The organism is Enterococcus camelliae, from assembly GCF_042685105.1.
In the GTDB taxonomy this organism is placed as follows: Bacteria; Bacillota; Bacilli; order Lactobacillales; family Enterococcaceae; genus Enterococcus_G; species Enterococcus_G camelliae.
In genome coordinates this window covers 62213-105167 of the sequence record NZ_JBHUMO010000033.1, presented here as the reverse complement: position 1 = coordinate 105167, position 42955 = coordinate 62213, and the positions used below count along the sequence as shown (strand labels likewise).

Annotated in this window: 49 protein-coding genes and 4 pseudogenes; 10 read left to right on the top strand and 43 right to left on the bottom strand. The window is 37.6% G+C overall.

What is annotated here, in order from left to right:
• Positions 1–170 precede the first annotated feature (170 nt).
• Together ACFSR0_RS11910 and ACFSR0_RS11905 are read right to left on the bottom strand one after the other, a co-directional pair.
• Positions 171–908, bottom strand: coding sequence for a hypothetical protein (locus tag ACFSR0_RS11910; RefSeq protein WP_449260598.1), 738 nt, complete (start codon positions 906–908; stop codon positions 171–173).
• Positions 901–1419, bottom strand: coding sequence for a DUF4158 domain-containing protein (locus tag ACFSR0_RS11905; protein ID WP_449260599.1), 519 nt, complete (start codon positions 1417–1419; stop codon positions 901–903). Before ACFSR0_RS11905 ends, ACFSR0_RS11910 begins: the two co-directional genes overlap by 8 nt.
• A gap of 153 nt (positions 1420–1572) precedes the next feature.
• Between ACFSR0_RS11905 and ACFSR0_RS05005 the strand changes: the two genes are divergently transcribed.
• The 3 genes from ACFSR0_RS05005 to rpsT all read left to right on the top strand — a co-directional run bounded on the left by ACFSR0_RS05005 (position 1573) and on the right by rpsT (position 3890).
• Positions 1573–2148, top strand: coding sequence for a recombinase family protein (locus ACFSR0_RS05005; RefSeq protein WP_379980512.1), 576 nt, complete (start codon positions 1573–1575; stop codon positions 2146–2148).
• A gap of 115 nt (positions 2149–2263) precedes the next feature.
• Positions 2264–3109 (top strand): AraC family transcriptional regulator, encoded by an 846-nt coding sequence (locus ACFSR0_RS05000; RefSeq protein ID WP_379980510.1) that lies wholly within the window; start codon positions 2264–2266, stop codon positions 3107–3109.
• A gap of 526 nt (positions 3110–3635) precedes the next feature.
• Entirely contained in the window at positions 3636–3890 is a 255-nt protein-coding gene (gene rpsT, locus ACFSR0_RS04995) for a 30S ribosomal protein S20 (RefSeq protein WP_379980508.1), read from the top strand.
• 26 nt (positions 3891–3916) lie between these two features.
• On the opposite strand, the gene holA is transcribed toward rpsT, so the two are convergent.
• The 11 genes from holA to ACFSR0_RS04940 all read right to left on the bottom strand — a co-directional run bounded on the left by holA (position 3917) and on the right by ACFSR0_RS04940 (position 15290).
• Positions 3917–4951 carry a DNA polymerase III subunit delta gene (gene holA / locus ACFSR0_RS04990; protein WP_379980506.1) on the bottom strand — a complete coding sequence of 345 codons (1035 nt, stop codon included), beginning with the start codon at positions 4949–4951 and terminating at the stop codon, positions 3917–3919.
• Positions 4952–5000: 49 nt separating this feature from the next.
• A complete protein-coding gene (locus ACFSR0_RS04985; RefSeq protein ID WP_379980504.1) occupies positions 5001–7082 on the bottom strand; it encodes a DNA internalization-related competence protein ComEC/Rec2 in 2082 nt (693 codons plus the stop codon).
• A gap of 139 nt (positions 7083–7221) precedes the next feature.
• Complete coding sequence (locus ACFSR0_RS04980) at positions 7222–7722, bottom strand: ComE operon protein 2 (RefSeq protein ID WP_379980502.1); 501 nt, start codon at positions 7720–7722, stop codon at positions 7222–7224.
• 21 nt (positions 7723–7743) lie between these two features.
• Positions 7744–8352: a helix-hairpin-helix domain-containing protein gene (locus ACFSR0_RS04975; protein ID WP_379980500.1), complete on the bottom strand. Its 609-nt coding sequence runs from the start codon at positions 8350–8352 to the stop codon at positions 7744–7746.
• Positions 8353–8426: 74 nt separating this feature from the next.
• A complete protein-coding gene (locus ACFSR0_RS04970; RefSeq protein WP_379980498.1) occupies positions 8427–9038 on the bottom strand; it encodes an HAD-IA family hydrolase in 612 nt (203 codons plus the stop codon).
• Positions 9039–9050: 12 nt separating this feature from the next.
• A complete protein-coding gene (locus ACFSR0_RS04965) occupies positions 9051–10400 on the bottom strand; it encodes a PFL family protein (protein ID WP_379980496.1) in 1350 nt (449 codons plus the stop codon).
• 15 nt (positions 10401–10415) lie between these two features.
• Positions 10416–10682 (bottom strand): ACT domain-containing protein, encoded by a 267-nt coding sequence (locus ACFSR0_RS04960; protein ID WP_379980494.1) that lies wholly within the window; start codon positions 10680–10682, stop codon positions 10416–10418.
• 220 nt (positions 10683–10902) lie between these two features.
• Entirely contained in the window at positions 10903–11502 is a 600-nt protein-coding gene (apf, locus tag ACFSR0_RS04955; protein ID WP_379980492.1) for an aggregation-promoting factor, read from the bottom strand.
• Between the two features lie 477 nt (positions 11503–11979).
• Positions 11980–13137 carry a pyridoxal phosphate-dependent aminotransferase gene (locus ACFSR0_RS04950; RefSeq protein ID WP_379980490.1) on the bottom strand — a complete coding sequence of 386 codons (1158 nt, stop codon included), beginning with the start codon at positions 13135–13137 and terminating at the stop codon, positions 11980–11982.
• A gap of 25 nt (positions 13138–13162) precedes the next feature.
• Positions 13163–13885, bottom strand: a complete 723-nt coding sequence (locus ACFSR0_RS04945; protein WP_379980488.1) for an amino acid ABC transporter ATP-binding protein — start codon at positions 13883–13885, stop codon at positions 13163–13165.
• Positions 13878–15290, bottom strand: a complete 1413-nt coding sequence (locus ACFSR0_RS04940; RefSeq protein ID WP_379980522.1) for an ABC transporter substrate-binding protein/permease — start codon at positions 15288–15290, stop codon at positions 13878–13880. Before ACFSR0_RS04940 ends, ACFSR0_RS04945 begins: the two co-directional genes overlap by 8 nt.
• A gap of 325 nt (positions 15291–15615) precedes the next feature.
• Between ACFSR0_RS04940 and ACFSR0_RS04935 the strand changes: the two genes are divergently transcribed.
• Entirely contained in the window at positions 15616–16710 is a 1095-nt protein-coding gene (locus ACFSR0_RS04935; protein ID WP_379980486.1) for an iron-containing alcohol dehydrogenase family protein, read from the top strand.
• A gap of 104 nt (positions 16711–16814) precedes the next feature.
• Here ACFSR0_RS04935 and ACFSR0_RS04930 read toward each other — a convergent pair whose 3' ends face one another.
• From ACFSR0_RS04930 to ACFSR0_RS04895, 8 genes are all read right to left on the bottom strand, one after another.
• On the bottom strand, positions 16815–17279 hold the full coding sequence (locus ACFSR0_RS04930) for a YbaK/EbsC family protein (RefSeq protein ID WP_379980484.1): 465 nt from the start codon (positions 17277–17279) through the stop codon (positions 16815–16817).
• Positions 17269–17799, bottom strand: coding sequence for a macro domain-containing protein (locus tag ACFSR0_RS04925; RefSeq protein ID WP_379980520.1), 531 nt, complete (start codon positions 17797–17799; stop codon positions 17269–17271). The genes ACFSR0_RS04930 and ACFSR0_RS04925 overlap by 11 nt, the downstream gene beginning before the upstream one ends.
• Positions 17800–18155: 356 nt before the next feature.
• The gene (locus ACFSR0_RS04920) at positions 18156–18824 is read right to left on the bottom strand and encodes a DNA alkylation repair protein (protein ID WP_379980482.1); all 669 of its coding nucleotides are present in this window, start codon (positions 18822–18824) and stop codon (positions 18156–18158) included.
• Between the two features lie 56 nt (positions 18825–18880).
• Positions 18881–19009 (bottom strand): hypothetical protein, encoded by a 129-nt coding sequence (locus ACFSR0_RS04915; protein ID WP_379980480.1) that lies wholly within the window; start codon positions 19007–19009, stop codon positions 18881–18883.
• Between the two features lie 117 nt (positions 19010–19126).
• Positions 19127–19645, bottom strand: coding sequence for a ClbS/DfsB family four-helix bundle protein (locus ACFSR0_RS04910; RefSeq protein ID WP_379980478.1), 519 nt, complete (start codon positions 19643–19645; stop codon positions 19127–19129).
• Between the two features lie 130 nt (positions 19646–19775).
• Positions 19776–21086: an iron uptake transporter deferrochelatase/peroxidase subunit gene (efeB, locus tag ACFSR0_RS04905; protein ID WP_379980476.1), complete on the bottom strand. Its 1311-nt coding sequence runs from the start codon at positions 21084–21086 to the stop codon at positions 19776–19778.
• A 26-nt stretch (positions 21087–21112) separates the two neighbouring features.
• Complete coding sequence (gene efeO, locus ACFSR0_RS04900) at positions 21113–22270, bottom strand: iron uptake system protein EfeO (protein WP_379980474.1); 1158 nt, start codon at positions 22268–22270, stop codon at positions 21113–21115.
• Entirely contained in the window at positions 22267–23745 is a 1479-nt protein-coding gene (locus ACFSR0_RS04895) for an FTR1 family protein (RefSeq protein WP_379980472.1), read from the bottom strand. The genes efeO and ACFSR0_RS04895 overlap by 4 nt, the downstream gene beginning before the upstream one ends.
• A 283-nt stretch (positions 23746–24028) precedes the next feature.
• Here ACFSR0_RS04895 and ACFSR0_RS04890 point away from each other — a divergent pair.
• Together ACFSR0_RS04890 and tatC are read left to right on the top strand one after the other, a co-directional pair.
• Positions 24029–24202: pseudogene (locus tag ACFSR0_RS04890) on the top strand (twin-arginine translocase TatA/TatE family subunit); the annotation flags it as partial.
• A gap of 136 nt (positions 24203–24338) precedes the next feature.
• Positions 24339–25049 carry a twin-arginine translocase subunit TatC gene (tatC, locus tag ACFSR0_RS04885; RefSeq protein WP_379980470.1) on the top strand — a complete coding sequence of 237 codons (711 nt, stop codon included), beginning with the start codon at positions 24339–24341 and terminating at the stop codon, positions 25047–25049.
• A 46-nt stretch (positions 25050–25095) separates the two neighbouring features.
• Here the strand turns inward: tatC and ACFSR0_RS04880 are convergent, their stop codons facing one another.
• From ACFSR0_RS04880 to ACFSR0_RS04855, 6 genes are all read right to left on the bottom strand, one after another.
• Positions 25096–26235, bottom strand: coding sequence for an AbrB family transcriptional regulator (locus ACFSR0_RS04880; protein WP_379980468.1), 1140 nt, complete (start codon positions 26233–26235; stop codon positions 25096–25098).
• Positions 26236–26467: 232 nt separating this feature from the next.
• The gene (locus tag ACFSR0_RS04875; protein ID WP_379980466.1) at positions 26468–28408 is read right to left on the bottom strand and encodes an oxidoreductase; all 1941 of its coding nucleotides are present in this window, start codon (positions 28406–28408) and stop codon (positions 26468–26470) included.
• A gap of 79 nt (positions 28409–28487) precedes the next feature.
• Entirely contained in the window at positions 28488–29822 is a 1335-nt protein-coding gene (locus ACFSR0_RS04870; protein WP_379980464.1) for a PucR family transcriptional regulator, read from the bottom strand.
• 144 nt (positions 29823–29966) lie between these two features.
• A complete protein-coding gene (locus tag ACFSR0_RS04865; protein ID WP_379980462.1) occupies positions 29967–30914 on the bottom strand; it encodes an NADP-dependent oxidoreductase in 948 nt (315 codons plus the stop codon).
• Between the two features lie 24 nt (positions 30915–30938).
• Entirely contained in the window at positions 30939–31361 is a 423-nt protein-coding gene (locus tag ACFSR0_RS04860; RefSeq protein ID WP_379980518.1) for an organic hydroperoxide resistance protein, read from the bottom strand.
• Between the two features lie 45 nt (positions 31362–31406).
• Positions 31407–31595, bottom strand: a complete 189-nt coding sequence (locus ACFSR0_RS04855) for a hypothetical protein (RefSeq protein WP_379980524.1) — start codon at positions 31593–31595, stop codon at positions 31407–31409.
• A 95-nt stretch (positions 31596–31690) separates the two neighbouring features.
• On the opposite strand from ACFSR0_RS04855, the gene ACFSR0_RS04850 reads away from it, so the two are divergent.
• The 3 genes and pseudogenes from ACFSR0_RS04850 to ACFSR0_RS04840 all read left to right on the top strand — a co-directional run.
• Positions 31691–31903, top strand: coding sequence for a hypothetical protein (locus ACFSR0_RS04850; protein WP_379980460.1), 213 nt, complete (start codon positions 31691–31693; stop codon positions 31901–31903).
• A 33-nt stretch (positions 31904–31936) separates the two neighbouring features.
• Positions 31937–32206, top strand: a pseudogene (locus tag ACFSR0_RS04845) (N-6 DNA methylase); the annotation flags it as partial.
• A pseudogene (locus ACFSR0_RS04840) lies at positions 32200–32412 on the top strand (transposase); the annotation flags it as partial. The pseudogenes ACFSR0_RS04845 and ACFSR0_RS04840, both read left to right, overlap by 7 nt.
• 558 nt (positions 32413–32970) lie before the next feature.
• Here the strand turns inward: ACFSR0_RS04840 and ACFSR0_RS04835 are convergent.
• From ACFSR0_RS04835 to ACFSR0_RS04760, 16 genes are all read right to left on the bottom strand, one after another.
• A complete protein-coding gene (locus ACFSR0_RS04835; protein WP_379980458.1) occupies positions 32971–33465 on the bottom strand; it encodes an AAA family ATPase in 495 nt (164 codons plus the stop codon).
• A gap of 44 nt (positions 33466–33509) precedes the next feature.
• Positions 33510–33809: a GrpB family protein gene (locus ACFSR0_RS04830; protein ID WP_379980456.1), complete on the bottom strand. Its 300-nt coding sequence runs from the start codon at positions 33807–33809 to the stop codon at positions 33510–33512.
• Positions 33810–33840: 31 nt separating this feature from the next.
• A complete protein-coding gene (locus ACFSR0_RS04825) occupies positions 33841–34005 on the bottom strand; it encodes a hypothetical protein (RefSeq protein ID WP_379980454.1) in 165 nt (54 codons plus the stop codon).
• Positions 34006–34012: 7 nt separating this feature from the next.
• A complete protein-coding gene (locus ACFSR0_RS04820) occupies positions 34013–34252 on the bottom strand; it encodes a hypothetical protein (RefSeq protein ID WP_379980452.1) in 240 nt (79 codons plus the stop codon).
• A gap of 128 nt (positions 34253–34380) precedes the next feature.
• Positions 34381–34614 carry a heavy-metal-associated domain-containing protein gene (locus ACFSR0_RS04815; RefSeq protein WP_012658662.1) on the bottom strand — a complete coding sequence of 78 codons (234 nt, stop codon included), beginning with the start codon at positions 34612–34614 and terminating at the stop codon, positions 34381–34383.
• Between the two features lie 95 nt (positions 34615–34709).
• A complete protein-coding gene (locus ACFSR0_RS04810) occupies positions 34710–36557 on the bottom strand; it encodes a heavy metal translocating P-type ATPase (protein WP_379980449.1) in 1848 nt (615 codons plus the stop codon).
• 51 nt (positions 36558–36608) lie between these two features.
• On the bottom strand, positions 36609–36911 hold the full coding sequence (locus ACFSR0_RS04805; RefSeq protein WP_379980447.1) for an iron-sulfur cluster repair di-iron protein, ric: 303 nt from the start codon (positions 36909–36911) through the stop codon (positions 36609–36611).
• A 164-nt stretch (positions 36912–37075) separates the two neighbouring features.
• Positions 37076–37825, bottom strand: coding sequence for a Crp/Fnr family transcriptional regulator (locus ACFSR0_RS04800; protein WP_379980445.1), 750 nt, complete (start codon positions 37823–37825; stop codon positions 37076–37078).
• A gap of 221 nt (positions 37826–38046) precedes the next feature.
• On the bottom strand, positions 38047–38259 hold the full coding sequence (locus ACFSR0_RS04795; protein ID WP_016174968.1) for an AAA family ATPase: 213 nt from the start codon (positions 38257–38259) through the stop codon (positions 38047–38049).
• Positions 38249–39037 carry a type II toxin-antitoxin system toxin PezT gene (gene pezT / locus ACFSR0_RS04790; RefSeq protein WP_379980442.1) on the bottom strand — a complete coding sequence of 263 codons (789 nt, stop codon included), beginning with the start codon at positions 39035–39037 and terminating at the stop codon, positions 38249–38251. The genes ACFSR0_RS04795 and pezT overlap by 11 nt, the downstream gene beginning before the upstream one ends.
• Complete coding sequence (gene pezA, locus ACFSR0_RS04785) at positions 39037–39513, bottom strand: type II toxin-antitoxin system antitoxin PezA (protein ID WP_379980440.1); 477 nt, start codon at positions 39511–39513, stop codon at positions 39037–39039. Before pezA ends, pezT begins: the two co-directional genes overlap by 1 nt.
• Before the next feature lie 69 nt (positions 39514–39582).
• Positions 39583–39867: a hypothetical protein gene (locus ACFSR0_RS04780; RefSeq protein ID WP_379980516.1), complete on the bottom strand. Its 285-nt coding sequence runs from the start codon at positions 39865–39867 to the stop codon at positions 39583–39585.
• A gap of 39 nt (positions 39868–39906) precedes the next feature.
• A complete protein-coding gene (locus ACFSR0_RS04775) occupies positions 39907–40041 on the bottom strand; it encodes a hypothetical protein (protein ID WP_379980438.1) in 135 nt (44 codons plus the stop codon).
• Positions 40042–40077: 36 nt separating this feature from the next.
• Positions 40078–41244: a PDDEXK-like family protein gene (locus ACFSR0_RS04770; protein ID WP_379980436.1), complete on the bottom strand. Its 1167-nt coding sequence runs from the start codon at positions 41242–41244 to the stop codon at positions 40078–40080.
• Between the two features lie 247 nt (positions 41245–41491).
• Complete coding sequence (locus ACFSR0_RS04765; RefSeq protein WP_379980434.1) at positions 41492–42310, bottom strand: hypothetical protein; 819 nt, start codon at positions 42308–42310, stop codon at positions 41492–41494.
• Positions 42311–42485: 175 nt separating this feature from the next.
• On the bottom strand, positions 42486–42620 hold the full coding sequence (locus ACFSR0_RS04760) for a DUF6508 domain-containing protein (protein WP_379980432.1): 135 nt from the start codon (positions 42618–42620) through the stop codon (positions 42486–42488).
• 133 nt (positions 42621–42753) lie between these two features.
• On the opposite strand from ACFSR0_RS04760, the pseudogene ACFSR0_RS04755 reads away from it, so the two are divergent.
• Positions 42754–42955, top strand: a pseudogene (locus ACFSR0_RS04755) (ISL3 family transposase); the annotation flags it as partial.

Sequence of the window (42955 nt, the reverse complement as noted above, 5' to 3'; positions counted from 1 at the left end):
CTGCCAGACAAGGGTTAAACCGTTGGTAACACTGGATTATTGAGTAATTCGCTGTCTATAAAGGTTTTTTGATTTTTTTATGCATTTGATATTGCAATTAAGCATAAAATCCACCGGTGAGTTTTCAGGTACTTTTCGCTTCCCAGATTCGTTCATTCCTCGGATAATCTCTACAGCTTGTAAAAGTGGCTCATTTGCCTTGTAGATTGAAATTCCAATACTCTTAATAACGTTGGTATATATTTTCTAAGTGAATAGAATCGTTTTTGTAATAAGTCTAAATAATCATAATCAGCAGGACGTGCAAGCTCTTGAGCTTCTTCCACCGAAGAAACAAAAGAATTCCATTCAATAATCGATTCTAGAACTTCAAAAACGTCTAACTTTTCCTGTTTTGCTTTGATAAAAGCCTGTCCGATGTTCGTAGAGTGTATAACCTTCTCATTTAGCTTTTTACCGTTTTGTTTCTGGATTTCTTCCTGTGCCTTATGACCTTTTGATAATAGACTGAGTATTTGTCTGTCATGAATTTCAAATGCTTTATCCGTTAACTCCTGAGTAAGATATAATAAATAGATGGTTAATATTGAATATCGTTTGCTTTCTTGAAAGTCACGGAATGCATAAGGTTCATATCTTGAACCTGAGCGAGATAGCTGTAACAAGCGATTGCGATGTAAATGACTAATTTGTACCGTTTCTAATTCCATTCCTCGTATGTATTCGAGTCGTTCTATTACTTTTAGAAATGTTTCGGGTGAAGGGTGGCCAGGTGGTTCCTTTAACCAACCCAATATTGTTTTATTGGATTCTGATGGATGCTGCGATGTAATGCTCTCTTCAAGTTTTTCCTTTTGCTCATTTGTAAGAGATTGATTCACCATATTAAATAGCTTCTTTTCAGCCATTACTCTTGCCTCCCACACTTTCAAGTGTAGTGAAAGCAGGCAGTATGATTTTGTTTTTTCTTAGAAAGTCGTTACATTCATGTAGAAGATGAACGGCATCACCATTTTCCAAAGCTAATTGATGAAGATACTTAAATGTCATTCGGTATTCTTTTAGGGTAAAAGTTACAAAATCGTATTCACTTCGAATTTCTTTTAAATGATCCCAAAGTGTATTTTCTCTTTGAGGATAAAGACTAAGTGAAGATGGACTGGCACCGATTTGTTTTGTTATATAATGTATGACCGAATCAGGAATGCTTTTGATATGAGTGTACGGCCAACCGGGGTACCGAAGAACAGCTAATTGAACGGTGAACCCTAACCGGTTTTCTTCTTTTCTTCGTTTATTTATAATTTCTAAATCTTGCTTGGAAAAGGTGTAGTAGATTCCTAGCACCCACTCATCTTCAGGAATTTGCATTAAAGCTAATCTTTGATCTGGCGTAAGTAATTCTCTTCCCCTTGCAATTTTAATATTGTATCATCCTATCTCTGCAATTATTCAGTTTATTAGTACAATTATATACCAATAGAGTGTACTCTATTGATACGAGTGTAGTAGACTGATAAAATCATAGTTAAGAGTGTCTCATAAGACTTGTCTCAAAAACGAGGTGATATTTTGCGAAAAATCGGTTATATACGTATCAGTTTGACTAGCCAAAATCCTTCAAGACAATTTCAGCAATTAAACGAAATCGGTATGGATACTATTTTTGAAGAAAAAGTTTCTGGGGCAACAAAGGATCGCGAGCAACTTCAAAAAATGTTAGAGGATTTACAGGAAGGCGACATTATTTATGTTACAGACTTAACTCGGATCACTCGGAGTACGCAGAACTTATTTGAATTGATTGATTTAATACGCAGGAAAAAGGCAAGCTTAAAATCACTCAAGGATACATGGCTAGATTTATCAGAGGATAATCCATACAGCCAATTCTTAATTACAGTAATGGCTGGTGTGAACCAATTAGAACGAGATCTTATCCGTATGCGTCAACGAGAAGGGATTGAGCTGGCTAGGAAAGAAGGGAAGTTTAAGGGTCGTTTAAAGAAATATCATAAAAATCACGCAGGAATGAATTATGCAGTAAAACTATATAAAGAAGGCGGTATGACTGTAAATCAAATTTGCGAAATTACTAATGTGTCTAGGGCTTCATTATATAGAAGGCTATCGGAAGGAAACAAATAGTTTGTCCTGATTCTATCAAAAGGTTTATTTTTTTGATACCAACATTTTTAGGCATGAAATGTCGACAACTATTATCTAGTTTGTTTTAAAGTAAATATTGAAAGGAAGTAAATTTATGGATTGGCTAGAAAGAATGAACAATGCGTTAAACTACATTGAAAATAGCTTGAATGAAGAAATAGACTACAAAGAGATTGCAAAAGCAGCTAATTGTTCAGAGTTTCATTTTTCAAGAATGTTCTCTTCAATCTCAGGTATATCGCTATCAGAATATATTAGACGTAGACGGTTAACACTCGCAGCATTTGAAATTCAAAAAAGTGATATCCGGATCATTGATGTGGCAATTAAATATGGTTATGCTTCTTCTGATACTTTCTCACGTGCTTTTCAAAAAATGCATGGAGTAACCCCTTCCAATGCTCGTAATAGAGGGGTACAGTTAAAAGCCTTTCCCAGAATTTCCTTTCAAATTTCTATTAAAGGAGATACCGAAATGGAGTACAGAATTGAAAACCTTGATTTTGAATTAAGAATTGTTGGAAAAAGTAAGCCAGTAAAAACAAGCAGAGCATTTAAAACAATCCCTACGCTTTGGAACACTGCGAAAAAAGATGGATTTATACAAGAACTAGTAGATATGTCATGGGAAAATCCAAAATGCACGCTTGAAAGCCTTCTGGGGGTTTGCGGAAAAGAAGCCGCCATAACAGATGAACAATTTTCCTATTTTATGGGCGTAAGATACGATGGGGAATCCCCAGAAAATATGGAGACGCTTATTATTCCCGCAAGTACATGGGCAGTTTTTCCGAACATAGTGGATTCATGGAAACGTTTATATTCCGAGTGGGTCCCTACCTCCGAGTATGAACTTGCAAATTTACCGTGTATAGAATGTTATTACGGTCCGAAGCATAAACCAAGACACGAACTCTGGGTCCCTGTTATCCCGAAGTAAATTACATATTCAGTAATAGAATGCTGTTTATGGAGTAACGAAAAAAAGCCGAATTTCTCAATTTAGGTGATGGGAAATCAGGCTTTTTATATTGGAAATTCCTTATCGTTGTAAATCCGCATTTTCCTGACGCTACCCCAAAAACCGCTTAAGGTGGTTCGTTGGTTCCGTAGGATAAAAGAATAGATTGACTGAGTCAAGAGCCGCTTCGCTTCTTCTTTTGACCCAACCAACCTATTCTTTTGAATCAGAACCACCAACAATCCACCAAAAAAATGGTAAGAGGCATCTTACTGCCAGACAAGGGTTAAACCGTTGGTAACACTGGATTATTGAGCAATTCGCTGTCTATAAAGTTTTTTTGATTTTTTTATGCATTTGATATTGCAATTAAACCAATTAAACAAAATCTGTTAAGTAAAAATTCTTTACAACTTTTAATTGCAATCATTGAAAGGATTCGTTATAATAATTAGTGTTGATTTATACGAAATTCGTATAAGACTTTATTCTGGAGGTGAAGAAAATGCCAAACATTGAATCTGCAATCAAACGTGTTCGTACAAGCGAAGCTGCTAATGCGAAAAATTCATCTCAAATGAGCGCTATGCGTACAGCTATCAAAAAATTTGAAGAAGCTGTTGTTGCTGGAGCTGATAACGTAGATGCGTTATACAAAGAAGCTGAAAAAACGATTGACATGGCTGAAACAAAAGGATTAATCCATAAAAACAAAGCTGCCCGTGACAAATCTCGTCTAAGCAAAAAAATCGCTAAATAAAAAGAAGTTCATATGAACTTCTTTTTTTATTTGCCAAGCAATTGATTCGCAGTTTGCAAAATAAACAACTCGAATAGGTACTCTTTCTGAATTTTTCCAGTTTTCATTTTAAAATCATTTTCTACTAGCTGATCAAACAAAGCTTCTAGTTCCCCCCTCGAGTAGTTTCGCGCTTCTTGAATCGCCAATTTGACTCGATAAGGATGGGCTTTTAGTTGTTCCGCAATTGCCCCCTGTTGCATTCCTTGCTCTACTAAAATAGCAACTTGTAAATATAGCCGAATTTGTCCAATTAAAATAGCATTGATTTTAATTGTCTCCTCCCCTTGTAATAACAAGTCGCGATACCCTTCCAATGCTCCTTCTGCATTGCCTTTCAAAATCATCTCCGTTAACTCAAAAACATTATTTTCAAGAGTTTTTGGAACAAGTTGCTGAACCGCCTCGACAGATATTCGCTTTGACTTGTTTGCAAAAACAACTAACTTGACTAATTCATGCATTGATTTGCTTAAATCCATCTCCGTCGTTCTCAGAAATAGCTCTAATGCCTGAGGATCCATTTCGATAGCCATTTCTTTTAGATAGTCTCGAACCATCCGTTTTACCTCAGGTTCAGCTAAGGGTTTTGCATTAAGGATGACCGCTTGCTTTTTTAACAGTTTGGTTAGCTTTTTTCGCTCATCAAATTTGTCATAAGGAGCGATAAAAACCAAAATTGTCGATTGCAAAGGAGATTTCAAGTAAGCAGTCAATCGTTCAAAATCATGTTCAGGTGCATTTACTTTCTTTTCACTTGTCAAAAAGTAAGGATGCACTGCAAACAAAAGACGCTGATCGCCAAAAAAAGGCAATGTTTCTGCCTCATCAATCAGTTGATCAATCGTTTCTTGCTCTAAATCAAATTGCGAAAAGTTTAAATCATTTTCGGTAACCCCTAATCGATTGTAAAAAGCCTGCTTGATTTGATTCTGAAGATAGGTTTCGCTACCTTGAATGCAATAAACAGGTTGCAAGGTTTCATCTGAAGTGATTTTTCTAATTTCTTGTTGAATGGACATTTCTCAACCTACTTTCCCCTACTATCCTAACATGCATACTTATGAAAAGCTATTTTTTCAAATAGATTATCCGCTCCGATTGCCACCCTTTGCGATACTGAATCATCCCCTGCAAATCGGTTCGTAAGACCTTCACGCCATAATTTTCCAATGTATCCAATGTTTCTTGGTGGGGGTGTTTATAACGATTCTTCCTACCACAGGAAATAATACCTTCTTTTGGTTTGAGTGCTTCGATAAATCGAGGACTCGTAGATGTTTTACTACCATGATGGCCAACCTTTAATACATCTACAGGAAAATGACCATACATTTCGAGTAATTTTTCTTCCCCCGATTGTTCCAGATCACCAGTAAATAAAAAATACTTACTTGCAAATAAAGTATACAAAACCAATGAATCATTATTCTCACCTTTGCCGCTTTTAGGAGACAAAACCACCATTTTTTTCTTGTTCCCAATTGCAGTTCCAGGGGTTACTTCTCGAAAAGGTACTTGTCGCCCAAATGTTCGATATAATTTTTGTACATTTTGATTATTCAGGCTTCCTTTCCCCAGATAGATGGTAGCTATTTTGATTGTTTGAATGAGTGCGCCTGCATCCCCTAGATGATCGGTATCCCCATGCGTTAGGAATAACCCATTAATTCGATGAATTCCTTCCCCTTTAAGATATGGAACCAAAGAATACATGATGTTTGCTTCTGTTTTTCGTTGTTGCCAAGGTTCTTTTTTAAAAGAAACTTTTCCACCGGTATCAATGACATAAACCTCGTGATTCCACTTTGTCTGCAAAACAATGCAATCTCCTTGACCAATGTCAATAAATGTAACTTTTTCAGATGGTGACACCATTCTTGGGATAAGCGGAAGCAATAGGCAACTAACGACGAAGATCAGATAGTTTTTTTTCCCTAAACACCAAATCGCAAGTATTGTGCAACAGAGCACAAGCAACAATGGTGGTTGTCCACTTGGCAGAACCATTTTGGGAAAGTTGGTTAAGAGAAAGCGACTAATTTTCATAATCATGATTAAGAGATACTCTAATATCGAAGCAATATGAGAAAAAGGACAAAAAAGAAAGAGAAATGTTGCAAGTGGCAACATCACTAAGTCAAAAATAGGCATGAAAATGAACGTGAATCCCCCACTTAATAAAGGCCACTCAAAAAAAAGATACATCAGTAATGGCGCACTAAGAAGCGGAATCATTTGGGCATAGAGAAATTTCTGCCAATTTTTTTCTGGTTGTTGCTGCATGAAAAGTAAGAAAAATGAAAAAGCAAAGGAAAGTTGGCTAGAAAGTTGGAGTAAAGTTCGTGGCTCAATCACTATACATACCGCCAACACCAGCGCGTACCGATCCATACTACTCAGATGAATTGAGCTCTCTTTGCCTATCCAATAGAGCAAGTACATAAAAATAGCGCGTAAAATGCTACTCGAGATGCCAAAAAAACAAGTCAGAATAAATGCGCAAAGGAAAAATGGAACAATTTGGTATTGAAAGCTGGCCCCAATCCTACGAAAAAACCAATCAACCCAACCTAAGAAAAAATAGACATGCATTCCTGAAATACTAAACAAATGCAACAGGCCATTCTGTGTAAACGGTGAAAGTTCGTCATAAAATGCTACTTGACGAAACCCAAATAGTAACCCGTTAATCAAATAACCGATTTTCGGGTCAATTCTTTGTTCAACTCGAGCGACGGCCCAACTCCGTAAACCGTGAGCAAACGCGCGGAAATCGAACGGCAAAGGGCGTGTCTGCTCAATTTCATCTATTTGAAATTGTCCAAGATAACGATTAGCAAATAGATAGGCTTGATAGTCAAATGCATATTGGTTCGTTTTCTTCGAAATGGAAACAAATTCTCCCCTGACTCTCAGTTGGCGATGCCAATTCATTCGAGGAGACCAACTATCTTTTTCAGTCAAACTAGCAAGCTGATAGGTACATTTGATTGATTGGTCGTCATACCAACCATCAAATTTTACTAAATCACCATTTACCACAATGGTATCTGCTGCAACGTTGATCATCATAGTTTGTGCTTGCTCTACCTGAACGGGTGTTGGGTCGAGTACCAATTCGCGAACAACAAAAACCGTACTAAAAAACAAAAATAATCCGATAAGAAAAAATTGTTTCCGATAGCAAAAATTAACTAAATAAAAAATAGAGAGGATGACTAGCAAGATGAGTTTGCTTCGCCATCCATAGAAAAGACATACACTGGCAATAACAGGCAGCAAATATTGATTACGACTCTTTAGAAGGACGCGTTTTATTCTCGAGCGCTCCAAAAGATAATTTTTCAAAATAGCGCGGATCTAAAAAGACTTGGTGGACTTCCGCTCCCACATGCTGAATAAGTTCTAACGCATATTGGTTATTGTGATAATTATGCAAATAATGAATTTTCTTTACCCCAGCTTGAAGAAGCGATTTGGTGCACTGCAGGCAAGGAAAATGTGTGACATAAATCTCGGATTCGTTGGTCGAAATACCGAGTTTTGCACATTGGAGTAAGGCATTCATCTCCGCGTGAATGGTTCGTATACAATGGCCATCTACTATGTAACATCCTTCATCAATACAGTGGGTATCTCCACTAACTGAGCCATTGTACCCTCCAGCAATAATCCGTTTTTCTTTCACTAGCGTTGCCCCAACCTCTAATCTCGTACAAGTACTTCTAAGTGACAATAATACCGCTTGAGCCATAAAATACTGATCCCAAGGAATTCGTTCATTTGTCATGCTATTCTCCAATCGTTTTTCTTATATTGTAATCGAGTCACGCAATTTTTCAACCGTCTTTTCCCCAAAACCGTCCACCTCGGTCAATTGATCGACTGATTGAAATGTGCCATTTTTTGTTCGATAATCAATAATTGCCTGTGCTTTCTTTTCGCCAATGCCATTTAGAGTCTGCAACTCCGCTAAAGATGCGGTATTAATGTTTACCTTGTTCGCTTCCGTCGTGGTAGGTGCTGATTGGATTGCTTGCTCGGGCATCTCCCCTTTATGAGGAATATAAATTAGTTGCTGATCAGTCAGCACAACGGCCAAGTTGACTTGGCGATCTTCAGCGTCTGCTGTTAAACCGCCCGCAACTTGTACCAATTCTTGCAACCGCGCAGTTGATGATAGCTCATATACCCCCGGTTTTTGGATTGCGCCTTTAATATCCACAAAAATTGTTTGTTGTTGACTTGAATTTGAAGTTGCAATTGCCGTAGACTCTGCGGTGCCTGGTAAGTTTTGCCACCCATCTTCCTCGTCTTTATCGAAGAAAAACAGCCACGCAAATAAAAAAAGAATTCCAGCAAAACCAACGATGCCTCCAATTAACAGAATTTTTCTTAATTTTCCATTTATTTTTTCCATCCCATCACCACCTACAATTAACTACGCAAAAAAAGAGAAGAACTGTTTTTTTAACAGTTCTTCTCTTCAAAAGCTTAGCCAATTTGGCGAATGTCCAGCAAGTGACTTACGCGAAATGTAGCGGGTACATTTTGCAAAATTTGATCTTCATCAAAAAAAATTGTCTGAATACCCGCTGTTTTGCCAGCTAAAATATCCATGTTGCGATCACCTATCATAACCGTTTCATTTGGATTCATTTGATACTTTTCAAGGAGATACTGAATCGCATCTGGTGCTGGCTTCCTAGGAAAAGGGCTTTCTGATCCAATAATCTCTTCAAAATTATTCAGCAAGCGGTCTTCTTTTAGTAGCTGTCTCGTACTTGTCGTGTCACGATGCGTTAAAATATAATTGGTGCCTCCATTTTGGATAACCCACTCCACAATTTCTTTGGCTCCGTCATAAGGTCTCGGAACGCGCATATCACTTGATTCGATGCTCTTATAGACGCGAGTCAATTGATCAAATGGTAATTGAAAATCATGGGCCAACTCTTTTGAAGAATACGCCTTTAGCGTCTGATAGACGGATCGATCATTCGCCTCTACACCAAATTGCGCTAATGCTTTGATAAAACTATCTAAAATCACCGGATATGTGTCATAGAGCGTTCCATCGAAATCCCATATATAGTGGTTAAACATTCTTCCATACTCCTAGTTCTTAAATGAATGAATCGGTGCGGGAATACGTCCGCCACGTTGAATAAAATCCGTTGATTTTGCAGGATTGGTCTTCATAACCGGTGCTGTACCAAGCAAACCGCCAAATTCAACCATATCACCCACCTGTGCATTTTTTGCAGGAATAATACGAACTGCGGTTGTTTTATGATTGATGACACCAATTGCGGCTTCATCCGCAATCATCCCCGCAATTGACTCAGCCGGTGTATCCCCAGGTATTGCAATCATATCGAGTCCGACTGAACAAATGGCTGTCATCGCTTCTAGTTTTTCAAGATTAAGTAAGCCATTTTCAACGGCTTTGATCATTCCAGCATCTTCTGAGACGGGAATAAATGCGCCTGACAAGCCGCCAACGTGATTGCATGCCATCACGCCACCTTTTTTCACCGCATCATTTAATAAAGCCAAAGCGGCCGTTGTTCCGTGTGTTCCAACCGATTCCAATCCCATTTCTTCCAGAATTAATGCCACACTGTCACCAACTGCGGGTGTCGGTGCTAAGGATAAATCCACAATTCCAAATGGAACCCCTAAACGTTCAGAAGCAACACGGCCTACTAACTGACCCATTCTTGTAATTTTGAATGCCGTTTTTTTCACAGTTTCAGCAACAACATCAAAAGATTCTCCTTTGACTTTTTCTAACGCACGCTTCACTACTCCTGGTCCACTTACTCCAACATTGATGACACAATCCGCTTCACCCACACCATGAAACGCCCCGGCCATAAATGGATTGTCCTCAACAGCATTCGCAAAGACAACTAATTTGGCACAGCCCATCTCCGAAGCACCGGCAGTTCTCTTAATGGTTTCCCCCATTAATTTGACTGCATCCATATTAATGCCTGAACGAGTCGAACCGATGTTGACTGATGCACAAACAAAATCCGTTTCAGCTAATGCTTGAGGAATTGATTCAATCAGTGGCAAATCACCCGCTTGGTAGCCCTTTTCTACTAGAGCACTATAGCCACCAATAAAATTCACCCCAACCGTTTTCGCTGCTCGGTCAAGCGTTTTGGCAAACTCCACACACCCTTCAGCATCCACTTTGCTTGCGGCGGCAATTAATGCAATTGGCGTCACTGAAATACGTTTATTAATGATTGGAATGCCGTATTCCATCTCGATTGCTTCTCCAACTTTGACTAAGTCTTTCGCTTTGGTAGTAATTTTTTGATAAATCTTTTGACAGGCTATATTTACATCTGCATCAATGCAATCTAGCAATGAAATACCCATGGTAATCGTTCGAATATCTAGATTTTCTTCTTCTACCATACGAATTGTTTCTAAGATTTGATTTGTCTCCATTTCGTTTCCCCTCGCCTACAATTTATGCATTGCATCAAAAATTTCTTCATTTTGAATACTGATTTTCACGCCTAGTTGCTCACCCAACGTTTTCAATCGATTCCGGATTAACTCGTAATCTGCTTGTGGTTGTAACTCAAGCATCATCATCATTGTAAAATTATCTTGTAAAATGGTTTGTGTAACATCTACAATATTGATATTCAATGCCGCCAATTCTTGACTCACTCCTGCAATAATACCAACCTTATCTTTCCCAATAACCGTTAACACTGCTCTCATTTTCGGACAGCCTCCTTTTATTTTTGTTTATTATAGCACAACCTTATTTTTATTCAGTTCTTTTTTTAAAATAAATTCATAAAACCGTCTGATAATCAGTTATTTTTCATTTAATGTTCGTGTGTGCTTCGAATCTTCCCTTCGAAGAACAAGCTTATAACAGCAGCTAAACACAAAAAAAGCTACCTTCCGAAGAAGATAGCTTTTGATTATTTATTAATTAATACCAACCATTTGCCAACCAAAATGCTTTGGCTGCTGACCATGAACCATAACGGCTTTGAACATAAGCATCTGCTACACGTTCTTGATTTGCTGCAGAGTAGTCACCGTTTAAATACGTATTTGTTAATTGGTAACGGCCAATATATTGACCATTCGTTGCTGTGTATGAACCACCTGATTCTTTGTTTGCAATCCATTCTTTTGCTTCAGACTCAGATCCCGTTGCTGTTGAAGCATACGTTGTCGTGCTTTGTGTAGTCGTTGTTGCTTGACTAGTTGTTTGAGTTTGAGTTTGAGCAGCTGGTTGCGTGTTTGTGGTTGTTGCTGGCGCAGAAGCGGTTGCCACTGCAGCCGGTGCATCCGTGTTTAAAACTAATTTTTCACCAGCAAAGATAAGGTTCACGTTATCAATATTGTTATCTGCAGCTATGCGATCAACAAAATCAGATGAACCAAAATATTTTTGTGCAATTGTTGATAAGGTGTCGTTTGCTTGAATTGTGTATTCAATTTCATCTGCATGGGCAGTTCCCGTATAAGCAACGAATCCGACAAGAGCGACAGCACTTAGAGCTAATGATTTAAAAATTTTCATGTATGTTTGTTCTCCTTTGTGTTTTGAATAGGTACGTTGTTGTTTACATGTGCTATCTTACCAAGGATTTCGTGCTTATAGGTGACAGTTTTATGACGAAATATTTCAAAAAGGTGAAAAAAGCCCTTTTTTCTAGTATCTATAAAGAAATTTAATAATTATTTGTTGTCACATCAAGCTTTCACTCTGTTTCCTTTGTAACAATTGTTTAATCTTTTTTTCGTAAATATCCCTGTATTTCTAAAAAAACAAAGCAAAAAACGAGAAGAAAGCAGCAAATATTACAAAACTGTAAAAATATTTCAAATTTGAAATCGGTTTATTTGATAATCAAAGAAAAAAATGTTCCGCACAGATAAAAAAATTATCTAAATGATTTCGCAAGTATCTAGTTGATACTCCTTATACGCTCATTTAGATAATTTTTAGATTGTGTCTAGCAAAGTTTAAAAAAGAGAATATTTCGTTTGTTCAGGTCTATTGGTTGAAAGAGAGTTTTTCTATACGATCAAATGCTTCCTTCAGTTGTTCTTTTGGTTGGGTTGCTGCTAATCGAACATGATTGCTTCCAGTATGTTCACCAAAAGCAGTACCAGGTATCATTAATACTTGACTTTCTTTCAACAGTTTTTCAACAAACTGTATGGAAGAGAGTCCCGTTTTTGAGATATTAATGTAAGCATACATCGTTCCCTTCATCTTTCTCATTGACAAAAAAGGAATGGCGGCAACACGTTCTTCTATATATTCCAAGCGTTCTTTGAAGATTGCAACTACATTAGGAACAAGATCTTCGAAATGGTTCAGCGCATAACTCCCGGCTTTTTGAGAAAGCGAGTTGGCTGCATAAGAGATGTTTTCATTTAAATATCTAGCCACGTCATTGACGGAACTCGGTGCAATCATATAACCAATTCGCCAACCGGTCATCGCAAAAGCTTTTGAAAAACCACTAAACGTCACCGTATTCTTTGGCGCAAACGTCGCCATTGGGACAAAATCATCATAATAAGTGAAGGCTTCATAAATTTCGTCGGAAAGGATAAAGAGATTGTTTTTAATGGCTATCTCTGCAATACTTTCCATCGTTTCACGTGTAAAAACAGCCCCAGTCGGGTTGTTTGGTGAATTAATAATAATGGCCTTAGTTTTGTCTGTCACAGCTTCTCTTAATCGTTGGCTATCTAATTGAAAATCATCCACTTCAAAGGTAGGAATAATCACCGGTTTGCCCCCTGCTAAGAGGACCTGATCTTTGTAAGGTGAGAAAAAGGGTTCATGAATAATAACCTCATCACCAGGATCAAGAATTGCTAATAACGCAAGATACATGCCATGAGAGGCTCCCACTGTTGCTCTGACCTGATTTGTTTCAAATGATAGATTGTAGTTTTTTTTATAAAAATGAATGACTGATTGCACGAATTCCGGACTACCATCAGAAAGTGTGTAGTGTGTATGCCCTTGTTTGGCTGACAACATTGCATAATCGATAATCTTTTCATTCGTTTCTAAATCTGGATCACCTATTGATAGATCAATGAGACCCTCCGTTTGTTTTGCCAAAATACCAATCTCCATTAGTAAATTTTCTTCAGGGTTTTGAAAACGTTTGGCAACCGTTAATTTTTTCAAGATTATATGCTCCTTTATTTCCTTATTACAAGACTTTATTTAAAAAACTTTGTGTGCGGGCATTTTGAGGGTGAGAAAAGATTGCTTCAGGCGTTCCTTCTTCTTGAATCACCCCTTCATCCATAAAGATGACGCGGTCCGCTACTTCGCGAGCAAAGCCCATTTCGTGGGTTACGACAACCATGGTCATCCCATTTTCTGCCAAATTTTGCATAACGGCTAATACTTCCCCTACCATCTCTGGATCGAGAGCGGAAGTTGGTTCATCGAACAACATCACATCCGGATTCATAGCCAAAGCACGCGCAATTGCTACCCGTTGTTGTTGACCTCCTGATAAACTAGCCGGGTAAGCGTCGCTTTTTTCTCTTAAACCAACTTGTTCTAATAATTTTAAGCCGGCTTCATTGGCTGAAGAAACTGCCTCTTTTTTTACTTTGATTGGGCTAATCGTTACGTTCTCTAAGACGGTTTTATGGGGAAATAAATTAAAGCTTTGAAAAACCATCCCCATTTTTTGTCGTAATTGATCAATATTTACGCCTTTATCAAGTAAGTTGGTTCCCTCGAATTCAATTCGACCAGAAGTCGGTGTTTCGAGCAGGTTTAGGCACCGTAAAAACGTACTCTTACCACTTCCAGAAGGACCAATCACGACCACCACTTCGCCCGCTTCAATTTCTAAATTAATTCCTTTCAATACTTCATTTTTTCCAAAGGTTTTATGCAAATCTTCTATTTTAATCATTCGTATTCATTCTCCTTTCAGCAACACCTAATAATCTTGACAAACTAAAGGTCAACACAAAATAAATCAAAGAAACGATAACATATGGTAAAAATGGTTTGAAGCTTGCACCTTGAACATTGCCAGCTTGGAAAATCAGTTCAGAAACACCAATCACTGATACCACAGATGATTCTTTAATTACTGTGACGAATTCATTTCCTAAAGCAGGTAAAATATTCTTAATGGCTTGCGGAAAAATAATATACTGCATCGCTTGTCGTTGATTCATTCCTAAAGAACGTGCGGCCTCCATTTGCCCTTTGTTTACTGCGCTAATGCCAGCTCGAATAATCTCAGCTACATATGCAGCACTGTTCAAAGCCAAAGCGATACAACCTGCTGCAAGTTTTGATAAATCAATCCCTATAATACCTGATCCAAAATACACGATAAAAATTTGTACTAAAAGTGGCGTGCCCCGAACATATTCAATATAAGCTGTTGCCAACCAACGCAACACTCGTAGTTTTCCAAGTTTTACTAACGCTAAAATTGAACCAAAAATTGCGCCGAAAAGTACACCAATGATGGCTAAAAAGATGGTGTAACCCGCACCACTAACATAGTACTTGTAGTATTTTTGAAAGAAATTTTGATCTTTTTGGAACATGAGTTGATTGGCTTGCTTTTGATAAGTTTTCATTAAGCCTTTATCATTGATTTCTTTAATAGAAGCATTAATTTTCTCTTTCAACACTGGGCTATTTTTGGGCATGGCAATTGCCGTTTGCTTGGTCCCATTTTCAAACTTGACATCAGCTAATGCCAAAGCGGGATCACGATCAACATAGGCTTCAGCTACAGGCTGTTCTAAGACAACACCCTCAACCTTTTTGTTGGTTAAGTTTAAGATTAAGTCAGGTACTTTTTGCAGAGATACTGGGATAGCACCAACAAGTTCATTTTTCACCAACTCTTCCTGTGTGGTTTGTTTTTGGGCCCCAACAGACTTTCCTTTAAAATCCGTAACCGTTTTGTATTTTTCCTTGTCTGCTTTGCGAATAATTACTTTTTGTGACGAGGTAAGATATGGATCAGAAAAATCAACCTCTTTTAGTCGTTCTTCAGTCGGCGTCATTCCAGATATAATCAAATCAATTTTGCCCGTCTTCAATGCACCAAGTAGGGCATCAAATCCAAGTTCCTCGATTTTCAATTTTACTCCTAGGTCGTCCGCAATTTTTTGAGCAATCGATACATCAAAGCCAACAATCTTATCTTTTCCATCTACTTCCGCGTGGAATTCATAGGGTGCATAATCCGCTGATAAACCAACAATTAATTCACCTGAATCCTTTATCTTTTGGTACTGTGCATCGTTTTCCTCGGCATGAACCGTTCTTATTGATAGCAGGTTCCCCATTGCTAACAAACAAGTTAACAAAAGAAACACCCATTTTTTTTGCTTTTTACTCACGTCGTATTCTCCCCTTTTAAATCATTCATTTCATGTATAAAAATTCATAGTGTAACACTATCATAATAGCACACCCTAAATTGCTTGGAAAGACTTTTCAAATGAAGGCATTCTTCTACAAAAGCCAATTACAAGTGTTTCTACAGCGTTTGTTCTATCTTGATATCAATGCGAATGAGGGAATTTTGTCAATATTTTCTAAATATTTCTTGTCAGCTTTCAAAACTTGCACTACTATTAATAATACATAATAAAGGAGTGTGACTATTCAATGACGAATCACTTGATTGTGCGTGGTGCACCGCAAGAATATATCTGCCATGAAGGCGCCTGGGCAACATTGCCAACTCATCTAACCAGAAGAAAAATCAAAAAATTACTGATTCTACACGGAAATGACTCTTGGGAGGCAGCGAAACCTTATTTTCCTGATTTAAAAAATTTCGAAATAACCTTTGAATACTATGGAGGTATTTGTACTGATACTCGTGTGCAAGAGTTACTCACCTTATTCCAAGAAATAGATGCGGAAGCTATTCTCGCTGTTGGTGGTGGAAAGATATCCGATTTAGCCAAACAAACCGCACATCAATTACGATGCCCGGTCTTAATTCTACCCACCTTAGCATCCACTTGTGCAGCCTACACTCCTCTAAGTGTTATGTACTTTGAGGATGGCTCGATGGATCGTTTTGATATCTTCCCGCAAGCCAATGCTTTGGTATTAATAGAGCCTGCTGTCATTTTATCTTCTCCTCGAAAACTACTCATTGCCGGCATTGCGGATACGCTTGCCAAGTGGTATGAAGGAGATGCCATTATTCGTCAATTGGACAGCCTTCCCGTCGAAGTTCAAGTCGCGTATTTTGCAGCCAAAAACTGTCGTGACAACTTACTGACTTTCAGTAATGACGCCTTAAAAGCAATGGAAACAAAACAAATCAATGAAGCTTTTTTAACAGTCATTGAAACCAATATCCTACTAGCTGGTATGGTCGGGGGCTTTGGTGATGAATATGGTCGAACAGCAGGGGCCCATTCCATTCATGATGCGATTACCATGATTCCAGAAAGTCATCATCAACTACACGGTTACAAAGTAGCTTACGGTATCTTTGTTCAATTAGTAATTGAAGGAAATCTGACAGAAATAGAGCAATTACTGCCATTTTACCATGAACTCGGCTTACCAACTTGTTTAGCAGACATGAATATGTCTTTCAGTGAGGAAGACTTCCAACGTGTGGCGAAACGAGCAACCATCCCAGAAGAAAGTATTCATCTTTTAGCGCAAGAAATCTCACCTGACGTGGTGGTTCAGGCAATGAAGCAATTAGAAGAACTGATGAAAGATACAACCCATTAACCTACTAAGTACAACATGATAAAAATAGAAATCCATGAGTATGGAACAAGTCACTTTGATTTGTATCCCTGCTCATGGGTTCTTTTTTCATCAATTATTTTCGTTCAAGGCTTACAGACATCAACCCATCCTAGACTCTTTGAATACGTAACTAATTCTTCTATGGATAACTCAATAGCACTATTGGCACTGCCACAAGCTGGAAACACTGTCTCAAAGCTACTTAACGATTGGTCTAAATATGTCTTTACTCCTGCATGAACGCCAAATGGACAAACGCCACCCGCTGCATGACCGACAACTTCTTCGACCTGATCAAATGGAACCATTCTGGCACGTTTTTGAAAATGTGTTTTGAATTTTTTATTATCAATTCTTTGATTGCCTGCTGTGACGATTAGAATCACTGCTTGATTCACTTGAAAGGCGAGGGTTTTCGCAATGCGCTCCTCTTCACAATTCAAAGCTTTTGCTGCCAGTGCCACTGTTGCACTGGAAGTCGGAAACTCTTGGATTCTTTTCGTTAAACCAAACGGGGCAAAATATTGCCGAACACGCTCAATCGCCATTGGCCTTCACTCCTTCAATATAATTCCGATAACATTGATATTCGCTGTCCTTAAAGCAGCAAAAGTAAACATTGATGGGATTTTCGGGATGTTCCTTCAGCCAGGTGATAACAGCATTGTATGAAACGATCACTGCTTTTGATAGTGGGTAACCATAAACACCAGTCGAAATTCCTGGAAAAGCAACACTAAAACAACCATGTTGAGCTGCGAGATCTAATGAATGCCTGTAACAAGCAATCAGTAATTCCTCATCATCCTTGGTACCATGGTAAATGGGGCCAACTGTATGAATAATGCCATCTGAATTGGTCAGTAGATAGGCTGGCGTCCACTTTGCCTCGCCTGTCTGACACCCATGTAATTTCCGACAAGCCACCAAAAGTTCTGGTCCAGCAGCACGATGGATAGCACCATCGACACCACCTCCGCCTAGTAACGATGAATTGGCAGCATTGACAATTGCACCCACTTGAGCTTCTAAAACACTGTGCGGATACAGTTCAACATGAGGCTTTATGGGATGGCTAATCGTCAAAAAAGAAGCTCTTGGTATGGACAAGCTTTGTTCATTTACCAAAAGAATAATCGTTTGGACGGTTGCATCCTCAATTAATTTGTTTACAAAACGTTGCATTGCGAGAACACAGATTTGTTGTGTCATTGCATCTTTTCCAAGATTCGGTTCTGCTAAAGAGAGAAAAACAGAAGTTGATTGCTCTTCCTTTGTTACCAAAAAAATGGGAAGATTGCGAACGTATGCTTGATGCAGTACACGTAAAATAGGAAGAATCGTTTTTCCCTCTCCTCCTTGTCGCCAATTCATGAATGCCCGTTTTATTTCAAGGTTTACTTGTTGCGAAGTTGACATCTCTTTCACTCCTTTTTGGATAACACATGCTTCATCGCTTCTCTAATACTTAATGATTGCAGCTGGTCTTTATTTTGCTCAATAAACTTTTTGACCCACTCCGGATTCGTTTTTGAATAATCCCTCAATGCCCAACCGATGGCCTTCTTGAAAAAAAAATCCGTTTCCCGCTTGTTTTTTAAAATAATAGCTGCTAAAAGTTGCTCATTGGTCTGTTCTCGTCTTCCTAATTGATGGTCAATGGCGATTCGTCGCAGCCAAAAATCATCTGCCTCCGCCCATTGAAGCATTAGTGAACCGACTCGGGCGTCACTCAAACCAATCGTGCCAAGTAATTGATCAAAGCAATCAATCGAGTCCCACCACTGTTTTGTTTGAATCATCGGCAACATCCGCTCAACGTCCTCAAAAATAAGTTGTTTTTGACTACTTTGCAAAAAATCTAATGCGACATACTGGCATTCACGATAATCTGTTTGCCACAGGTTAGTCAGCAACTGCCAATCAATCTTGGAGGACTGGCTCCAGCTTTTTAGATAAGGTCTCATCAGCTGTCTTCGTTCCGGAGTGGCAATTCCAAAGAAAACAAAGTGATTTTTTAGATAAGCGGCTTGTTTTTCTGCATTTGTTGCACAGCGATGCTCATTCAAGATTTGGATGATTTCTTCATACATACTAGCCCTTCATTCTAGCAAAAAACGGATAAATGATGATCACTTATCCGCCTTCTTTACTTATTATAAATTTTTGGCCCCTTGCGCATATGTTTGCGATCATTTTTAGGTATCGCCATTTTTTCAGAACGGCCGCCCCCTTGTTTTTTTTGAATCAAAGCCTTCATTTTTTCTTTCGTATCCATTTTTTCACCTTCTCATCTTTATCAGTCCATCAAAAGAATACCTAATTTTCGGTAAAGTTACAAGAACAAACACTAGTCTATGCCCTTCCATCTACATTCTTACAGCAAAAAATTAGACTACCCTGCTAGTTTCTTCCATTTGCGAATTTTTGTTCGAAAAGTTCCAAAAGGCGCAACGGTATTGATATGAATGAATTTATAGACTTCCCAAACAGCTGTTTTCGTGGCATTATCTGCCCACTGACGTTGATGCGGTGAAAATAATTCTTCCTCTGACAGGTTTTCTATCCATTCACAGATTTCGTCGACATTTAAAGTGAGCTGCTCTTTTAATGCAGCGAGCGTTAGCGAAGAATAGGTGTCATTAAACCACTGATATAGCTCGCCAAGTTGGTTCCATTTATACTGTTCAGTCGGTGTGACAACAATTTTCCCAGCACTTTCGTCTGCTTCCCACTTTAGTAATAAGTTCGTCCAGCCAACCTGATAAGCTAAGTTTTCAGCAGGCGTACGATCAACACCCTCTATTCTTTGATCTTTTTGCTCCTCAGGGATTGCTTCAAATTCTGCTAGGTATTTCTGAAAAGTAAGCTGAATCATTTTTTTTAAGTCCGATTTGTTCTGATACGTTCGCATCTTTAAAAGCCCTTTCTGAAAACTTTTTCTTAATTATACACTAACCATTGCTTGCTGAGAAAAAAAAGAGAAGTCGCGTTTTCTCCGACTTCTCTTTTACACATTAGCAATGTAACTTTGTTCGTTCTTTTTACGCTTGAAATAATTGTTGTCCAAAGTACTCCCCTTTTGACAAACCCTTTTGACAAGCATACAAGCCATTTCCTATTGGTTTTGTGTATTCGTTTAGAGCATCTTTTTCACCCATTATTTTTAGCATTGGCACATATTGTTTAAAAGGATCTTTCATAAAGGAAATAAACAGTAAACCCGCATCAATATTTCCTGTTTTTGACTGAATTCCATTTTGATAAGAATAGGCTCGACGATGAATTTGTTGCTCCGTTTTTTTCGCAAGGTAGACGTGTGAATCTTTCGGTTGTTTTGAAAGAATCACTTCATCAAATTCTTTTTTTCGTCCAAAAGCCGCGCCACTCATTTTATTCCGTCCAAATGTATTTTCTTGGTCATACAAGCTAGAGCGGTCCCAAACTTCTAAAAACATTTGAATTTTTCGATAGCCTAAATAGCTACCTCCTTGAAACCATGTCGGTTCATCATTTTCTGCCCATACGACTTCTTTGTAGCCTTTTTGACTATCGTGATCAGCATTACAGGTTCCATCTTTAAACCCAAACAGATTTCTCGGAGTTTCCTTTTTCGCTCCTTTTATAAAACCATCCTCTAAAAATTTGACTTGTACTTTTCCAGATCCAATCCGGATCAAGTTGCGAATGGCATGAAAGGCTACTTGTCGATCATTGGAACAAGATTGAAAAAGAATATCACCATCAGAATAGTCATCCTCTAAAGAATCGTGGGCAAATTTAGGAATATCTTTTAGAAATAATGGTTTTCTATTCTTAATTCCAAAACGATCCACACCATTTTTTTCAAAAAGGGTTGCTCCATATCCAATTGTCAAAGTCAGTTTTTGTGCCCCAAGACCAATGCTATCTCCCGTGTCGTTTGGTGGTAGCAAATCATTGGAAGAATCTTTGACTTGAATGCCCTTAGTAGCTTTCAGCGCAAAAAGGGTCCAATCCTGAAGTAATGAGACCAATTCAGCTTTATCATCAGTTAGCAACTCAAACGCAACAAGATAGCAATAGGTTTGTTGTTCCGTAATAATTCCAGGTTGATGCTTGCCAAACATAGAAATAATCTGATTGTTTTCTTTTTCTTCGGTACTTTCTTGTGAAAAGTGCTGAATTAAATCCAAAGTAGAAGCGACTCCTGATGTTGCAACTGCTATTCCTGCTCCTGTTAGCGCAGATAATTTCAGCATATCTCTTCTAGAAAATTTCTTTTTTAACAGAGATTCCCCTTCATCGGTTCCTTGAACCCGCTTTTTCTGCCCTTTATCAGCTTCATTCCCTTGCTTTTTTTCCTCTTCAGTCATCACTTTTCCTCTTTTCTTTCTTTAAATTAGAAGATTTTCCCAGTTTGTGACATCAACTCTGAAAGGTTTGAAAGGCTTGTGCTCAGCTTACGAATTTGATCTTCTGACAGTTGTGTATAAGGAACGTAGCTATCACCTGATTGATACGTAGCTAACAGGTCTTCCATAGTATTAAATTGACTATCCAACTGATCTGCTAACTTAGGATCGTTTTCGTTTAATGCGGGAATAATGGCTTGATAGACAACTTTTGACCCTTCAACATTGGCAGCCAAATCCATCAAATCAGTATGAGAGTATGCTTCTTCCTCACCCGTAATTTTGGTGGTAGCAGCTTCATTTAATAATTCCATCGCTCCTGCGACCATATCTTTAGGTTTCCACTCAAGCTTTTTCGTCAATTCTTGCAATTTAGCGACATCTTCATCCAGTTTATTGGCGTATTCTGTCATACCATCTGTTGTCTTTTTTTCCCATAACGCACGTTCAATAACATGGTAACCAGTCCAATCTGCTTCAGAATCAACATCGTTAATTCGGGCATCGATTTCAGGATCCAAATCTCCAAAGCTTTCGGCAACTGGTTCGATTCGTTCGTAATACACTCGGGATTTCACATAATTTTCTTTTGCTTTTTCAATGTCTCCGGCTCTCACCGCATCGGTGAACACTTTTGTTGCTGAAACGAGTTCTGTTGCTTGCTCTTGAACATATGATACATAATTTTTAACGGCTGTATCTAGCACCTCAGACGTTTTTTCTTTGGTCTTTTTCGCATTTTCTAAAGATTCAAGTGCATCTTTTAAATTGCTTGCATTTTCTGATAAAGATGCGTAATCTGGTGCGTCATACTGTGATCCGTAATAAATCGGTGTTTCGAATTTTTCAACATTGGTGTACTCTAAAGGATATTCGGAACGAACCGTATTCTCAAAATCTAACCAATGCTTATGCATGGTCTTAGCTGTAGATGTTAACTCCCCAGCATCTTTCTTGGAGATACTTGCTTGAACCTCTTCCAATTCGTTCAACATTTTGGAAACTTCATTTTTGATTTGTTTTTCAACCTTGGTAGTTTTTTCGCTACTCGTAGTTGTTGCTTTTTTTCCCGAAGTTTGCGTTGCACAACCTCCTAATAAAATACCAGCAATTGCCAACGAAAGGACTATCTTTTTATTTTTCATCTTCTTTTCTCCTCTTTCTTTTTCAAATAATTTATCCAAACATAACCGATTGTGATAATAACGAGCGTAAGTTGTGGAATGAAACTGTACCAAGATGGGTAGATACTAAGTGGCGTGAAGGATGGCAAAAAGTCCGAGCTAGTATTTGGTATGTGACCAGCTAGCTGCAAACTATGAATGCCAGAGCCCATAAATTTTATGGCTAAATAAAAAATAATGGCGCTTGAAAATAAGAAAAATACATGCAACGGTAGTCTTCGTTCAAACAGTATGATTAGTGTCGCAATCACTGCCAAGAACAATAAACCCAGCCCAAAGCCAAGACACAATTTTTCAAAACTCATCTTACCAGCCATTCCAATCGTAAATACAACAATCTCTAACCCTTCTCTTAAAATAGCTAAAAAAGCCAACAAGGCTAATGAGAAAAAATTGCCCGTTTCTACCGCTTGTTTTGTTTTCGTATGATAGCGATTGGTCATTTTTTTTACATCCGAAGCTTGATGCATCCAAAGGCCAACATAAAGTAGCATGAGGCTCGAAAAAATCCCAGCGAATCCATTAATCAAATTATTTTGTTTACCGAAAGACAACACGGATAGAACAAAAGCAACAAAAAGCCCCAAAAGAATACTTGTCAACACGCCAAGAAAACTTCCGGCTAAAATCCATTTCTTGGCCTTTTTTTCATGCGATCTTCTGCCGACAGAAAGCAACATCAAAACTACTAAAAGTGCCTCTAAACCTTCTCGAAAAGGAATCATTGCCACATCAAATAGTGAATACTCAGTGGAATCAATGGAGGATAATTCCTGAACAAGGCTTTTCACTAGAGAAAGGCTTTGTTCCTTCTGCTCTTTGACAATACTATTTTGTAATAACAACAAATCTCTTTCTGTATTGTCATAAATCTCTTGTGAACGACTGACAACATCGCCTTCGACAGATAACCACTGCGTATTTAATTCATCAATCAACGCCTGTGCTTGAACCCAATCACTTTTTTCAATATGCTGGCCAAGTTGGTTTAACTTATGAATGTAAAGCGATAGCGTCAGTTTCATATGCCCTTCATTATCAACGTAATCGCCTATCTGATAGGACGAAAAAGCATTTTGCAAAGTCGCGATGCCCTCTAGCGTTCCCTTCTTATCTTCGTTCAACAAGTAAATAGTGGTCTGAGCAATGGCCAAATCAATTTTTTGAGCCAACTCCCCACTAACCTCTTTCATTGGTTGTTTCGAGTGAACCCACCACTGCTTAATGGGCTGAAAGGCCTCGTTTGCCCCTTCCCAATCATCTGATTCAACTCGATCAATCGTTACTGTTGCAGCTTTTTCTTCATTCGTCACTGAGATTGTTTCAGCATGACTGAAAGGGGCATATAAAAAAGAGAAAAAAAAGAAAATACCAACTATAAATGCTTTTCGTCCTAACACAGCTCTTCGTGTTCGTCGCCCCACTATAAGTGACACTTTTCACTCCTCCTACTTAAAAATAATTAAATGATAATGATAACCATTCTCATTTTAGAAGGAGAAAGACCATAAGTCAATATATTTTTAGGTAAGTTTACTGGTAATTTCTATTTTTTTCACATAGTTTATCGGAACTCCAGTTACTAATTTTCACAGTGTTCTCAACCCTTTTTGGTGAAAGTATTCTTTTTCCAAAAACGTTTCTTGACAGAAACCAAAAAGTGTTCTACCATCATCAAAAAAGAGAATGATAATCATTATCATGAAAAGGAGAAATAAAATGGCTCTAGGTCCTGGAAGTATCGCACTAATTGTCGGCGCTGGTTTGTTGGTATTCGGTCCCAAAAAACTACCTGAACTAGGAAAATCATTAGGGGAAACTCTGCGGGAATTCAAAAAGGCAACTGCTGGATTGGTTTCCAATGATGAGGAAGAGTTAGAAAAACAAAAAGAAACAGTCAAATCGACTGTCTCACCTACCATCAAAGTACATTCAATTGAAAGGAAAGCCCCTCATTACAAGATTACACGAACAGTAAGTGAAAACGATGATTCAATCGACAAAAGTATGATCAAGGATAGTAGTGAACATGACCCTTCTTGAACATTTAATTGAATTAAGACGTCGTTTAATTTTAGTTGGCTTCTTTTTCTTTGGATTCTTTTTTATTGCTTGTATTTGGATTGTTCCCTGGGTTTTAGCTTTGCAAGAGCGGCAATTACCGGCTACCTTCCATTTTTACACAATCCGTATTTCAGAAGGATTGGAAGTATACCTAAATTTAGCCGCATTACTGGCTCTTTTGTTCACACTCCCGCTACTCTTTTGGCAACTATGGGCCTACATTAAACCCGGCCTGTATGAGCAAGAGAAAAAAATCGGTCAATTTTACTTTCCTCTCGTCTTAACCATGTTTTTGACGGGTGGTATTTTTGCTTATTTTTTTATTTTCCCGATTATCGTGAACAGCCTCATTCGTTTTTCTACCAGCCTTGGGTTTAATGTATTGGTTACTTTCTCTGACTATCTTCAATTACTCACGCAAGTCCTTTTATGGTTTGGGATTTTATTTCAATACCCGCTGGTCATTATTTTTTTAGCGCGCATTGGCCTAGTTGGTGCGGACCAACTCAAAAAGAAACGGAAATACGCCTACTTTACAATTCTCGTCATTGCAGGACTAATCTCCCCACCAGAGGTTATGTCCCATCTTGCGATGACCGTTCCCTTAATTTTGTTATATGAGATTAGTCTGTTGTTTATTGTAAGACTAGAAAAAAGAACCGCACCTAATGAATAGAATGACTAGTCCTTCAGATCCCCCCCTTCCATGAACTGCGGAAAAATTAGAGAAAAAAGCGAATGATAGTCGGTAAAATGACGATTGTATAAACAGTACGGCTGATCTGAATAGCAACAATTTTGGACATATCGCCTCCCAATTCCCCTGCGATTAAAGAAATATCCGTAGCTCCTGCTGGAGAGGAAGCAAATAATGCTGATTGTAAATCGAAAACACCTCGTTTATAAATCACGACCGCAAATAGGACATTGATCACTAGATAGCTACATAACAGGATGATAGCTGGAATGATGAGGGAATGGAGTTGTGTAAGACTGCTTCTCGAAAACGAACTACCAATAATTGAACCCGCTAAGATTTGTGCGGTATAGCGAACCTTACCGTTAATTTGACTCGTATTTTTAACAATTTTTAATGCTCCAGAAAAAAATAAAGAGAAAATTAGGGCTCCCACTGGAATTCCTGAAACAACACCTAGCCCCCCACCCAAAGTCGCAATGAAAAGAATCAGCGTATCATTTTTTACTGTATTAATGGGCTCGTTCCAATTTTTTTTCACAGCAGTTTTCTTTTGCTGTCGTTGTCCAGACTTCAGCTGCTCATGACCAAAACGACGCATAATAAGCATAATCCAATATGGTAAAATCAGCAGCATACCCACCAAGCGAATCAACTGCATGGCCGCAACAATCTCCGACTTCGCTCCCATATCGATACTGATGAGAGAGACATCCATAATTCCTCCCGGCATACAGCTTAACCAAGCAGTAATCAAATCCATATCAAAAAATACATGAAAAATCCAACCCATCAGAAACATATTTACTGTGAAAAGCGCCATTAAAAATAAAATGGGCTTTCCTATTTTAGGTAAGTAGAAAATGTCTTGTTTGCTTATTTGTTGTCCAATATAGGCTCCACTTATAACTTGTGCGATTGTTTTCAATGTGCTGGGCATCATTGCCTGTGCAAATACAATCGAAAACAACGCCACTGCCAACATACTGCCAGTCATAAATGGTGCAGGCATGCCAAGCTTTTTTGCAATAAATCCACCTAATAATCCAACAACAAATGTTACAATACATCCTACGACCACATTATCAACACCTTCATCTACTTTATCTTGTACGTTCCTTTTATTCCTACCTAAAAATTTAAAGAAACAAGTTAAGATTAACACAAGCAATCACTAGAAAACGGTTAACTTCTAGAAAAAACAGCTAAAAACACCAAAAAAACATCACCAGCTTTTTCTCTAGATACCCATTTTCTAAAAAGCGTGCAATCCAGCTTTTTTGCAAAAATTACTGTATTTGTCAATACAACCCCAGCTATACAATCAAAAAAATCTCTTTTAAATGTAGAAGGATCCACATTCAAAAGAGACATTATTCTTTTTCATTTCACTTCAATTAGCTAAAAACGTAGGCTTTGTCATTGGCTTCTTTCATAGCATCAACAATTTGACCTGGCTGATGCGCATCGCCGACAACCATAACATGGTCAAATGCTTGGCGAATTTCTTGAACGAATGATTTGCGTGGACTCACACCTAGTGCCAATACCACCATATCACATGGTAAATGATGTTCGATTTCCTTTCCTGTTTCCTTCAACAAAACATTTTTTTCCGAAATTTGCGCCAGCATGCGATTGGTTTGAATCGACACTCCAGCCTCTTGCAAATGGTTGAGTAACATCATCCGATTACTCGTATACAAAGCATTGCCGACACTTGTTGCCATTTCAATCACGGTTACTTCGTTTGTATTTGCCATGACTTCCGCTGTTTCTAATCCGGTCACACCACCACCAACAATGACTACTCTTTGATTGTCAATTGTGACCTTCTTCAAAAGTACATCTTCGGCTGTCACCACATGAGGAAGTGTCACTCCTTCAATAGGTGGAATAATTGGGTTGCCTCCACAAGCAATAACGATACCATAAGGCTGCTGTTGTTCCAGCCAGTTTACCGTTGCTTCCTGATTCAATACAACATGCACCCCTGCTTCTTTTACTTCGCAAGAAAGTGTCTTGATAAGTTCTCCAATCATTTGCTTAGCAGGTGGCTGTTCAGCAGTATTTAATGTACCACCTAAGCGATCTTCTTTTTCTACTAACGTTACTGCATATCCTCTTTTCGCCAATATGGTAGCAGCATGCATCCCGCCAGGACCTGCACCTACAACAATCACTGAACGATTCGCGCCATCCTTGATCAAGGTTTGCTCGTTATAACGCAATTCTCTTCCGACGATTGGATTAACCGTACATTCAATCGGTTTGCCCCCAAATACCGTCTTAAAACATTGCAAACACCCGATACATTTGTGAATCAGCTCTTCCTGATGAGCTTGGGCTTTATTCGGCCAATGTGCATCTGCTAAGAAGGCTCTTCCGAACGAAGCAAAATCACAAACCCCTTCCTCTAGCAATAACTCTGCGGTTTTTGGATACTTCAAATTATTGACAGCAATCACCGGAATAGATACTTGTTCACGAATTGCCTTCGCTAAATGCTTCTTCCAACCTTCTGGAAGAAATTGTGGCTCAATAACGGCATATCCTGATTCATACGTTCCTGCACTGACATCAATAGCGGAAACACCTAGCTCTTCCAAAACTTTTGAAATTTGAATGGTGTCTTCAATCTTTAAGCCACCGTCAAGAAACTCATCTGCACTTAATCGAACAGAAATCGAGAATTTTGGACCACATACTTGTTGGATTCCTTTCACGATACTCGTTAAAAAGGTTAGTCGTTTAGTGAAATCTCCTCCATACTTATCCGATCTTTTATTGGTATATGGACTTAAAAATTCATTAATAAGGTACCCATGAGCTCCATGCAACTCAACCCCATCAAAATCAGACAGTTGGGCAATCGCTGCACCAGTAATAAATTTCTTGACTAGCTCATCGCATTCTTCAGTTGTCAGAGCACGTGGCATTTCATTGACGACCTTACAGGCTATTGCGCTAGGTGCCACTGGTTGGACACCATTCAATAAGGATCTGGTAACTTGCCGACCTGGATGATGAAGTTGCAAGAAGATCTTCGCATCATATTTATGGACCGCTTCGGTCAGTTGAACCAATTTTCGAATATATTTACCAGAAGTAACACTTAGTTGACCGGGTTCACCAATCCCCGTTTCATCATCAATCCTAGCAATTTCCGTAATGATTAATCCACAGCCACCTTTTGCCCGCTCTTCATAATAACGAATCACTTCATCGGTCGCTTCTCCTGTAAAACTTGAGAGACTGGTTCCCATTGGTGGCATGACGATTCGATTTTTTATTTCGACCGATCCAATGTTTCCTGGTTCAAATAATTTCGTATACATTTTTCCCCTCCTAATTTTTCAAACTGATATCGTTTTCACGTAGTTAGTTTAACATGGTAAAAAGAGGTAAAACTATGTATTAGTGTCTAAATTCACATGATTGGATTGTACACGCTGCACAGTTTGTTTCTACGTTTCGAAAAAAGGCCGCTTTGCTAATCTCAAGCAATTGATTTTCTGAATGAGTCGCTTCATTTCGGGCACTCAAGCAATAATAGGAAAGAATTTGATACGAAAGCAAAACTTGAGCCAATGAAATTGAACTATCCAAAGAAAACTCACCTATTTCAACCGCACGTTTTAATTTGTAGCGTACCGTATTTCGATGCAAAGACAGACAAATGGCCGTTTGATTTATATTTTCATGTTGAAGTAAATAAGCATAAAGTGTCCCAAATAAATCGGCTTTATTCACCAAATCATATTCTAAGAGTCGTTTCAAAACTGGATGGGTATACTTTTGAAACGCTTGATCAATTGAAATATCTGGCAAAAGTGTATACAATTGAACCTCGTAAAATTCAACTAACACTTTATTGGGTAAGAGAAAATCAGCAAGTTCGACACATTTGTATGCCTCTTGATAAGAATCGCTTGTGAGCATTAAATTTGAAAATGATGAACTAACCCCTATATTCAAATCGTAAGTCTTCGCAAACTCAATCAGTCGCCCACGATGCTCTGTATATTGTTCTTCTGCGTAAAGAAACACAAGCTTGTCTTCAAAATAAGCCGAAAATTGTGCATGCAACGTTGCTTGCAATCGTTTTTGAATTTCTTTCCACGGATCTGGATAATTGCGATCAGTAAATTTTTGATGTGATAAATCGCAAACCAGAACACGCCAATAGTCCATTTTGATTAATGTTTTATCCTCTAATCTATCCGCAAGCTCGCCATTTGAGTGAATCATTCCAGCTAACAAATCTAAAAAAACGAGCTCTGAATTTTTTGAAGACCATCTCCTCGAATTTTTTCCACCTAATCGTTCGACTAACATCTTTCCAAGAATCTCAAACAACTCTTGATCCAGTTCCGATAATGAATGCTGCGAATCTAACATAATAAGATACCCAATTTGCGTTTCTTGACTTTTTAACGTCATGACTAACTTTGTGTCCTTGCAAACGTGGCAAGGAAAAAAATACGAGTTTTCTTGGGTATCAGGTACAGGCTCTAACTGTTTGGCTTTTAACACGTATTCGAACGAGCAAAAGCCTTGTGCAACGTAATTTTTCCAATAAGCATCAGATATCAAATGCTCATCTGAATGAGCTAAAATTTTGTAGGAAACATCCAATATAATCAGGGGATTGTTCAAAATTCGTGAACTATGCGACAAAAACTCTTCAACGGAATGACTACTCACGTACAAATCCAATAGGGCAGCTTTTTTTTGAATGAGCTCTTCCATGGTGACCTTCCTCTCCACTTTTCCTTATAGTTCATTATATCACAATCAATTAGATAACGTATCCCTGCTAATTTCAATGTTACCAATCATTTAAACGAAGGCTCTGTCTTTCCAAATGGAATGACAGAGCCTTTATCAGTTCTATTACTTTCCTGTTACGAGAACAATTTTTCCCACTGCATGGTGCGTTTCACTTAATTCATGTGCAGCAAAAACACCTGCTTGGGTTAATGGAAATTCAGCACCAATGACACTAACCAATTTCTTTTCAGCCATTAAGTTAACCAAAATCGCTAATTGTTGCCCATTGGGTTCTAACCAAATTGCTTTAGCTTCAATTTGTTTTTCTTGCGCAAGTTCTGGATTTTCAATGGATACAATACTAATGAGTCGTCCATGAGGTTTCAAAACGCTTAAACTTTTTCGTTGAACTTCTCCTCCCATGGTATCAATGACTAAGTCGATTTCATTTAGTGTCGTCTCAAAATCAGTCGTGTGATAATCAATGACTTCATCTGCTCCTAAGCGTTTCAGTAGTTCATGATTTTTTTGGCTGGCTGTCGTATAAACATACGCACCTGCATTTTTAGCTAATTGAATTGCATAACTTCCTACGCCACCAGCACCCGCATGAATCAGAACTTTTTGACCACTTTCTAATTTTCCATGAGTAAACAACGCTTGATACGCAGTCAATCCAGCTAGAGGTAAGGCACCTGCGTCCTTAAATGAAATCTCTTCAGGTAATGCTGCTAAAAGGTGGTCATCTACAATCGTATACTCTGCATAGGTTCCAAAACGAGTCGTATCAGGTCTCGCTACGATACGATCGCCTATTTTCCAGTCAGCAACATCTGCCCCAACTTCCTCGATAACACCGGCAACATCCCAACCTAAAATAATTGGAAACTCCCAAGGCATCATTTGTTTCAAATAACCTTCCCTTAACTTCCAGTCAATAGGATTCACTGAGGTAGCCTTAACTTTTACCAATACCTGATGTGCTTGTAACTCTGGTAGTAACACATCTTCTTCAACTAAATTCTCTTTGCCACCATATTGATTGATGACAATTGCTTTTGTACTTGTCACGTCTTTTCCTTCCTTTCAAAAATATTATATTGCTTTCAAAATTACTTCAATATTCCCTCTTGTTGCTCGGGAATAAGGACATGTTTGATGAGCAAGTTCCAGTAATTTTTGGCTTTCTTCTAATGAAATTCCTTCAATGTGTCCTTCAATTTCAACACCTAATTGTACATCTGGTAAATCAGTTTGGCTTAAATTATAGACAGAAACCGTTAACTCAATGGTTGATTTTCCGTCTACTTGCGCTTGTTGTTTTACATAATCTAAAGCACTATTGAAACAAGCACTATAGCCAGCAGCAAATAGTTGTTCAGGATTGGTGGCACCTTCAACGCGTCGACCAGGAGGAACAATTGCCATTTGGAAACTATGATCTGGAGAATGAACCTCTCCGTTACGTCCGCCAGTATTAATCATTTTTGTTGAATAAATTTTTTTGAGGAATTTCAGGTTGTCCGCAATGGCTTTTTATTATAGCTTAAGGGATTTGCGGGACTATGCGCTTTTGCGCTGAACCGTGTGTACTTTTATTCTGCCATAAACACCCCCTACATCATAGACACTTGCTCCATTATCATTCCCAAAGCGAATCGCTCTATCAAGTGCCATAATAGTCGCAATCGTACCATCAATCTTATGAAGAAATGTTTGAAGTTGATCGCCTAGATCTTTTTGATGAATCATCTCCTGACATTCCACGTCCCAAACCACAACATTTAATAGCTAACTTATGTAATCAGCAATAAAAGGGATATTTCGACTTAATCTTTGATGTAACAATGATTGATTTTGCCGAAAAAAATATCGATATCTTCTCAACTCAAAACATAAAGATTCCACGATTTGAAAATTTGACTGTTTATGTTACAGATACTGCCGAACGTGCACCTTTCGCAAGAGCTTTAGTCGATAAGCTGGTTAACTTCTCTTTCGAGGGAGTTTTCACGGAAAACTATGACTTCTTTGCGGCAATCTTTGAATATCTGATTTAAGACTACAACACGGTCGATTGTGGTAAATATGCAGAATATTATACACCTCATGGAATCGCTACAATAATGGCTCGACTTCTCGTTGGAGATAACCCCGATTTGCATAATATCAAATGTTATGACCCTTCTGCATGTACTGGAACACTCTTGATGGCCCTGAGTCACCAAATCGGTGAACATAAATCTACAATCTTCGCTCAGGATATTTCTCAGCGTTCAAATAAAATGTTGAAGTTGTATTTGATCCTGAATGGTTTTGTTGCATCTTTAGATCATGCCATTCAAGGGGACATTATTCCTTGAATAATGGGTTTAAAAAGGAAATTTGTTATCTGAAAAAGCACACAGAAGCCATCATAAACTCCTTAAAATATCCCTATTCAAACGGAAAATTGGAGGGAAAGAATAACCTCCTCAAAGTAATCAAAAGAATTGCTTTTGGATTTCGGACTTTTCGTCATCTCCGGATGCGTGTCCTGATTCAACAGAACATATGTGAAATCATTTAATAACGCAAAAAAGGAAATGCCGAAGCATTTCCTAACATACGATTTGAGCAAAATAACAGCAATTGACAAAGAGTCAAGTTTCAGCTCTCTAAAAGATACCAAATACCGCCACTTCAAGAAATTTCTGGCCTCTATTTCTCAACTCTTGTCAGCAGTCCTACACTCTCAACGTGGCTTTAGAGGACAGAATGAATGTCATTTGAGTATGTTCGTTCTCGGAAACATATCCACTGCGTTTTTAGCACTATCGGTAGACGGGAACATATCCATTCATGATAAAAAATAACGTGTCTAATTGCATAATCATGATTGAGTAGAGTTGTCAAAAGAATAAACATAACATATTTCAGTAAGTTTTTTTCCTGCAATTTCAATAATGCATTCATCGTCTTCATTGCATCGCCACTTATTCTTCCGGCTGAATCAATACTACCCCCTGCTCTGAGATGACAATAATGATATCACCTGAAGCTGGTATCCCCTTGTTGGAATTATATCTTTCAAAAAATTTGACAAAACTTATCATCTAGTACAATTTCCATGCCTAAAACCACAATATTAATATCCCTCGACTACTATAACTTCACCTTCTTCAGCAGTTGGGGGTTGAAAATGATCATAATAAGTGGAAGCTGTTTGCTCCGTCAATATGATATCATTTTGATGATTTCCGTTTCTTTTTCGAATACGTTCCATAACAACTTCCTTAGGTGTCTTTATATAATAGATTTTGGGTTCTATGTCGTATTTCTTTAATAATGAAATATATTCATTTCTCATTTCTCTAGACCAAAATGAATAATCGAGAACAATATCAATGTTTTGCATGATAAGTGAAATTAGTTTTTCATCAAGATAGGTTTTAATATCTTCTAAAACCTCCTGAGGTAAAGGATGTTCATTCAAACCTCGTTTGAATGATTCTTCATCATAAGATAGTATTGTCATCCCAGTACTTTCAAATTTTTTTGCTAGTGTTGTTTTACCTGCTCCCGCAGGGCCGCACATTAAAATAACTTTACTTTTCGACAAGTTATCTACTGTATTTTTCATTGATATAACCTCCTATAACAAACCAAGAAAACATGACACTCTCCTTAAGCATTATTACTATTCGCTCTTTTCATGATTTCCTGTACTATTAATGTTTTAGCATTCGCATAGTGCTGGACATGCCTCCATTTATTCTTTGCCAAGCTTCGTTTGACTTGTGCATATTTGTCCCGATCAGTATCATTAGTCCGCAACCAATCACGGAAGCGTAACATTCTATCAATCTCTGATGTGCCCAAACTGAACACGTGCAGATTAATATCGGTATCCGGTCCTTTAAACAAACGATGCTCAAACCAGTCAGGTTCTCGAATCTGTAGCACATATCCAGCCGCTTCCAACACTGGAACGTAGGATGACTCATCAGCAGAATCCTTAACAACCAACAGTATCTGGTTTCAAGACATAAGACACATAATTTACTGGCTCTTCTCTTTCCGATCTCACCAAATATCCTTCATCTTCCGGTTCATCAGACACAACCTGTGCATTTTCCTTGGCATATTCAATTACCAGTTCTATTCCTTCCTTATTTTTCATAACTAAACTACACCATCAGTCCAGTTTCTTTCAGCACATACTGCTGAATTTCATTATAAGTTGCTTTCATCTCTTCACTTGTCGCATCGAACTCATCTAAATCCAAGTTTACCTCAATCTTATCACTAGGTTTTTGTTGGGACAAAAGAACAATTGTCTTAACATGTTTTGAGACAAGTTCATAGCTGTCAAGAAATATTGGCTCAAATGCTTTTATCGAAAATTCCCTCTGTGGAAACATATCCACAGAGGGAATTCGTATGTGAGAACATATCAGTCAAAGTATGGTTTTATTACATAGCTCCTCTAATACAGTTATTAGGAAAAAATGCTTCCCAAACACTATCTCCCATATAAACTTAAGTGGTTCGTTACTTAAATATTTTTGACCTGAGATTTTAATACTTCATAACCTAATTTGTCGATAACATGTTCAATGTCTTTTATAGATACTTTTTCATCGTCAAATTCCACCCTCACCTTGCTTGAATTAAATAGTACTTTTAAACTCTCTTTACTTACCCCGTCCAAAGATTTCACACCATTCTCTATTTTTTGCATACAAGACGGACATGTTAATGTTTCTAATTGAATCGTTGCTTTTTGCATTTTCTTCTCTCCTTTAGTTTATATCGATTTTATTATACTCAATTATTATCATCATTAAATTGATTTGCATCAACAGCCTAATTTGTTGTTTATTTTCATAGTTTGTAGCGTAGCAACCTCATACCATTTAAAATGACCACTAATATGCTTGCTTCGTGTACTAACATTCCGATTGACATATTCATCCAGTCACTAAAAAATACGCTAGCTAGCAGGACTAATACAACTCCAACTGCAATAAAAATATTTTGTCGCATGTTATTAGCTGTCGCTTTTGTTAAACCTAGTGCATGTGGCAAGAGACTAAAATCTGAATTCATTAAAACAACATCTGACGTTTCTATGGCTACATCTGTTCCGCCTCCCATGGCAATTCCAATTTGTGCTAGAGCTAGTGAAGGACTATCATTTACTCCGTCCCCAACAAATGCAACAATTTGACCTCTTTCTTGCAGTACTTTTATATATGCTGATTTATCTTCCGGCAACATGTGCCCGCGGGCCTCTGTAAAACCTAGTTCACGCGCCACTAAATCAACAGTTCCTTGATTATCACCTGAAATAACGACTAGATTTTTAACACCAAGTTTTTTCAACTTCTGAAGATTTTCTTTTACACCTGGACGAATTTGATCACGAATTCCTAACAATACCTTTAATTCACCATCAACTGATGTTAAAACTAATGAATTTCCATTTTCCTCAAATCTAGCAATATCTGCGTGAACCTTCTCACTTAAATGTACATTTTCTTTCTTCATCAGTGCAACATTTCCGATCGCAACTCTATGGCCTTCTACATGTGCTACAATTCCTCCGCCTTTTACAACCTCTGTTTTTTCAACTCTAAATGGTTCTATATCTCCAATATATTCCACAACTGCTTTTGCTAATGGATGATTGGATTCCTTTTCAACACTTGACAGATAAGCGAATACGTCATCTACATTATCTGCATAAATTTCTTTATCAGCTACTCTAGGATTTCCTATTGTCAATGTTCCCGTTTTGTCAAATACCATGGTATCTAGTTTGCTAAAATCATTAATAACCTCGCTACCTTTTAGAAGAATACCATGACGTGCTCCATTACCAATACCCGCAACATTTGAAACGGGAACACCGATTACTAATGCTCCTGGGCATCCTAAAACTAATATCGTAATTGCCAGTTGAATATCCCTTGAAATGAGCCATACAATAAAAGAGAGAACTAAAACAGCCGGTGTATAATATTTAGAGAATCTATCTATAAAGCGTTCTGCCTCTGATTTTGAATCCTGCGCTTCTTCCACTAACTCAATGATTTTACCAAAAGTAGTGTCTTCACCTACACGGTCAGCAGTGATTTGCAGTGTTCCATTTTCTAAAATTGTTCCCGCATATACTCCTGAATCTTTCTTTTTGCTTACTGGAACGGCTTCCCCTGTGATACTTGCTTCATTAATGTGCCCTTCTCCTGTTAAAACTGTCCCGTCAACAGGAATTTTTGCACCCGTTTTAACAAGTAAAATATCACCTACATCAACCTCTTCTATTGCGACTTCTTCAAATTCACCATTTTTCAGTTGCTTTAGAGCAACTTCAGGCGCCATTTCAGTTAATTCTTTTATGGCAGAACGTGTTTTATTCAGTGTTCTTTGTTCTAGATAAGCTCCAAATAGAAATAAAAAAGTAACAATTGCTGACTCCTCATAATTTCTAATTAGAAACGCGCCAATGACTGCAATGGTCACTAACACATCAATACTGACTACTTTAACTCTGAGTGCTTGATACGCTTGGATGGCAATCGGTATAACTCCTAAAACAGAGGCAATTATTAGTGACCATATGGCTATAGGTTCGTTTTGAAATCCTAATTTACTAACATATGCAATTATTATTAAAATTGCACTTACTATTGTAATATGATTCTTTCTTCCTAAAATTAATTTTTGCATATACATACTCCTTCCTATTATGATTTTTATTAATTGTATCACTTGTTTCTTTTATGATTCATATGCTTTATCTAATTCTGCTAACATGTTATAGACTGCTTCATAGCTTTCACAAACATCATCTGGAACTGTATAATTGTCTGTAATTTCACGTAACTTTACAAATTCATCTACTAAGTCAGGTTTTTCCACTCCTGCATCTTTTACTTTTTTTGCAAGCTTTTCATATACTTCACGAACTTGGTGAAATTCTGGATGATTGCCGCCATGAACTCGTGCTACAAGTGGTACATACTGTGCTAATGTTTTTAAATGTGTTTCCTTGACTTGATTAAAATCTAATTTTTTTGACATGTTTTTTCCTTCTTTCTTTTTTCTTTGGGTTGATTACATTATATAAGGGATTAAAAGGTATTAACTTGATCTACATCAAGTTTGTTCTTTTTACGCAGAAAAATAGAACAGTTGGCATTTTTAACTTAATGCCAACTGTTCTATTTTTATTTTAAGATTATCTGCTATATCAGCAACAAACCATCTAAATCTAAAATCTCAATCCTTCTGTTTCTTTTTTGCTTTATATAACCTGCATCTTCAAAATCAGCCAACGTTCTACTTATCGTTTCTGGTGTCGTTCCTAAATAAGAGGCTAAATCCTTTTTACTCATCGGTAATTCAATTTCTACTGGACTATCTCCGCCATCTGTACACTCTGCAAGAAACAACGATAATCTAGCCTCCACTTTCTCGGTGACAAATCTAGTTGTTTGTTTTTCTGATGTTTCTAGTCGGTTAGAAAACTCAGCTAAGATCTTCAAAGATATCGTAGGGTACTTTAATAAAAATTCTTGTAAGTCATTTTTACTAATCATACATACATCGGTATCAATCATTGCTTCTGCATACGCTTCATGGATTGATTCACGAAACAAAGCTAATTCTCCTGTAAAATCTCCTGGATTTAAAATTCTCAATAATTGCTCTTTTCCAGACTCAGATAAACGGTAGATTCTAATTTTACCCTTACTTACAACATATAAAACATTAGATGTATCTCCTTCTCGATAAAGCACTTCACCTTTTTTATATGAAATTGACTTCATGACTTTCATAATTTCTTCCATCTGCGCTGCTTCTAGATGATTAAAGATTGGTACAACACTAATACATGAAGCCTGTGAATCTGACTCATATCTGTGATGATGAATGTGTGAGGAAGTATTATGAGAATTTTTCCTGATATCTTGTTTGGAATCCTTTTTCGACATTCAGATACCCCTTTCATAACTTATTTTGGGACTTGTTTATTTATTTCCAAGTATATAATCAAAACAAGTCGTAGAATAATCAAGTGTAAGAAACTTACCGTTCTTCTTTAATAAACTTTCTATTAAATCTGCTATCTCTGCAAGTTTTTCATCTGTACTCATATTATTGAATGATGCTTGTCGGTTTGATATCTCAATAAACTTTTGATTGATTGAATCATCTATATCAACAGTTTACTAATATCATGTTTATGATAATCTGATTTAATAAAACCTTTATTTCTGATACTTCTATCTAACAAATATCTTATTGCAAATAAAAGATTTGTTTTTCCCGAATCGTTCATCCCGAATATCACATTTTTATTTGATAAGTCAATTTCAATAGAACTAAAATTACGAAAGTTTTCAATTACTAACTTTTTAAATTCCATAGTTACTCTCCAGCAAATTCTTATTATTCAGTTTAACTAACCGTTCCCGACCTAACTTCAACATCTCCTCCTCGACCTTACTCCATTCTCCGAAGAGGCAGTCTTGAAGAACTTCTGCTGCGGAATCTTTATCAGTTTCAGAATCATAGATACAAGCCCTATCTCTTTGGTAAATTTGAATTTGTTCAAAGAGTTTCTCACTTTCTAACTCCCTCAAGTTATCAACCAAGTTCTCAACAATCCCATCGTGTTGTTCTTTTGGTGTTGCTCTGGCCTGATTGGGATCGATGGCATAAAGTTCTTCGTAACGAATCAAGGTGCTGAGATAAGAAAGCTCTGGTTTGGTACCAATTACAGCTAAAGAAACTTGGTAACCTTTAGAAGCTAATAATTGAGCAGTCTGACGAGGAACTTGAGTGGTACGCAAAGTCCCTTCAATCAGCAAATGATAGCCTTGCGTGCTGAGTTCATCAACCAACTGTTCTACCATTTTTCCTGCAAATCCCTTGGTATAGTCCACGCTGTCCTTGCCATACTTTTCTTGCAGGGCTAAGTAATTGGGATGCTGAGAACGGTAGCTGTCACCATCGATGATAATGATATTACCTTGAAATTCCTTCTGCTTGATACGATGTATCGTTGTCTTACCTGCCCCGCTTTGTCCACCAAGCAAGATAGCTTTCGGTTGACCCGGAATCGTCTTTCCTCGGGTTAAGGCCCGAATGGTTCGCTGCAAGGCCTTCTGAAACTCTTCCTCACTAAATTCTTCCAATCTCATTAAGCCACCACCCGATGATGCACCATGTCTAACATTCGCTCTATACCGTCTAAATAGCCATTGTAACGCTCAATTTCATCGAAGGTGTCAACTAAATAAATTTGCGTATTGATTAATTCAGCCAAATCATCACTCATGAGAATCCAAGGGTTGGCTTCATCATCAAAAGCAATATCCTGACTATCTTGATATCGATAGAGCTGCGATAAAATGGCTGCTCCACGTTCTTTTATCACTTCTACTTTTAAAGTCAGTTGATAATCTTCAACAGGTGTTAACATCTTGTCCTCCCCTACAATATCGATATAAGAGACATTAAATTTCTGACAAATACGGTCGATAAGCTCTGTTGAAACCGTACTGGTCCCATTTTCATAACGACTCAGGCTATTGCGTGAAATCCCGACCATTTTCGCAAATTCTGGTTGTGTTAAATCGTGTGTATGGCGTAGTGATTTGATATTGTCTCCAATCATAGATAAAGACCTCCTCATATTTAATTTCATTATACCATAAAAAACGGATAACGCACCAAATATGGTGCGTTATCCGTTTTTAGGTTTCTTCGATTGCTTAAACTGCTCTATTCGCTTCTCAAACTGCTCAGTATTCAGTTTATTTTTCGCTTCCTGGATTGACTTATCAAGACTTTGTTCCTCATCGGTTATAACGCTTTGAGATATTTCAACTCTCCTATCAGGCTTGAAATCTGGATCAAAAAACACATCTAGGAGTTTCTCTACTTTAGTTAGTTCAATATCTGACATCTCCGACAGTCGATGAATCAGTCGTTTAAATTGATCCTGGTTCTGTTTTTCTTTTGAAAGAATGGATAGCCTATCCACTCCTTACGTTGATTCCAAACTCCACTATATGCAAAGCCTGCTGTTTTTTTCAAACTTTATATTTATTATTTTCAACAAAGGCAATAATTCATCTTTACAAGCATAATCTCCCATAGATACCATATCAATCAACAGCTTTTTGAATTGTTGTTCATTCAAATCATATTCCTCCGTTTCCTACCCTCAAACATATTTTTATGACTCAGAATCTATTTCCTTAACCGCAGAAAGCAATTTCTTCTCGTTTTCAAGAGCACTCTTTATTAAGGATTTCGTAGCATTTTTTAAGCTTTCTTCGTAATCATCCTGGGTAAGTTTTGCAGATTTATAGTAAAGTCTTTTATACCGATATTCATCTACCTTCTTTTTGGAGGCTTCAATTAATAGATTGCTCCTCTTAGTTAATTCATCAGTAAGGTTCCACCCACCAAGTTCAAAATGGATGATCAACTTATCCTCATACTTTTCAAACCAATAATAGTAAACCCAGTTTGTACCCCATGAACTATTTGTAGTTTCTAATGCCGGAAGATATTCGTCCATTGCTTTTGTGAAAAACTGCCACTTATTCTCATCCTTAAAAATAATCTGCCCATTATCATTAAGTTCTCTAAGTGTCTCACAGATAATTTCATGCTCTATAGAGTTATTAATATTAACATTTTCAAAAATTAACCGTAGTGCTGTTCTGTGCTTGTTATAAATCTCATTACAAATTCCAATTAACTTCTCATCTTTTTCTTTCATAATGTTCTTCCTCACTATATCAATATAATTCTGTATCACTAGCGAAACCTCATCACGAAGATTTATCCCTTTTATAGAATTTTTTAAGGATTCGATTATTTCCCCATATGAGAATGCTATCCAATTATCTGGGTCACTTGCTTCTCTCCCATAAGGAGTAAGAAATACATACAAAATATTATAATCTTTATACTCTGTTTTACTTTTCTCTAAATAATCATTTAACTGATGAGACGATTCGCTCGACCAAATCTTGTTCTCGATAATAACTGCTGTCTTTTCTTCGCGAGATACAAGAACAATATCCATGTGATTTGATTCCCTATATACCTGATAAGTATAAAAATCCTGCAGTAGCAAATCAAATGCATTATGTTTATTATGGTCACACTTACTAACAACCTTAGTGACAAAAGACTTGATAAAAGAATCCCCCAAACCATGATTCTCATTTGGATCGAAAATCCATGCCAAAATATTACTATGGCGAATTTCCATATTGGTAATTCTTAATACATCAAATAGGTTAAAATCATCAGTCCATTCATCTAATTGTTTTAGACATTCAATGTCTAATAAGAAATCCTTCAATGCCTTCTCTTCATTATTTGTCATTTTGTTCCTCCAAATATATCTTTTGCATTATAAAGAAATCGTGCAGCATTGCTTGGTCTTAGATTCCAATATTTAGAAAGCAAATCTTTGATTTTATCTTCTTTTATCTTTGCCTCGAACAAAGCTGCTGCAGCCTTAACAATATTTTCTTCCTATACAATAGTAGCCTCTTCATCTATCATTTCCTGTCTTACTGCGCTATTATGAGCCTGAAACTCTTCCAAAAAATTAGCCATGATATCTTCTCCTATATTTTCGTTTGTTTTTTCTTTCCGTAGTTCTTTGGGAAGTAATCCTTTCCAAGCTGCCAGACATACTGGTCGATTTGCTTCAAGTTATATTTATCTAAGCCATAGAAGGCACGGAAATCTATCAGTATACCTTTGAATTTAACATAGTCTTTCAAATCGCCATCTTGAAAATCTGAGAAGTTATCACGATTTCTAAAATACCGAAGTACCTCATCGACGTAACTATCATAAATCGGATAATCGAGTGGATTGTGATGGCTACAATACTTTGAGGCAAAGGAGTAAAAATTCTTCTCTGTATCACCGATAGTTACATATTGGATATCTCTAACCAGGGTAACATCACCGGCCATAAGCCTCACATCAATATCCAGACCGCATATATGCTTGGCCACTGGATAGATTGAGAAAATGTTAGTACTATAAAAATCATTAAGCGTTGAAGCCTTTAATAAAACATCGATGACGTCTGTATTCTTCGGGCATAGCTCAAAGAACAGTTTATTAAGTGCATCCTCTTGCAGGTGGTAGTTCTCAAGGCCGTCCCACTTTGTAAGATAAATCTCAACCTGGTCGACTGATGGATTAGGAACGTCAATGTCCATTTTCTTTTTACGAGTATATGCACGGTAAGCATACTTTTCCTGCGTAGGCGCAGATGGCTCGACAATTCCATCAGAAGCTAAGAATAGGCGGAACCTTCTTAGATGAGACAAGTAACTATTAACAAGTGATTTAGCGTTACCAGTCGAGTTATCAGAAAGAGCCTTTATTAACTTGTCTTTTGCTGAATTCTCAAAATCATTATTAGTCACTGCATTCCAGAAAATGTCTTTGCTTCCTTTCCTCCAAAGGTAGAAGGTATCCGTGTAAGCAGTATTAATTGTTAATTGTGAAATGTTTTGGCTATGTAGAAAGTTCTTATATAATGCACGCAGCTAATCATACGGTAGAGCTTTCATTTTATTAATATCCAAAGTCAAACCTCCTTTACTCAATACTGTTTAATCTTTCAAGCCACTTCAATATGCAGCCACTTTTAAAGAAATCTAGTAATGCACCATCGCAAAAGCGTTCTGCTCTAACAGCACCCATAATAAGCGCAAGCACACACTGTGCATTCAAACTTGAAAGGTTCTATAATATTTGGTGTTGTTACTCAGACTGAGTAGTGACGCCAAATATTTTTTTATAACAAAAAGACATCTGGTTGTCCTATAATTAAATCGGCAAAAAAAAATCATAGGAGGATAACCAAATGTCCATAACTAAGAATATCAAATGTACGGATGAAAAGACAAGTCATTCTATCAAACAAATCTTGAATATCAAAGATTCCCATATTACCTTTTCGAAAGATGCCATTAGTAAAGAGCGCGTTCATGGCCGTATGGCCAATGTATTTACCGGCTTATTAACCGGAGAAGCGCATCGTTGCGAATGTTGTGGATTTGATTCTA

Bases quoted from the DNA above. Each gene is read 5' to 3' on its own strand.
- ACFSR0_RS11910 (WP_449260598.1), bottom strand. From the start codon at position 908: ATGGCTGAAAAGAAGCTATTTAATATGGTGAATCAATCTCTTACAAAT.
- ACFSR0_RS05000 (WP_379980510.1), top strand. From the start codon at position 2,264: ATGGATTGGCTAGAAAGAATGAACAATGCGTTAAACTACATTGAAAAT.
- rpsT (WP_379980508.1), top strand. From the start codon at position 3,636: ATGCCAAACATTGAATCTGCAATCAAACGTGTTCGTACAAGCGAAGCT.
- holA (WP_379980506.1), bottom strand. From the start codon at position 4,951: ATGTCCATTCAACAAGAAATTAGAAAAATCACTTCAGATGAAACCTTG.
- ACFSR0_RS04980 (WP_379980502.1), bottom strand. From the start codon at position 7,722: ATGACAAATGAACGAATTCCTTGGGATCAGTATTTTATGGCTCAAGCG.
- ACFSR0_RS04975 (WP_379980500.1), bottom strand. From the start codon at position 8,352: ATGGAAAAAATAAATGGAAAATTAAGAAAAATTCTGTTAATTGGAGGC.
- ACFSR0_RS04970 (WP_379980498.1), bottom strand. From the start codon at position 9,038: ATGTTTAACCACTATATATGGGATTTCGATGGAACGCTCTATGACACA.
- ACFSR0_RS04965 (WP_379980496.1), bottom strand. From the start codon at position 10,400: ATGGAGACAAATCAAATCTTAGAAACAATTCGTATGGTAGAAGAAGAA.
- ACFSR0_RS04960 (WP_379980494.1), bottom strand. From the start codon at position 10,682: ATGAGAGCAGTGTTAACGGTTATTGGGAAAGATAAGGTTGGTATTATT.
- apf (WP_379980492.1), bottom strand. From the start codon at position 11,502: ATGAAAATTTTTAAATCATTAGCTCTAAGTGCTGTCGCTCTTGTCGGA.
- ACFSR0_RS04945 (WP_379980488.1), bottom strand. From the start codon at position 13,885: ATGATTAAAATAGAAGATTTGCATAAAACCTTTGGAAAAAATGAAGTA.
- ACFSR0_RS04940 (WP_379980522.1), bottom strand. From the start codon at position 15,290: ATGGGGAACCTGCTATCAATAAGAACGGTTCATGCCGAGGAAAACGAT.
- ACFSR0_RS04935 (WP_379980486.1), top strand. From the start codon at position 15,616: ATGACGAATCACTTGATTGTGCGTGGTGCACCGCAAGAATATATCTGC.
- ACFSR0_RS04930 (WP_379980484.1), bottom strand. From the start codon at position 17,279: ATGGCGATTGAGCGTGTTCGGCAATATTTTGCCCCGTTTGGTTTAACG.
- ACFSR0_RS04920 (WP_379980482.1), bottom strand. From the start codon at position 18,824: ATGTATGAAGAAATCATCCAAATCTTGAATGAGCATCGCTGTGCAACA.
- ACFSR0_RS04915 (WP_379980480.1), bottom strand. From the start codon at position 19,009: ATGGATACGAAAGAAAAAATGAAGGCTTTGATTCAAAAAAAACAAGGG.
- ACFSR0_RS04910 (WP_379980478.1), bottom strand. From the start codon at position 19,645: ATGCGAACGTATCAGAACAAATCGGACTTAAAAAAAATGATTCAGCTT.
- efeB (WP_379980476.1), bottom strand. From the start codon at position 21,086: ATGACTGAAGAGGAAAAAAAGCAAGGGAATGAAGCTGATAAAGGGCAG.
- efeO (WP_379980474.1), bottom strand. From the start codon at position 22,270: ATGAAAAATAAAAAGATAGTCCTTTCGTTGGCAATTGCTGGTATTTTA.
- tatC (WP_379980470.1), top strand. From the start codon at position 24,339: ATGACCCTTCTTGAACATTTAATTGAATTAAGACGTCGTTTAATTTTA.
- ACFSR0_RS04875 (WP_379980466.1), bottom strand. From the start codon at position 28,408: ATGTATACGAAATTATTTGAACCAGGAAACATTGGATCGGTCGAAATA.
- ACFSR0_RS04870 (WP_379980464.1), bottom strand. From the start codon at position 29,822: ATGGAAGAGCTCATTCAAAAAAAAGCTGCCCTATTGGATTTGTACGTG.
- ACFSR0_RS04855 (WP_379980524.1), bottom strand. From the start codon at position 31,595: ATGATTCATCAAAAAGATCTAGGCGATCAACTTCAAACATTTCTTCAT.
- ACFSR0_RS04850 (WP_379980460.1), top strand. From the start codon at position 31,691: ATGATTGATTTTGCCGAAAAAAATATCGATATCTTCTCAACTCAAAAC.
- ACFSR0_RS04835 (WP_379980458.1), bottom strand. From the start codon at position 33,465: ATGAAAAATACAGTAGATAACTTGTCGAAAAGTAAAGTTATTTTAATG.
- ACFSR0_RS04825 (WP_379980454.1), bottom strand. From the start codon at position 34,005: ATGAAAAATAAGGAAGGAATAGAACTGGTAATTGAATATGCCAAGGAA.
- ACFSR0_RS04815 (WP_012658662.1), bottom strand. From the start codon at position 34,614: ATGCAAAAAGCAACGATTCAATTAGAAACATTAACATGTCCGTCTTGT.
- ACFSR0_RS04810 (WP_379980449.1), bottom strand. From the start codon at position 36,557: ATGCAAAAATTAATTTTAGGAAGAAAGAATCATATTACAATAGTAAGT.
- ACFSR0_RS04805 (WP_379980447.1), bottom strand. From the start codon at position 36,911: ATGTCAAAAAAATTAGATTTTAATCAAGTCAAGGAAACACATTTAAAA.
- ACFSR0_RS04800 (WP_379980445.1), bottom strand. From the start codon at position 37,825: ATGTCGAAAAAGGATTCCAAACAAGATATCAGGAAAAATTCTCATAAT.
- ACFSR0_RS04795 (WP_016174968.1), bottom strand. From the start codon at position 38,259: ATGGAATTTAAAAAGTTAGTAATTGAAAACTTTCGTAATTTTAGTTCT.
- pezT (WP_379980442.1), bottom strand. From the start codon at position 39,037: ATGAGATTGGAAGAATTTAGTGAGGAAGAGTTTCAGAAGGCCTTGCAG.
- pezA (WP_379980440.1), bottom strand. From the start codon at position 39,513: ATGATTGGAGACAATATCAAATCACTACGCCATACACACGATTTAACA.
- ACFSR0_RS04770 (WP_379980436.1), bottom strand. From the start codon at position 41,244: ATGACAAATAATGAAGAGAAGGCATTGAAGGATTTCTTATTAGACATT.